This window comes from Corynebacterium afermentans subsp. lipophilum (assembly GCF_030408375.1).
GTDB classification, from domain to species: domain Bacteria; phylum Actinomycetota; class Actinomycetes; order Mycobacteriales; family Mycobacteriaceae; genus Corynebacterium; species Corynebacterium lipophilum.
The window spans coordinates 838682-893239 of sequence record NZ_CP046530.1; the positions used below are offsets into that span (position 1 = coordinate 838682).

Annotated in this window: 59 protein-coding genes (2 of these 59 only partly in view); 30 read left to right on the forward strand and 29 right to left on the reverse strand. The window is 66.4% G+C overall.

The window, feature by feature from the left end; translation table 11 throughout:
- Both CAFEL_RS04070 and CAFEL_RS04075 read right to left on the reverse strand, forming a co-directional pair.
- Positions 1-446 carry the 5' end (the start) of a hypothetical protein gene (locus CAFEL_RS04070; RefSeq protein ID WP_194560516.1) on the reverse strand. Its footprint begins 688 nt before the window's first position, so the window shows 446 of its 1134 coding nt (coding positions 1-446); the start codon lies at positions 444-446; its stop codon lies beyond the left edge, outside the window.
- A gap of 37 nt (positions 447-483) precedes the next feature.
- On the reverse strand, positions 484-981 hold the full coding sequence (locus tag CAFEL_RS04075) for a DUF1707 SHOCT-like domain-containing protein (RefSeq protein ID WP_194560331.1): 498 nt from the start codon (positions 979-981) through the stop codon (positions 484-486).
- 48 nt (positions 982-1029) lie between these two features.
- Between CAFEL_RS04075 and CAFEL_RS04080 the strand changes: the two genes are divergently transcribed.
- Positions 1030-1803, forward strand: a complete 774-nt coding sequence (locus tag CAFEL_RS04080; RefSeq protein WP_194560330.1) for a MerR family transcriptional regulator — start codon at positions 1030-1032, stop codon at positions 1801-1803.
- 20 nt (positions 1804-1823) lie between these two features.
- Here CAFEL_RS04080 and CAFEL_RS04085 read toward each other — a convergent pair whose 3' ends face one another.
- The 4 genes from CAFEL_RS04085 to ku all read right to left on the reverse strand — a co-directional run bounded on the left by CAFEL_RS04085 (position 1824) and on the right by ku (position 5909).
- Positions 1824-2576 (reverse strand): ABC transporter ATP-binding protein, encoded by a 753-nt coding sequence (locus CAFEL_RS04085; RefSeq protein ID WP_194560329.1) that lies wholly within the window; start codon positions 2574-2576, stop codon positions 1824-1826.
- A 3-nt stretch (positions 2577-2579) separates the two neighbouring features.
- The gene (locus CAFEL_RS04090; RefSeq protein ID WP_194560328.1) at positions 2580-3665 is read right to left on the reverse strand and encodes a FecCD family ABC transporter permease; all 1086 of its coding nucleotides are present in this window, start codon (positions 3663-3665) and stop codon (positions 2580-2582) included.
- A gap of 3 nt (positions 3666-3668) precedes the next feature.
- Positions 3669-4907 carry an ABC transporter substrate-binding protein gene (locus CAFEL_RS04095; protein WP_194560327.1) on the reverse strand — a complete coding sequence of 413 codons (1239 nt, stop codon included), beginning with the start codon at positions 4905-4907 and terminating at the stop codon, positions 3669-3671.
- Positions 4908-5024: 117 nt separating this feature from the next.
- Entirely contained in the window at positions 5025-5909 is an 885-nt protein-coding gene (ku, locus tag CAFEL_RS04100) for a non-homologous end joining protein Ku (protein WP_194560326.1), read from the reverse strand.
- Positions 5910-5944: 35 nt separating this feature from the next.
- Between ku and CAFEL_RS04105 the strand changes: the two genes are divergently transcribed.
- On the forward strand, positions 5945-8230 hold the full coding sequence (locus CAFEL_RS04105) for an ATP-dependent DNA ligase (RefSeq protein WP_194560325.1): 2286 nt from the start codon (positions 5945-5947) through the stop codon (positions 8228-8230).
- A gap of 6 nt (positions 8231-8236) precedes the next feature.
- Here CAFEL_RS04105 and CAFEL_RS04110 read toward each other — a convergent pair whose 3' ends face one another.
- The gene (locus tag CAFEL_RS04110) at positions 8237-8398 is read right to left on the reverse strand and encodes a hypothetical protein (protein ID WP_194560324.1); all 162 of its coding nucleotides are present in this window, start codon (positions 8396-8398) and stop codon (positions 8237-8239) included.
- Between the two features lie 63 nt (positions 8399-8461).
- Between CAFEL_RS04110 and CAFEL_RS04115 the strand changes: the two genes are divergently transcribed.
- Positions 8462-8953, forward strand: a complete 492-nt coding sequence (locus CAFEL_RS04115) for a 2'-5' RNA ligase family protein (RefSeq protein WP_194560323.1) — start codon at positions 8462-8464, stop codon at positions 8951-8953.
- A gap of 3 nt (positions 8954-8956) precedes the next feature.
- On the opposite strand, the gene CAFEL_RS04120 is transcribed toward CAFEL_RS04115, so the two are convergent.
- Entirely contained in the window at positions 8957-9688 is a 732-nt protein-coding gene (locus CAFEL_RS04120) for a spermidine synthase (protein WP_194560322.1), read from the reverse strand.
- Positions 9689-9771: 83 nt separating this feature from the next.
- On the opposite strand from CAFEL_RS04120, the gene CAFEL_RS04125 reads away from it, so the two are divergent.
- A complete protein-coding gene (locus CAFEL_RS04125; RefSeq protein WP_194560321.1) occupies positions 9772-10284 on the forward strand; it encodes a pyridoxamine 5'-phosphate oxidase family protein in 513 nt (170 codons plus the stop codon).
- A 6-nt stretch (positions 10285-10290) separates the two neighbouring features.
- Here the strand turns inward: CAFEL_RS04125 and CAFEL_RS04130 are convergent, their stop codons facing one another.
- The 5 genes from CAFEL_RS04130 to CAFEL_RS04150 all read right to left on the reverse strand — a co-directional run bounded on the left by CAFEL_RS04130 (position 10291) and on the right by CAFEL_RS04150 (position 15810).
- Positions 10291-11742, reverse strand: coding sequence for a DHA2 family efflux MFS transporter permease subunit (locus CAFEL_RS04130; protein WP_290172265.1), 1452 nt, complete (start codon positions 11740-11742; stop codon positions 10291-10293).
- 19 nt (positions 11743-11761) lie between these two features.
- The gene (locus CAFEL_RS04135; protein WP_194560320.1) at positions 11762-13213 is read right to left on the reverse strand and encodes a DUF4185 domain-containing protein; all 1452 of its coding nucleotides are present in this window, start codon (positions 13211-13213) and stop codon (positions 11762-11764) included.
- Positions 13214-13354: 141 nt separating this feature from the next.
- Positions 13355-13774, reverse strand: a complete 420-nt coding sequence (locus tag CAFEL_RS04140) for a cupin domain-containing protein (protein WP_194560498.1) — start codon at positions 13772-13774, stop codon at positions 13355-13357.
- Between the two features lie 53 nt (positions 13775-13827).
- Entirely contained in the window at positions 13828-14880 is a 1053-nt protein-coding gene (locus tag CAFEL_RS04145) for a hypothetical protein (protein WP_194560319.1), read from the reverse strand.
- Positions 14881-14901: 21 nt separating this feature from the next.
- Positions 14902-15810 (reverse strand): DUF808 domain-containing protein, encoded by a 909-nt coding sequence (locus tag CAFEL_RS04150; protein ID WP_194560318.1) that lies wholly within the window; start codon positions 15808-15810, stop codon positions 14902-14904.
- A gap of 114 nt (positions 15811-15924) precedes the next feature.
- Between CAFEL_RS04150 and CAFEL_RS04155 the strand changes: the two genes are divergently transcribed.
- From CAFEL_RS04155 to CAFEL_RS04175, 5 genes are all read left to right on the forward strand, one after another.
- The gene (locus tag CAFEL_RS04155; RefSeq protein ID WP_194560317.1) at positions 15925-16284 is read left to right on the forward strand and encodes a DUF2218 domain-containing protein; all 360 of its coding nucleotides are present in this window, start codon (positions 15925-15927) and stop codon (positions 16282-16284) included.
- 132 nt (positions 16285-16416) lie between these two features.
- Entirely contained in the window at positions 16417-17010 is a 594-nt protein-coding gene (locus CAFEL_RS04160) for an ECF transporter S component (protein WP_228496375.1), read from the forward strand.
- A complete protein-coding gene (locus CAFEL_RS04165; protein ID WP_194560315.1) occupies positions 17011-18342 on the forward strand; it encodes an ABC transporter ATP-binding protein in 1332 nt (443 codons plus the stop codon). It begins immediately after the preceding gene.
- The gene (locus tag CAFEL_RS04170) at positions 18339-19100 is read left to right on the forward strand and encodes an energy-coupling factor transporter transmembrane component T family protein (protein WP_194560314.1); all 762 of its coding nucleotides are present in this window, start codon (positions 18339-18341) and stop codon (positions 19098-19100) included. Before CAFEL_RS04165 ends, CAFEL_RS04170 begins: the two co-directional genes overlap by 4 nt.
- Positions 19097-19564 carry a nucleoside/nucleotide kinase family protein gene (locus tag CAFEL_RS04175; protein ID WP_194560313.1) on the forward strand — a complete coding sequence of 156 codons (468 nt, stop codon included), beginning with the start codon at positions 19097-19099 and terminating at the stop codon, positions 19562-19564. Before CAFEL_RS04170 ends, CAFEL_RS04175 begins: the two co-directional genes overlap by 4 nt.
- Here the strand turns inward: CAFEL_RS04175 and CAFEL_RS04180 are convergent.
- From CAFEL_RS04180 to CAFEL_RS04205, 6 genes are all read right to left on the reverse strand, one after another.
- Entirely contained in the window at positions 19551-21518 is a 1968-nt protein-coding gene (locus CAFEL_RS04180) for an ABC transporter ATP-binding protein (protein WP_194560312.1), read from the reverse strand. The two genes, CAFEL_RS04175 and CAFEL_RS04180, sit on opposite strands and share 14 nt — an antisense overlap.
- Positions 21515-22516 (reverse strand): ABC transporter permease, encoded by a 1002-nt coding sequence (locus CAFEL_RS04185; RefSeq protein WP_194560497.1) that lies wholly within the window; start codon positions 22514-22516, stop codon positions 21515-21517. The genes CAFEL_RS04180 and CAFEL_RS04185 overlap by 4 nt, the downstream gene beginning before the upstream one ends.
- Positions 22517-22603: 87 nt before the next feature.
- The gene (locus tag CAFEL_RS04190) at positions 22604-23587 is read right to left on the reverse strand and encodes an ABC transporter permease (protein WP_194560311.1); all 984 of its coding nucleotides are present in this window, start codon (positions 23585-23587) and stop codon (positions 22604-22606) included.
- Between the two features lie 133 nt (positions 23588-23720).
- The gene (locus CAFEL_RS04195; RefSeq protein WP_194560310.1) at positions 23721-25427 is read right to left on the reverse strand and encodes an ABC transporter family substrate-binding protein; all 1707 of its coding nucleotides are present in this window, start codon (positions 25425-25427) and stop codon (positions 23721-23723) included.
- A 364-nt stretch (positions 25428-25791) separates the two neighbouring features.
- A complete protein-coding gene (locus tag CAFEL_RS04200) occupies positions 25792-26328 on the reverse strand; it encodes a ribonuclease FAU-1 family protein (protein ID WP_194560309.1) in 537 nt (178 codons plus the stop codon).
- Positions 26329-26331: 3 nt separating this feature from the next.
- Positions 26332-27003, reverse strand: coding sequence for an Rv1157c family protein (locus CAFEL_RS04205; protein ID WP_194560308.1), 672 nt, complete (start codon positions 27001-27003; stop codon positions 26332-26334).
- A 165-nt stretch (positions 27004-27168) separates the two neighbouring features.
- Between CAFEL_RS04205 and typA the strand changes: the two genes are divergently transcribed.
- The 8 genes from typA (at position 27169) to CAFEL_RS04245 (ending at position 35208) form a co-directional block, all read left to right on the forward strand.
- A complete protein-coding gene (gene typA, locus CAFEL_RS04210; protein ID WP_194560307.1) occupies positions 27169-29085 on the forward strand; it encodes a translational GTPase TypA in 1917 nt (638 codons plus the stop codon).
- Positions 29086-29096: 11 nt separating this feature from the next.
- Entirely contained in the window at positions 29097-30779 is a 1683-nt protein-coding gene (locus CAFEL_RS04215; RefSeq protein WP_194560306.1) for an ABC transporter substrate-binding protein, read from the forward strand.
- The gene (gene mshB, locus CAFEL_RS04220) at positions 30776-31648 is read left to right on the forward strand and encodes an N-acetyl-1-D-myo-inositol-2-amino-2-deoxy-alpha-D-glucopyranoside deacetylase (RefSeq protein WP_194560305.1); all 873 of its coding nucleotides are present in this window, start codon (positions 30776-30778) and stop codon (positions 31646-31648) included. Before CAFEL_RS04215 ends, mshB begins: the two co-directional genes overlap by 4 nt.
- On the forward strand, positions 31645-31968 hold the full coding sequence (locus tag CAFEL_RS04225) for a hypothetical protein (protein ID WP_194560304.1): 324 nt from the start codon (positions 31645-31647) through the stop codon (positions 31966-31968). The genes mshB and CAFEL_RS04225 overlap by 4 nt, the downstream gene beginning before the upstream one ends.
- Before the next feature lie 13 nt (positions 31969-31981).
- Entirely contained in the window at positions 31982-32305 is a 324-nt protein-coding gene (gene fdxA, locus CAFEL_RS04230; RefSeq protein WP_194560303.1) for a ferredoxin, read from the forward strand.
- A 3-nt stretch (positions 32306-32308) separates the two neighbouring features.
- Complete coding sequence (gene dapC, locus CAFEL_RS04235; protein ID WP_194560302.1) at positions 32309-33409, forward strand: succinyldiaminopimelate transaminase; 1101 nt, start codon at positions 32309-32311, stop codon at positions 33407-33409.
- 59 nt (positions 33410-33468) lie between these two features.
- The gene (locus tag CAFEL_RS04240) at positions 33469-34032 is read left to right on the forward strand and encodes a GtrA family protein (protein WP_290172272.1); all 564 of its coding nucleotides are present in this window, start codon (positions 33469-33471) and stop codon (positions 34030-34032) included.
- A gap of 87 nt (positions 34033-34119) precedes the next feature.
- Positions 34120-35208 carry an HNH endonuclease signature motif containing protein gene (locus CAFEL_RS04245; protein WP_194560301.1) on the forward strand — a complete coding sequence of 363 codons (1089 nt, stop codon included), beginning with the start codon at positions 34120-34122 and terminating at the stop codon, positions 35206-35208.
- On the opposite strand, the gene CAFEL_RS04250 is transcribed toward CAFEL_RS04245, so the two are convergent.
- From CAFEL_RS04250 to CAFEL_RS04270, 5 genes are read right to left on the reverse strand one after another with little or no spacing between them, the layout of a single operon-like run.
- Complete coding sequence (locus CAFEL_RS04250; RefSeq protein ID WP_194560300.1) at positions 35151-35702, reverse strand: GNAT family N-acetyltransferase; 552 nt, start codon at positions 35700-35702, stop codon at positions 35151-35153. The two genes, CAFEL_RS04245 and CAFEL_RS04250, sit on opposite strands and share 58 nt — an antisense overlap.
- Positions 35692-36666 carry a 2,3,4,5-tetrahydropyridine-2,6-dicarboxylate N-succinyltransferase gene (dapD, locus tag CAFEL_RS04255; protein ID WP_194560299.1) on the reverse strand — a complete coding sequence of 325 codons (975 nt, stop codon included), beginning with the start codon at positions 36664-36666 and terminating at the stop codon, positions 35692-35694. Before dapD ends, CAFEL_RS04250 begins: the two co-directional genes overlap by 11 nt.
- Positions 36667-36671: 5 nt before the next feature.
- Positions 36672-38036: an amino acid permease gene (locus CAFEL_RS04260; protein WP_194560495.1), complete on the reverse strand. Its 1365-nt coding sequence runs from the start codon at positions 38034-38036 to the stop codon at positions 36672-36674.
- Complete coding sequence (locus CAFEL_RS04265) at positions 38036-39424, reverse strand: amino acid permease (protein ID WP_194560298.1); 1389 nt, start codon at positions 39422-39424, stop codon at positions 38036-38038. The genes CAFEL_RS04260 and CAFEL_RS04265 overlap by 1 nt, the downstream gene beginning before the upstream one ends.
- Positions 39425-39482: 58 nt before the next feature.
- Complete coding sequence (locus tag CAFEL_RS04270) at positions 39483-40415, reverse strand: 2,3,4,5-tetrahydropyridine-2,6-dicarboxylate N-succinyltransferase (protein WP_194560297.1); 933 nt, start codon at positions 40413-40415, stop codon at positions 39483-39485.
- A 29-nt stretch (positions 40416-40444) separates the two neighbouring features.
- On the opposite strand from CAFEL_RS04270, the gene dapE reads away from it, so the two are divergent.
- From dapE to CAFEL_RS04305, 7 genes are read left to right on the forward strand one after another with little or no spacing between them, the layout of a single operon-like run.
- Positions 40445-41536, forward strand: a complete 1092-nt coding sequence (gene dapE, locus CAFEL_RS04275; RefSeq protein WP_194560296.1) for a succinyl-diaminopimelate desuccinylase — start codon at positions 40445-40447, stop codon at positions 41534-41536.
- Between the two features lie 3 nt (positions 41537-41539).
- The gene (locus CAFEL_RS04280) at positions 41540-42325 is read left to right on the forward strand and encodes an LOG family protein (RefSeq protein WP_194560295.1); all 786 of its coding nucleotides are present in this window, start codon (positions 41540-41542) and stop codon (positions 42323-42325) included.
- Positions 42318-43169, forward strand: a complete 852-nt coding sequence (folP, locus tag CAFEL_RS04285; protein WP_228496373.1) for a dihydropteroate synthase — start codon at positions 42318-42320, stop codon at positions 43167-43169. The genes CAFEL_RS04280 and folP overlap by 8 nt, the downstream gene beginning before the upstream one ends.
- Positions 43166-43882, forward strand: a complete 717-nt coding sequence (locus CAFEL_RS04290) for a glucosyl-3-phosphoglycerate synthase (protein WP_194560294.1) — start codon at positions 43166-43168, stop codon at positions 43880-43882. Before folP ends, CAFEL_RS04290 begins: the two co-directional genes overlap by 4 nt.
- A gap of 10 nt (positions 43883-43892) precedes the next feature.
- The gene (locus tag CAFEL_RS04295) at positions 43893-44201 is read left to right on the forward strand and encodes a cell division protein DivIVA (RefSeq protein ID WP_194560293.1); all 309 of its coding nucleotides are present in this window, start codon (positions 43893-43895) and stop codon (positions 44199-44201) included.
- A gap of 15 nt (positions 44202-44216) precedes the next feature.
- Positions 44217-44387 (forward strand): DUF3117 domain-containing protein, encoded by a 171-nt coding sequence (locus tag CAFEL_RS04300; protein ID WP_070475087.1) that lies wholly within the window; start codon positions 44217-44219, stop codon positions 44385-44387.
- A gap of 26 nt (positions 44388-44413) precedes the next feature.
- Complete coding sequence (locus CAFEL_RS04305) at positions 44414-45277, forward strand: class I SAM-dependent methyltransferase (RefSeq protein ID WP_194560292.1); 864 nt, start codon at positions 44414-44416, stop codon at positions 45275-45277.
- Positions 45278-45280: 3 nt separating this feature from the next.
- Here the strand turns inward: CAFEL_RS04305 and CAFEL_RS04310 are convergent, their stop codons facing one another.
- A complete protein-coding gene (locus CAFEL_RS04310) occupies positions 45281-46681 on the reverse strand; it encodes a GH32 C-terminal domain-containing protein (RefSeq protein WP_194560291.1) in 1401 nt (466 codons plus the stop codon).
- Positions 46678-47835, reverse strand: a complete 1158-nt coding sequence (gene glgA / locus CAFEL_RS04315; RefSeq protein ID WP_194560290.1) for a glycogen synthase — start codon at positions 47833-47835, stop codon at positions 46678-46680. The genes CAFEL_RS04310 and glgA overlap by 4 nt, the downstream gene beginning before the upstream one ends.
- A gap of 67 nt (positions 47836-47902) precedes the next feature.
- Between glgA and glgC the strand changes: the two genes are divergently transcribed.
- Complete coding sequence (gene glgC, locus CAFEL_RS04320) at positions 47903-49120, forward strand: glucose-1-phosphate adenylyltransferase (RefSeq protein WP_194560289.1); 1218 nt, start codon at positions 47903-47905, stop codon at positions 49118-49120.
- Here the strand turns inward: glgC and CAFEL_RS04325 are convergent.
- Positions 49117-49791: an O-methyltransferase gene (locus tag CAFEL_RS04325; protein WP_194560288.1), complete on the reverse strand. Its 675-nt coding sequence runs from the start codon at positions 49789-49791 to the stop codon at positions 49117-49119. The genes glgC and CAFEL_RS04325 overlap by 4 nt on opposite strands.
- 76 nt (positions 49792-49867) lie before the next feature.
- Here CAFEL_RS04325 and sigE point away from each other — a divergent pair, with 76 nt between their 5' ends.
- The 3 genes from sigE to tatB are packed head-to-tail and all read left to right on the forward strand — an operon-like array spanning position 49868 to position 51275.
- Positions 49868-50461, forward strand: coding sequence for an RNA polymerase sigma factor SigE (gene sigE, locus CAFEL_RS04330; RefSeq protein WP_034999735.1), 594 nt, complete (start codon positions 49868-49870; stop codon positions 50459-50461).
- A gap of 21 nt (positions 50462-50482) precedes the next feature.
- A complete protein-coding gene (locus tag CAFEL_RS04335; protein ID WP_194560287.1) occupies positions 50483-50851 on the forward strand; it encodes an anti-sigma factor family protein in 369 nt (122 codons plus the stop codon).
- 10 nt (positions 50852-50861) lie between these two features.
- On the forward strand, positions 50862-51275 hold the full coding sequence (gene tatB, locus CAFEL_RS04340; protein ID WP_070475093.1) for a Sec-independent protein translocase protein TatB: 414 nt from the start codon (positions 50862-50864) through the stop codon (positions 51273-51275).
- Here tatB and CAFEL_RS04345 read toward each other — a convergent pair.
- Positions 51268-52404, reverse strand: a complete 1137-nt coding sequence (locus CAFEL_RS04345; protein ID WP_194560286.1) for an Mrp/NBP35 family ATP-binding protein — start codon at positions 52402-52404, stop codon at positions 51268-51270. The two genes, tatB and CAFEL_RS04345, sit on opposite strands and share 8 nt — an antisense overlap.
- Before the next feature lie 52 nt (positions 52405-52456).
- Between CAFEL_RS04345 and CAFEL_RS04350 the strand changes: the two genes are divergently transcribed.
- Both CAFEL_RS04350 and CAFEL_RS04355 read left to right on the forward strand, forming a co-directional pair.
- Positions 52457-52978: a YflT domain-containing protein gene (locus CAFEL_RS04350; RefSeq protein ID WP_194560285.1), complete on the forward strand. Its 522-nt coding sequence runs from the start codon at positions 52457-52459 to the stop codon at positions 52976-52978.
- The gene (locus CAFEL_RS04355) at positions 52971-53693 is read left to right on the forward strand and encodes a hypothetical protein (RefSeq protein WP_194560284.1); all 723 of its coding nucleotides are present in this window, start codon (positions 52971-52973) and stop codon (positions 53691-53693) included. Before CAFEL_RS04350 ends, CAFEL_RS04355 begins: the two co-directional genes overlap by 8 nt.
- 87 nt (positions 53694-53780) lie before the next feature.
- On the opposite strand, the gene CAFEL_RS04360 is transcribed toward CAFEL_RS04355, so the two are convergent.
- On the reverse strand, positions 53781-54558 hold the final stretch of the coding sequence (locus CAFEL_RS04360; RefSeq protein WP_194560283.1) for a multifunctional oxoglutarate decarboxylase/oxoglutarate dehydrogenase thiamine pyrophosphate-binding subunit/dihydrolipoyllysine-residue succinyltransferase subunit. 2957 nt of this gene lie beyond the right edge of the window; 778 of the gene's 3735 nt are visible here — the last part of the coding sequence; the start codon falls outside the window, past its right edge — the gene reads right to left on this strand; the stop codon is at positions 53781-53783.

Below are 54558 nucleotides of genomic sequence, written 5' to 3' on the forward strand. Positions count from 1 at the left end.
CCCATCATGAGCACGTCCGTGGACGCGCGGGCCTTGCCGTCCTCGCCGATGGTGAACACGATCACTGGCGTGGTGTCGCTGCCGCCGACCGCGAGCAGCAGCTCCGGCGTGCCGCCACCAGTGGCCTCAACCAGCGCGTACTCGTAGGTGCCGTCGGGGGTGTACTGCGCCGCGGCGTTTACCGGGTAGTCGCCGGGGTGGGAGAGGACCCATTCGTACTCGGTGCGCCAATCGGCGGCGTCCTCAGCCTCACCAGCAGCCTGGCCCTCTGCCGCCCCCGCAGCCTCAGTTTCGCCCGCCTCAGGCTCCACAACCTCACCCGAATCCGGGTCCACCCACTGCGTGGACGTGACCATCACGGTCTCGGGCTCGCCACCCCCGGCGCAACCCGAAACCACCCCGACAGAACCGACTACAACAAGCGCGAGCGCGCGACGAAAACGCATGCGCCCACTCTAACCGGCGGGAGCGGGAAACTCTCGGCTATTTCCCAAGCTCCTTGCGGCGTTCGGCGGCGAGTTTCAGCCGCTCGGCGCGATCGGAACGTTCCTTCTCCAGCAGTTCCTCGAGGACCTCGTCTTCCTCGTTGGAGATGTCGAAGACGGCGTACCAAGCGACCGCGAGTATGCCCATCACCGGCCACATCACCCAGGCGTAGTCCAGATCCAGCCCAATCTGCAGCACAAAATAGACCGCCAAACCGCCGATGAGGGTGGTGTAGATCGCGGTGTCCATCTTCCGCTTCGCTGCGAGTTTCTCATCCAGTTCGATCTCGGACGGTGTCCGTTTATCCAATGCGACCGGTTCGGCCGGGAGGTCGTCGAAAAGCATCGAAAGCTCCCCGCGCGTGCGCGCAACTGCGGCTTGACCTGTGCGTTCTTCGAACTCTCCCACATCCAGGTAACCGTCTGCGAACAGAGTGCCCAGCCGGTCCAGCGCGTCCGAACGCTCGGCGTCGCCCACGCGGATTTCGTCCATCATCGCTCCCAACTTGCGCTTGCCCCTGCGGCAAGCTGTTCAATCGCAGTCATGACAGATGGTATCGAGTACACGATCGGCGAGGCCGCCGAGGCTCTCGGGGTTTCCACCAAGGCGTTGCGCCACTGGGAGGCGCTCGGCCTCATCGCACCCGCGCGCACGTGGTTCGACCACCGCGTTTACAGCGAGGCGGACCTCGAGCGCGGCGCGGCCATTGCCCTCTACCGCGGAGTCGGCGTGCCGCTTGCGCAGATCGCGCAGCTTCTCGACGCCTCCGGAGCCGCCCTCACCCGCGCCCTCAAGCACCACCAAGAAGCACTCGCTTCTCGACGGCGCACGCTCGACGCCCAACTCACATCTGTCCAGCACCTCATTGACAACGCAACGAAAGGATCCATCGACATGGACGCAATGAAGAAATACCTCGGCGAAGATATGCCTGCCTACCAGAAGGAGGCTGAGCAGCGCTGGGGTGATACCCCGGAGTGGGCGCAGTCCCAGGAAAAGCTCGCTCAAATGGGCGAAGGTGACTTCAAACGCCTCCAGGAAGAACAGGACACGCTCGCCACGGACTTGGTCAACGCCCGCGACGCCGGTGTCGAGCCCGGCTCGCAGGAAGCCGAAGCCCTGGTGGAGCGCCACCGCGCAAGCATCGCCCAGTGGTACGAGGCGACCCCGGCTCGCCAACTCATCCTCGCGCGCATGTACGTCGGCGACGCGCGCTTCCACGAAGCCTACGGCGGCGCGCAGGACTACCTGCTCGAGCTGGTCACCGCCCACGCGGCGGCCGAAGGTGTGGACGTGGACAACCCGCAGTGGGGCTAACCACGCCCCACTTGTCCTCCCTACACGGGGCAGACCACGGGCACACCGGCGTCGTCTAGGACGCGGGCGCGGAAGCCGTAGACGTCTTCGAGCAGGTCGGGAGTGAGCACCGCATGGGGTGTGTCTTGGCCGACGAGGCGGCCGGCCTTGAGCACGAGTAGCTCGTCGCAGTAGCGGGCGGCGAGGTTCAGGTCGTGGATGGCCACCAGCGCCACCCGGTCGGTCCCGCGGACCTCGTCGCAGATGAGCTGGAGCAGTTCGACTTGGTGGCGTAGGTCGAGGGCGGACGTGGGTTCGTCGAGAAGCATGACGCTCGGCTCGCGCACCAGCATCTGCGCGACAGCGACGAGCTGGCGCTGACCACCCGACATGTCCGAGACCAGCCGGTCGGACAGATGCGTGATACCCAAACGGTGCATGACGTCGGCGGTGCGCTCCAGCGGGTCCCACCCGTCGACGCCGCGGCGGCGGGCGGAGACCATGACCGATTCGAACGCGGTCAGCGTGGCGCTGCTCAACAGGTCCTGCGGCACGTAGCCGATCGCCTCCACGCGGTCCCTGCCGGTGAGCTCCGTGCCGTCCTTACTGATGGTCACCGACCCCGCCGTCGGCTTCTTGATCCCGGCGATGGCTTTGACCAGCGTTGATTTGCCGGCGGCATTGGGGCCGATCAGGCCGACGACCGTCCCGCCCTCGAGCGGGTCGAACGACAACGAGTGCACGATGGTGGACCGTCCGTAGGAAACGGAGAGGTTCTGCGCGCTAACGGTCATGGTCTACGCCCCCTTCCGGCGGGCACGGGTGAAGATGAGGAACACGAAAAACGGCACGCCGACCAGCGAGGTGATGATGCCGATCGGGATGGCCAGGCCGGGGATGATAGACAGCGACACGGCATAGGCCAAGCTCAGCAGCATCGCGCCCGCGGCGGCCGCGGCGGGGAGGAAAAACTTTTGGTCCTCGCCCACGAGCATTCGCGCCACGTGGGGCCCGACGAGCCCGATGAACCCGATGATGCCGGTGAACGCCACAGACGCGGCCGCCAAAAACGATGCGACGAGCAGGGTGGCAAGGCGCAGGCGTTTGACGTCGATGCCGAGGGCTGCGGCGCGGTCGTCGCCAAGCCGCAGCGCGGTCAGGCGCCACGCGTTGGCCACGCAGAACGGGATCGCCACGGCGAGGACAACAGCGAGGATGATGTTCGCCGTCCAGTTTGCGCGCTGCATCGACCCCATAGTCCAGAAGACGATCTGCTGTAGCGCCTCAACGTTAGCGCCGTACTGCAGCAGCGACAGCAAAGCCTGGAAGAAGAAGGACAGCGCGATGCCGAGCAGGATCATCGACTCGGCTGTGGCGCCGCGCCACACGGAAGCGCCCGCCACAATCGCCACGGCGATCAGCGCCGCCAGCGCAGCGGTGGCGGCAAGGTTGAACTGCGGGTTGCCCACCAGCGACCAGCCCATCACGATGGACAGCGCGGCGCCGAACGCCGCTGCGGCCGAGATACCGAGGGTGAACGGCTCCGCCAGCGGGTTGTCCAAAATTGTCTGCATCTGGCCGCCCGCAAGCCCCAGTGCGGCACCGCACAGCACCGCCATCACCGCGGCCGGCAGGCGCAGCGTGCGAATCACCACCAGGGTCTGCTCGTCCACCCGCTCCGGGTGGAACACCGCGTTAAATACGTCGGCCACGGCGATGTCGATCGGGCCGACCACAACGGCGAAAAGAAAGCTCACCACTACCGCGACCAGCAGGCCGGCAATGGCGAAGGACTTCTTCCGCCCGCGCTTGAGGTAGCTGTCAATCGCGGTCCGGCGGGCATCCTCGGCCACGTCGGGTTTCGCGGGCACGTGCGTGGTCATGCCCTACATCGCCTCCGGGTGCGCGGGGTCGGCGAAGAACACGCCGCTGTAATCGAACGGCAGCCACTCCTTGTGGAAGTCCTTGAAGTCCTGCGCCGGGTCCAGGTCCGCGAACTCCTCCGGGTGCAGCCACTTCGCAAACGCCTCGAGGGCGAACACGTTGAAGGGGTTGTCGTAGAACTGGTGGTAGATGGCGAAGTAGTTGCCTTCCTTTGGTGCGTCGAGAAGCTCCATGCCCGGCTGCTGCAGCGGGCCCTCGCACGTTTCGAGCACAAGGTCGGGGTTGGACTGGTAGCCCAGCTCGACGTGGCGGAAAGTGCCCGGCTTGTTCGGGTCGCGCGCCCACTCACCGCCGGTGACGATGAGCTTGTCGGGATTGAGCTCGACCAGCTTCTCCGGGGTGAGTGTCTTCGTCTCCGGGCCGAGCACCTCGGGGCCCAAGTTGTGCCCGCCAGCGGCGGTGATCAGCGTGCCCAGGTGCACATCCCCGGCGACGGCGCAGCAGTCGCTGAACCCCGCGGCTGTCCACAGCAGCACATCCGGCTTATCGACGATCTTCGCCGCCCGGTCAGTGATCTCCTTGACCTTGGCCTGGTAGAACTCGTTGTACTTCTGCGCACGCTCGCTCTGGCCGAGCAGGTCGCCCAGCAGCTGCATAGACACCGTGGTGTTTTCCAGCGGCTTCTGACGGAAATCGATGAACGCGTAGGTGATGCCGGCCGCGTCCAAATCGGAGATGAAGCCGCTTTCTTCCACGGACTTCTTCTGGTCCAGCGTCATGATCACCACGTCCGGCTTCTGCGCCAGTAGGTTCTCCACGGTGACGTCGCCCTTCTGGATCATGCCGATCTCGGGCATGTCCTTGGCCTCCGGCTGCATCTCGAAGAGCTTCTCGCGGAACGCCCCGGCCGCCTTTTCCAAGTCCTGGCCATAGGCGACAACATTGTCCAGCGGATTGTCCTGCAGCAGGGCAGTGGCGTACGCCGCGCGGCCCTCCGCCAGCACGATGCGCTCCGGCAGTTCGTCGAACTGGAGCGTGCGGCCGGCGGCGTCGGTGACGGTCACCGCGCCCTCAGCGGATCGGGTCTGAGTTGAGGCAGCGGCGCCGCTCGCCCCTGTGCTGACTTCGGTGTCGGCTTCGTTGCCGGCAGTGGGGGCCGTCTCGGCGCCTGAGCAGGCGACCAGTCCGCAGACGGTTGCGAGTGAGACGGCGAGGGTGCCGATCCGGTGTGAACGTTTCACCACGTTTCCCTTCGTTAGGTGACGTTAGCCTAAGCTAAGTTGTAGGAACCATGGCGACACTAAGGTAAGCCTAAGCTGAGTGTCAACTGTTGCGGGGGGGGAGGAGGGGGCGCGGACTTAAGCGCTCTTGCCCTTCTTTGCGGATTCTTTCCCAGACTTCTTCCCGGACCCAGACTTCCCGCCACCGGAAGACCGCTTGTCCAACGACGCCTTCAGCGCGGCCATCAGGTCCACCACATTGTCATCGTCTTCATCCGAATCATCCGCGCCATCAGAGCCATCAGAGCCGAACGTGGCCTCGGTGTCCAGGGTCTCGCCCTCCTCGAACTTCGCGTCGATGAGTTTGCGCAGCTCCGCCTGGTAGTCGTCCTCGAACTCCTCGGGCGTGAAGTCGGAGGCGTAGGACTCCACCAGCTGCTTGGACAGCTTCAGCTCCTTTTCACCGATTTTCGCCCGGGATTTCGTGCCTTTGAACTCGTCGTCGAAGTCGAGCTCGCGTACCTCGTCGGCCCACATCAGCCCCTGCAGCACGATCACCTTGTTCACCACCCGAAGCACGCCCAACCTGGTCTTTTGTCGCAGGGCGAAGCGCACCACGGCGATCAGATCCGAATCCAGCAAGGTTTGCCGCAGTAACAAATATGACTTCGGTGTCTTGCCCTCGGGCGCCAGGTAGTAGGACTTCTCCAGCATCAACGGATCGATCTGGTCCGCGGGCACGAACTGCACGACTGCGATCTCGTCGTTGTCGGCTTCGGGCAGGGAGTCGAAGTCTTCGTCGGTGATCACGACGGTGTCGCCGTCTTCTTCAAATGCTTTGTCGATGTGCTTGTACTCCACCTTTTCGCCGCAGACCTCGCAGCGCCGCTCGTAGCGGATGCGCCCGTGGTCTTTGTCGTGGACTTGGTGGAATGACAAATCGTGGTCCTCGGTCGCCCCGTACGCCTTGACGGGGACGTTGACAAGGCCGAATGTGACGGAACCGGTCCAAACTGCGCGCATGCGCCTCACTCTACGCACGCCTCTACAGTGGGGCCATGGGCAATGACCAAAAGGTGCGCGTCGGCGGCCGCGAGCTCACCGTGAGCAACTTGGACAAGGTGCTCTACCCGGCCACCGGCACCACCAAGGCCGATGTCATGCGCTACTACCAGGCAGTCGCCGAGGTGCTCATCCCTCAAGCCAACAGGCGGCCGGTGACCAGGAAGAGGTGGCCCGAAGGCGTCGATGAGCAAAGCTTCTTCCGCAAAGACCTCGAGGATTCGGCGCCCGAGTGGGTGCCAACCGGCACCATCCAACACACCACAAGTGTCAACGCCTATCCGCTTCTCGACGGCTCCGCCACCCTCGCGTGGCTTTCCCAAGTCGCGGCACTGGAGCTGCACACCCCGCAGTGGCGCTTCGGCGCGGACGGCAAACCGCAAAATCCCGACCGGCTGGTGCTGGACCTAGACCCGGGCCCCGGCGTCGAATTACACAACACCGCAGAAATCGCATTGATTTGCCGCGAAATCCTCGAAGACATGGGGCTGACCTGCGTGCCGGTGACCTCCGGGTCCAAAGGCATCCACCTCTACGCCAGCCTGGACGGCCAAAGCGACGCCGATGCGGTGACCAAGGTGGCCAAGACCCTTGCACAGCACCTGCAGCGCGCGCACCCGGATCGCGTCACCGCCGCCATGGCGAAGGCGGAGCGCAAAGGAAAAGTGTTCATCGACTGGAGCCAGAACAACGGGAAGAAAACCACCATTAGCCCGTACTCGCTGCGCGGGCGCGAGCGCCCCACGGTGGCGGCCCCGCGCACGTGGGAGGAGATCGCGGACCCGGTGCTGCGGCAGCTGGAGCTCGACGAGGTCATCGCGCGCGTCGAAGACGGACTCGACCCCATTGCGGTCCTCGGCGCGCCGGGGGAGGACCGGCTGGCCACGTACCGCTCCATGCGCGACAAAACCAAAACCGGCGAACCGGTGCCCGACGCCGCTCCGGCCCCGCGCGACGGCGAGCCGATCTTCGTCATCGGCGAGCACGACGCCTCCCACCTGCACTGGGACTTCCGCCTGGAGCGTGACGGGGTGCTCGTCTCCTGGGCCGTGCCGAAGGGCCCGCCGCTGGAAACCGACATCACCCGCCTGGCCGTGCAGACCGAGGACCACCCGATCGAATACGCCGAGTTCGAAGGCGTAATCCCGAAAGGCCAGTACGGCGCGGGCACGGTGAAAATCTGGGACATCGGCACCTGCGAGATAGAAAAGTGGCGCGAAGACGAGATCATCGCCATCCTCCACGGCCGCGACGGCGGCGGGCTGGGCGGTATCCCGCGCCGCTTCGCGCTGATCCGCACCGACGAGAAGAATTGGCTGCTCAAGCTCACCCGCGACCAGCCCAGCGCCGCCGCCGAAACAACGCCGCTGGCACCGATGCTGCCCACCGCGGCCACCCGCGGCGACATCACCCTCGAACAACACGACGGCACCGAGTTCGCCTACGAGATGAAGTGGGACGGCTACCGCATCCTCGCGGACGTCGGCGGCACGGTCCGCCTGCGCAGCCGCAGCGGCAAGGACTACACGCACCTGTTCCCACACACGGACGAGCTTGCGCACTTACTTGCCGACGGCGGCTGCCTCGACGGCGAACTCGTCGCCCTCGACGCCAACGGAAACCCGGACTTCTCCGCCCTGCACCGCGCCGACCAGCACGGCGCAGAGGCGCAGCTTCGCTACATGGTCTTCGACCTACTGCGCCTGGGTAGTCGGGACCTGACCGGCACACCCTGGCACGCCCGCCGCGAGCTGCTCGAGCGTCTCGACGAAACCGAGCACGTGGTCATCCCGCCCGCAACCACCGGCTCCTTCGACACCGCATGGCGCGCCGCCGAGGAACTCGGGCTGGAGGGCGTGGTGGCCAAGCGCACCGACGCCGAATACGCGCCGGGAGAGCGCTCCCGCGCGTGGCTAAAAGTCAAGCGCGCCCTGCACCAGGAAGTGGTGGTCGTGGGCGTGCGCACCGGCAAGCGCGGCATCGCATCGCTGCTGGTCGCGGTGCCCGACGAGGACGGTGAGCTGCGCTACGCGGGGCGTGTGGGCACCGGTTTTTCCAACTCCCAGCTCGCCGACATCGGCCGCAAGCTGCGCCGCGTCGAGCGCAAGACCCCGCCCATTGACATCCCCGCTTCCGACGCGAGCGACGCCTGGTGGGTGACCCCGAAGTTCGTCGCCGAGGTTCAGCTCGCCGGCGCCACCGTAGACAAAAAAGTGCGCCAGGCATCATGGAGAGGTTGGCGCGAGGACAAGGACCCCAGCGAGGTTCGCTGGGAGGTCTGAGCGGAATTACTCCTGTTCGTTGGTGGTGTCGTCCACCGTATCCTCTGCGGTCTCGCCGTAGCCGAGTGCGGAGCCGGTGTCTTGGGCGAACTGGTCCTCATCGTGATCGACCGGCTTGTTCGGGCTGCCCTCGGTGGTGTAGCCGGGCTTTGCGGGATCGTTTTGCATTGTTGTTCCTTTCGTCGCGTGAGCGCCCCATGGTACGCGCGGTAAGCGGGTACCCTCGGCCCAATGTCGCCCGAGAACATTCTGCTGCGCCTACCCGAGGCCGAGGAGCAGGCTGTCCGCGCGATCTACGCCGAGCTCGCCGAGCGCGGCTTCCCGCAGCAGCACCAGCGCCCGCACATCTCCGTCACCTTCGCGCCCGCCATGCACCGCCGCGCCATCGCCGCGGCGACGGACCTTCTGCCGCCTGTGTTGCCTGCAGCTTTACGACGTTCCGGTCTCGCCATCTTCGGCACCAAGTCCAAACAGACCGTGGCCTGGCTGCTCGAGGCGCCGGAGGATCTTGAGCGCGCGGCCCGGGCCGTCAGCAGCGCGAACCCGGAGGGCCGCGGCGAGCGCTGGATCCCGCACCTGACCATGGGACTGCGCCTGCCCAAACGCATCGTGCCGGACTACATCGCCGCGCTGCAGGAGGTCACCTCGCCGCACTTCAAAGAGCTCACCGCGCAGCGGGCCGCGTTCTACCAGCCCAGTCTGGGCACTGAGCTCGAGATCTAGGGGTTAGTCGTGCAGGGGCGTAGCGCCGTCGATAGGCAATTGGGTGCCAGCGAGGGGCGCATCGGACGCGGCGACGACGACGTTGCCGTAGCCGCGGTCCGTAAACGCCGCGGCGGTGTTGTCAAAGACCTCTTGCAGCCCGGCGACAGTGGCGCGGGCGCGGGGCAGCCCGGTCACATCGCCGACGTTGACCACGAACAACCCGCCCGGGGTCAGGGCGCGGTACGCCGCCCGGTAGAACTCCACCGTGGTCAGCGGCCGGGGAGTGTCAGGGCCAGCGAAGACGTCGCGCACGATCACGTCCACCGATCCAGGCGCGAGCGCGTGGGTGAACGCACGCGCTTCTGCGACAGCGATCTCTACCGGCGGGTCGAACGCCTCGCGCACCAGGCGGGCCAACCCCCGGTCCAGCTCGACGGCGATGTTGCGGCTGTCCCACCGGTGCTGCGCGTAGCTCGGCAGCGTGCAGCCGGCCGCGCCCAGGTGCACTGCAACAAACGGCTCCGGAACGTTCGCGGCCTCGATAAAGTCCGCAATCCACCGCATGTAGTCGTACTCCAGCACCTCCGGCGCGCCGGGCACGACGTACGACGACGGCACCCGGTTGACTTCCAACACGTACGCGCCGTCGCGCTCCGGGTCCGCGAGGATGCTGGCCGTGCCGGTGTCGATGGGGTAGGTGCCCTCGATGCGTTTCTTCCGAGCGCGCGGCTTACGGCGGCGGTTGTTGGACATGGGAGTATGCATACCTGTTGTGTGGCCGGTATCGCACCCGAATCGAGCACCCCGGGGGTAGGCGGGGTTGGTACGATCACAGCATGGTTTATCTGTCACGGGACTACATCGGGGAACTGGAAACCTCCCAGGCCCCCATCGTCGCCCCTGACTTCACCTCGCTGCCTCGCGACCCGAATGAGCTGTTCGCGGCCTGGTTCATGGAAGCCGTGGACGCGGGAATGCTCGATGTCAGCGCGACATCGGTTGCAACTGTTGACAAGAACGGGCACCCAGACGCCCGCATCATGGACCTGCTCCACCTGGATTCAGACGGCTTTCACTTCGGCACCGGCAAGAACACCGCCAAGGTCCAACAGCTGGAAACCACCTGGGCGGCCGCGCTCACCTTTTGGTGGCAGCCGCTGCGGCGCTCCGTGCGCGTGAAAGGAACCGCTCACCGAAAGGTGGACGGGGAGCGGTTCAACCTGTGGTGCGTGAAGCCGCACCACTTCGAATTCTTCTACCTTTGGGAAGACCGCCTCAAAACCGACAGGGTGGTGTACCGGCGCGACGATGCCGACTTCTGGGACCGCACCCGAATAAGTGACAACTAGGCGCTGCTAATCGTTCCAGGATTTCGTCCTTGCGAAGAAGCACGCGACCACGGCGCCTGCTGCGATGACGGCGCACGGCAGCCAGATCGAGTTGCCCATCGCCAGCGCGAACGGTTCGTGCAGCGCCTCCGGCAGGGGGCCCGTCGTCTGACCCGTGGCGGTCACATCGGCCGCGCCGGCTCCGTCGCCAAGCTTTGCGGCGAGCTGCGCCGACATCATCGCCGCGATCGCCGCCGACCCGATCACCGCGCCGATCTGGCGGGTGGTGTTATACACGCTCGAGCCGGCGCCGGCCAGGCGCGGGTCCAAGTTGCGCGTGGCGATCATGGAAAGCGGGCCCCACATCAGCGAGTTGGCCACGCCGTAAACGACCGAAATGGCGTACATCCAGCGCGGGTCCACCGCCGGGGTGGTGATCAGCGCCGAGATGCCCATCGACGCCGCCGCCAAGGTGAGGCCGGTGATGGCGAAGGGCTTCGGGTCGTGCGTGTTGGTCAGCTTGCCAACCCACGGAGACAGCAGACCGGAGACCACACCCGACGGCAGCACCAGCAGCGCCGCCTGGGTGGGGGTAAAGGCTTGCACCGTCTGCACGTAGATCATCCACGGGATGATGTAGGTGGAGATTGCGAAGCCCACCGTGGCGATAGTGGCGCCGGCGAGAGAGAAGTTGCGGTCCTGGAACAACGCCAACGGCACCAGCGCGCTGCCGCCCTGCCTGGACTGCCAGCGGAAAAACAGCACCATCGTCGCCGTGCCGACAAGCACCAGCGCCCACACGCGCCAGTCCCAGTTGAAGTTCTCCGCTTCCTGTATGCCAAACACCAGGCAGAACATGCTCACGGTGCTCAACCCCACGCCCACCCAGTCGAAGTGCCGGTTCGTCTTGTCCAGGCGCGGCACGTAGATCCACGCCAGGACGAGTCCGAGCACACCGACGGGGACGTTGACGAAGAAGATCCAGGGCCAACCGGAGGCGTCGACAAGCAAACCGCCCAACAGCGGACCCGTGACGGTGGCGAGGCCCGCCGTGGCGCCCCACACACCCATCGCGCCGCCACGCTCCTGCGGAGAGAACGTGCGTATCATCACCGACATGGTTTGCGGCGTGACCATCGCACCACCAAGGCCCTGGAACGCGCGTGCGGCGATCAGCGCAGCCGAGGTGGACGCCAACCCGCACGCCAGCGACGACGCCGTGAACAGCGCCAGGCCGGCCAAGTAGATGGTTCGGGGGCCGAAACGGTCGCCGAGGCGGCCAGTGATCAACAGCGGCACCGCGTACGCCAAAAGGTACGCGGAGTTGACCCAGATGACCTCGTTATAGGAGGCGTCGAGGCCCTCCGAGATTGCGGGGATCGCCACCGAAACAATGGTGGAATCCACCAGGATCATGAAAAACCCGAGCATCATCGACCACAGGGCCGGCCACGGTGATGGAGTTGAGGTTTGACGCACCGGGGAGATGATACCGGGCCTAAAACGGCAGCATCTGCTGGATCGGCTCCGGCAGCATGTCCCTGTACATCGGCAGCGTCACCGCACCGATGGCACCGACGGCCGCCAGCACGCCCAGAATGATGCCGACGGTGCGCAGGGTGCCCAGCGCGTCGCTGTCCTCCGAGGACAAGAACAGCTCGGGCTTGTCGTTGACCAGGTTGTCCTCAGCCTCCATGTCGGTGGTTGACTCCGACCCCTGCTTGACCACCGTGACTTCGGGCTCCTCTCGCACCTCGTCCGCGTCGATGCCGTACACCTTGTCCAGCCCCTTCACGTTGAACTGGGTGGCGGTGTAGCGGCTGTTGTCGGTGGTGTTCCACTGAGAGACCACAATGTCCATGTCGTCCAGGTGCGAGCCCGGCACGATGTAGCCGCCGTAGGGCTGCGACCAGTTCAGCGGGGTCTGCTCGTTGTCCCAGGACCCGTTCCGCGCGATCTTGGCCACCCGGACATCGTCCCAGTCGCGTTCCAGACTCTCGGAGATGCGCACCTCGACGCTCAGCGTGGACTCGTTGAACATGACCAGAACCCAGTGGCCGTCGATGTAGCGCAGGCACATCTCGCCGGCCTTCACGTTGTCCTCCAGGATCGGTTCGGCGCGATCGGTCCAATCGTCGATTGAGGCGCTGTAGCCCTCCCAGTTGCCCGGGTTGTCAATGTTTTCCGGCTTGAAGCGGAACAGATACACCGCCGAATCGCGGCCGAACTTGGTGGTGGTGGCGTAGATGTAGCCGTCCGGGCCCTTGTCCCAGCTAATCAGCTGCGTCACGCCACCCATGTGGTTGCCGCGGACGGAGCTGATTTCTTTCCAGGTTTTCCCGCCGTCGTCGGACTTCCACACGTTGGAGGAGACCACGGTGCCGAAGGGGGCATGGAAGGTGCCGTGCAGGTACAGCGTTCCATCGATGTTGATCACGTCGGACGGAATCAGGGTGTTCTCGTTGACGCGGTGGTACGAGATCATGTCGCTGACCTCGGAGGTGTTGTCGATGGGGCGCAGGATCTTGATAAAGCCGTCCTCGTCCATGGTGGCCACCACGCCGACCGGGCTCATCCACCCTTGGCCGAAATTCCCGCGGAAGGAGTCGCCGAAGATCATGGCGAACTCGCCGTTGCCCATCGGCGCCATGGCACCCAAGTCGCCGGTGCGGAACCCGGTGTGGGCGGAGTATTTACCCAGCACGTCGTCCATGATTTGGATGGTGGTGCCGTTGGGCAGCTTCAGCGGCTTCGACGCGGTCTTCGTCGGCGGCTCCACGGGCACCCACGGCTTCTTCTCGCGCTTCTTCTTCGCGGGGGTGCCGGAGGAAGAAGACAGGCTGGACAGGCTCGAATCCGCATGCGCCGGGGGCGCGGTAACGGCCGTCAGTGCGAGGGCGCTAGCCGCACCGGCGCTGAGAAGGATCTTCGGGGTTGTCTGGGTGCGCATGAGGCTCGCCTTTTCTACAGATGTTGGTTAGACATTTCAGAACCAGAGAGCACTCTAGCACCGGATACGCCCTCGAGTTGGCGTTTGGAAAAGCCCGGAAACGAACCTTTCCGTTTCCGGGCTTTTAGACCGCGCTGTCATTTACACGGCGTCGGTTTCCTGCGGGTCGTTATCCGCGTCCGCCTTGGTTTCGTGGCGGGTGCCGGGGGCGTGCTCCGGCGGGGCGTAGATGGAGTATAGCTTCGCCGGCGCGTCGGATTCGTTGACAAAGTTGTGCCACTTGCCGGCCGGCACGAATGCCGCCCAGTCGGCCTGGATCACTTCATCGATTTCGAGATCGTCCTTGGACGGGCCGATCTGTGCGCGCAGTTCGCCTTCCTCGAGGCGGAGGAACTGGTCGTGGTCGTCGTGGATCTCGGCGCCGATTTCGCCGCCGACCGGGATGGTCATCACGGTCAGCTGCAGGTTCTTGCCGGTCCACAGCGTGTCGCGGAACGCCTCGTTGTCCAGCGTCGCCTTCTCAATGTCCACCACAAACGGGTTCGGGCCCTTGTCGGCCATCATGCCTCCTCGGTTGTTGGAAGTATTCCACTTCCGAGCCTAGGGGCTTTCGCTTATCGACGGTGGCGTCCGCCCCGCCGACGCTTCCTATTTTTCCTCCTGAGCTGCACTTTTTCCACCTCGGTGAGGTAGCCGTCCCGGGTGTTTTGCGCCGCAACTGTGGTCTGCTCCGGTCGTTTCGGTGCCTCGGTTTCGCCAGGCTCGTCTACGCGGCCGAACAGCTCCGTCGGCGCGGCAATGTCCTCGGGGCGCGCCCCGCCGCCGAGGGAGACGTAGCGGGCGGTGTGCTTCGGCTTGACCGTATCGGCCGGGTCGGTGGCGAAGTCGCGCTCCACGGTGACGGCCCAGCCGCCCCCGGGAAATTCGATGAGCTGCCACGGCTCCGGACGGCGCTGCGGTGCGGCACTCAAGGCGGGGAGGTGCTCCGTGCCCTCGTCCGGGGCGGCGGCGTCGAGGGCCGCCATGCCGCCCAGGACAACCGCGCGCGCCCACAGCCCGCCGTTGGGGAAGCCCGCCAACCACTCCAGCACGGCCTCACCGTCGGGCCCGGCAATAGCGCCGAGGACGCGGCCGTCGAGGGTGGCCAGCGGGGTGGCGTCGATAGGCAAAAGCCCCACGAACCACTGGCCGGGGGAGCGGGCCGCAAGCTCATCGGCTGAGAACTCGCCGACGGAAGTGTCGACGACCAGCATGTCTCCCGGCGGCAGCACCGCGGCTTCCTCGGGCGCGTTGTTGCGGGGCACCACGAGCTGCGGCTCCGGCAGCACCACGTGCACGTCGAAACGCCCTGTGTCCTTGTTCAGGCTGACCGCGGCCACCGTCGTAGGCTGCAGAAACGACGAGTGCACGCGCTCCACCTCGTCGAAGTAGGCGCGCCACTCGGGTGCGACCTCGCCGAGCACAGGACCAGGCAGCTCGCCGCCACTGCGACGGCGCACCCGCCACGAGCGGTTCAGCGGGTTCGCTTCCAACACAACGTCGACGTACGTGGTGCCCTTGCGGCCCGCGAAATCGGAGAAGAGGGCGGCCTGCGAGACGTGGTCCACCGGGACTTCCACGCCGGCACCCCACGTGGACGGGGCGAGAGAGTACTGCTTGGCTGCCATGGAGGAAATTGTAGGCAGGCGCTAGCGCAGCTTCTTCACCAGCTGCACCACGCCCAGCACAATGAAACCGACGACAAGGCCCGCCACCAGGGAAACGCCGGTCTCCACCAGCCAGCCCAGCGCGCCGCCGCCGACGGCCTCCTGGCCCATGGCGATGACGTCGTGCGGCCAGTGCCAGCCGAAGACCTCGTCGAAGCCACGGATGAGCAGGTGACCGCCCACCCACAGCATTGCCACGGTGCCGATGATGCCGATGGCGTTAAGCACGTACGGCATGCCCTTGACCAGCGCGCGGCCGGTCTTCGGGGCGTTGCCGCGCTTGATCATCCCGTGGCCGATGTCGTCGATCTTGACCAGCAGCGCCACGGCACCGTAGACGGCGATGGTGATGAAGATCGCCACCGCGATCAGCACGGCGGCTTCCATCCACACCGACTGATCCTTGACCTCATCGAGGGAGATGAACATGATTTCCGTGGACAAGATCAGGTCCGTGCGGATAGCGCTGTTGACCAGCGTGTCTTCGTCCTGGTCGGACTTGTTGGCCGCCTTCTCGGCTTCCTCGTCGTCGTTGGAGGACAGCTTGTGCGCGATCTTTTCCGCACCCTCGAACGCGAGGTAGGTGCCACCGAGCATGAGAATCGGGGTCAGCGCCCACGGCGCGAACGCGTTGAGCAGCAGCGCGACCGGCAAAATGAAGACCAGCTTGTTGCGCAGAGAGCCCTTAGTGATGCGCCAGATCATCGGCAGCTCGCGCGCCGGCGTCACGCCTTCGACGTACTGCGGGGCCACCGCGGCATCGTCGATGACCACGCCGGCGGCCTTCGAAGACGTCTTTGCGGTCATGCCGGCAACGTCGTCGATGCTTGCGGCGGCTTGGCGGGCGATCAGGGCGACGTCGTCGAGCAGGGCGAGTAGGCCACCGGCCATGTGGGGGTTCTCCTCGGGAGGTGGGGGAAAGCAACTCGGCCAGTATACGGAAACAGGTGTAACCGGCCTCGCGGCGAGGGGTAAGGATTGCCTAACCTCCGTTAGGGTGGTGGCATGCGAACATCACAGGCCAACGTGAAAACAGCCCGTCCCGAGCGCTACGGCAAACAGCTCGCTTCCCACTTCAGCAGGAAAGTCGAGGCGTCGTGGGACGACACCGCACGCGAAGGCGCGATTACATTCCCCGCGCCAGAAGGTGTTGGGGAGGGCACCACGTGCAGCCTCGCTGCGGGGGAGGAGGTGCTGCACATGCGTATCGACGGCACGGCCGACGCGGTCGAGCGCTTCGAGCGCGTCGTCGGCACGCATCTGGTGCGTTTCGGCGCCCGCGACGGGCTTGTCGTGCAGTGGCAACGCGGCGACGGGCCTGGGCAAAGCTTCACAGCCTCCGAGCCGGAGCCTCCCAGCCAATGATGTAATATCTTTGCGACAACTGAATGCCCCACACGGGTGCTGCCGCGCAACAACGCGGTGGCTGAGACGCCGAGGATGTTCGGCGAACCGTAGAACCTGATCCGGGTAATGCCGGCGCGAGGAAGGAAGATTATGACGAAGAATTATTCGTGGCGTGTCATCGACATCGTCACCGCCGCGGTCCTCGGCGTGGCCTGCGGCCTGCTGTTTTGGGTGTGGAACAGCATTGGCGCCGCAGGGTTTAAGGCGCTCGACGCCCTGACTCCGGGCCTGGGCGGTCTGGTTACCGGCATCTGGTTCACTGGCGGTGTGCTCGGTGGCCTGATCATTCGCAAGCCGGGTGCCGCGGTGTTCGTCGAGGTTGTCGCCGCATCCGTTTCTGCGGTACTTGGCAGCCAGTGGGGCATTGAGACGCTTTACTCAGGTCTGGCCCAGGGCTTCGGCGCCGAGCTGATTTTCTTGATCTTTGCCTACCGTCGTTTCGGCCTGTTCACGGCGGTGCTTTCCGGTATCGGCGCTGGTGTCGGCGCGTTCATCCTGGAGCTGTTCCTCACGCCGAACCTCGCGATGAGCCTGCAATTCAACCTGATCTACCTGACCTGCCTGATCATCTCCGGCGCGGTCCTCGCCGGCGTGTTCTCGTACTACCTGGTCAAGGCGCTGGCAAAGACCGGCGCGCTGGACCGCTTCGGCGCCGGCCGCGAGCGCTTCGACCAGGCCGCGTAGATGGCGCCGGTCATCCGCGCCCGGGGGCTGTCCTACCAGCACGCGACGCGCCCTGATCCGGCGTTTTCCGGCGTTGACCTTGACGTCGAGCGCGGCGAGCGCATCCTGATCACCGGCGATTCCGGCTCCGGCAAATCGACGCTGCTTGCGGTGATCGCCAAGCTTATCGACGACTCCGAGGACGGCTCCCGCGCCGGCACCCTGGACGTTGACGGGACCGTCGGGATGGTGCTGCAGGACCCCGAAGCGCAGACGATCCTGTCGCGTGTGGGCGACGACGTCGCCTTCGGTGCGGAGAACCTCGGCGTGCCCCGCGACGAAATCTGGCCGCGGGTGGAGCGCGCCCTCGACGCCGTGGGCCTCGACGTCGCCCTGGACCACCGCACCGCGCACCTGTCCGGCGGGCAAAAGCAACGCCTGGCGCTGGCGGGCGTGATCGCGATGGGCGCGGACATCCTCATCCTGGACGAGCCCACCGCCAACTTAGACCCGCGCGGGCGCGACGAGGTCATCGCCGCGGTGGACCGCGTCTGCCAGCTCACCGGCGCCACCTTGATTGTGGTGGAGCATCGCCCGAAGCACTGGGCGGACGTGGTGGAGACGTACTACCGCCTGGACCAGTCCGGGCTTTCCCGAATCAGCGTGGACGAGCTGCCGGGCGCGCCTGAGCTGCCGCCGGCGAGAAAGGTGCCGGCGGGGGTGCCTTCGGCCGTCGCAACGTACGAGGTGCTTACGCGTTTCGGTCCGCCGCGCACCATGCACGCGCCGGAGGGGTATTCCACCGTGATTACCGGCGAGAACGGCTCCGGCAAGACCACGCTGGTGCAGGTGTTGGCGGGCCTCACCCCGCCGGAAAAGGGCGAGGTCGAGTACTCGGCGACCATCCGGCAGGGGCTGAACTCCCCGTCGATCAAGTGGTCGTCGAAGGATCTGGCCAGCCGCATCGGGTATGTGTTCCAGGAGCCGGAGCACCAGTTCGTCACCGCCACCGTGCGCGAGGAGATAGCGCTATCGGGCGCGCCGCAGGAGCGTATCGACGACCTACTGCACCGCCTGCGCCTCGAGCATCTGGTGAACGCGAACCCGTTCACCCTCTCCGGCGGCGAGAAGCGGCGCCTGTCGGTGGCCACCGCGCTGGTCAACGCCCCGCAGCTGCTCATCCTGGACGAGCCCACGTTCGGCCAGGACGACCGCACATTCGTCGAACTCGTCGGCCTGATCCGCGAGCTGACGGAGCAGGGCGTGACCGTCATGTCCATCACCCACGACGAGGCGTTCATCGCCTCGCTGGGCGACCACGTCGTAGAGATCGTCGCCGGAGGCGACCGATGAACCTGCTGCGCGGCATCAATCCTGTCACCCGCATCCTCGGCCTGGTGCTTCTGACCACGCCGCTGATGTTCACCATCGACTGGGTCTCCGCCACCTTCGTGCTCGCGTTCACGCTGCTCATGGTGCCCATGTGCGGGCTGGGCTACGGCCGCTTCTTCAAGCGCTCACTGCCGATCCTGCTCGTCGCGCCGCTGGCGGGCATTCCCATGGCGCTCTACGGCCAGGCGGGCGGGAACACCTACCTCGAGTGGGGTCTGGTGCACGTCACCGAGCTGTCCGTGTCGTTGGCGTGGGCGGTGATCTTGCGCGTGCTCGCCATCGCGCTGCCGGTGGTGCTGCTGTCCGCGGACGTGGACCCCACCGACCTCGGCGACGGGCTCGCGCAGGTGCTGCATCTGCCCGAACGCTTCGTCATCGGCACCGTTGCAGCGCTTCGCATGCTCACCTTGCTTCGCGACGACCTCGACGCCATGCGCCGCTCCCGCCGCGCCCGCGGAATCGCCGACCAGGGGAAAATCAAATACTGGTTCTCGCTGTCGTTCGGCCTGCTGGTGATGTCGCTGCGCCGCGCCGGCAAGCTCGCCACCGCCATGGAAGCGCGCGGCTTCGGCGGGCCGAACAAGCGCTCCTGGGCGCGCGAATCCAAGCTGCACTCCCGCGACTGGGTAGTCATGGCCGTCTGCCTCGCCGTCGCGCTCGCTGCGCTCGTGCTCGCGTGGGCGACCGGCTACCTTCGCCCGGTGTGGGCGGTGCGATGACGTACACCCTGCTTATCGACGGCCCCTCGGGCTCCGGCAAAACCACCCTCGCCAACCAAATCGGAGCCGCCCTCGGCATCCGGGTGGTGCACCTGGACGATTTCTACCCCGGCTGGGGCGGGCTCGCCGAGGGCGCCCGGATGGTCGCCGACGACGTCCTAGACCCGGCGGCACCCGGGTTCTGGCGCTGGGACTGGGAGCAGAATACGCGTGCGGAATGGGTGCCGTTGGTGCCCGGCGCGGATCTCGTGGTGGAGGGGGTGGGGGCAGTCACGGAGGCGTCGATAAGCAAGGCGAAAGCGCGCGGGGACGTGGACACACTGAGGGTGACCGCGGCCGATGCGACGCGAAAAGCCCGGGCCCTGAAGCGGGACCCGGGCTACGCGCCCTGGTGGGACATGTGGGCCGAGCAGGAAAAACTCCTGCCCGCAATCCCCGTGGACGTGGAGGTTAGGAGGGTGTGACCTCCTCCGGCTTGTACACCGTGCGCTCGCGTGCACGCTCCGCGTCCGGATCGGGGATCGGAATCGCCGACAACAACGCCTTGGTGTAGGGGTGCTGCGGGTTGTCGAAGACGTCGTCGGTGTCGCCGAACTCCACAAAGTCGCCCTTGTACATCACCGCCACGCGGTCCGACAGGTGGCGCACCACCGATAGATCGTGGGCGACAAACAGGTAGGACAGGCCCAGCTTGCGTTTGAGCGAATCCAGCAGGTTGATCACGCCGGCTTGGATGGACACGTCGAGGGCGGAGACCGGCTCGTCCAACACGATCACCGACGGGTTGGTCGCCAACGCGCGGGCCAGGCCGATGCGCTGGCGCTGGCCGCCGGAGAAGTGGCCGGGGAAACGGTCGATCTGCTGCGCGTCCAGGCCCACGGTGCGCATCAGCTCGGAGATGCGGGCGTCCTTGTCGCCCTCGTAGCCAAGGGCGTCCAGCGGCTCCTGGATGATCTCTTTCACCGTCATGCGCGGGTTGAGCGAGCTCATCGGGTCCTGGAAGACCATCTGGATGTTTTTGCGCGCCTCGCGGCGCTGCGCGGAGTTCATCTTCGCCGCGTCCTGGCCGCAGATAACAATGCGGGATTCCGCCTCCGGCTCGAGGTTCATGATCTCCAGCAGCGTGGTGGTCTTGCCCGAGCCCGACTCGCCCACGATGGCCATGCACTCGCCGGCGCGCACGTCGAAGGAGATGTTCTTCACGGCCTCCACGGTGCCGATGCGGCGCTTGACCAACGCGCCCTTTGTCAGCGGGAAGGCGCGGTAGAGGTTCTCCACCTCGAGGGTGACCTCGCGGTCTTCGCGCGGGATGCCCGCGTACTTGTTCTCCGGCAGCTTCGGGGCGGGGAAGAGCGGCTTGCCGTCGATTTTGCCCTCCACGATCTCATCGCGGCGGATGCAGGCGACCAGGTGTTCATCGTCGTCGCCCTTGTCCGGGACCAGGTCCGGCTCCTTGGCCAAGCACTCGTCAACGGCGATGGGGCAGCGGGGCGCGAACTGGCAGCGGTCGGCGACGTCGATGAGCATCGGCGGGTTGCCGTCGATGTACGTCAGCGGTTCGTTGGACGGCTGGTCCACGCGCGGGGTGGAGCCCAACAGGCCCACGGAGTACGGCATCTTCGGGTTGTTGAAAAGCTCGTGCACCTCGGCGCGCTCGACGGGGCGGCCGCCGTACATCACCAGCACGTCGTCCGCGGTGCCGGCGACGACACCCATGTCGTGGGTGATCATGATGCAGGCCGCGCCCGTTTCGCGCTGCGCCTTTTTAATCACCTCGAGGATCTGCGCCTGGATGGTCACGTCCAGCGCGGTGGTCGGCTCGTCGGCGATGAGCACCTTCGGGTTGTTCGCGATGGCGATCGCGATGACCACGCGCTGGCGCATGCCGCCGGAGAACTCGTGGGGGAAGGAGCGCAGGCGTTTCTTCGGCTCCGGGATGCCCACGAGGTCTAGCAGCTCCGCGGCGCGGTCCATCGCCTTGGACTTGGAGATGTTGTTGTGCGCCTGAATGGCCTCCACCAGCTGGGTGCCGATGTCGTAGACCGGGGTCAGCGCGGAGAGCGGATCCTGGAAGATCATGCCGATGCCGTTGCCGCGGATCTTGGACATCGCGCTATCGGATTTGCCTAGCAGCTCGTCGCCGGCGAACTTCACGGAGCCGGTGACGTTGGCGTACTCGGGGAGCAGTCCCATCACCGCGAGCGAGGTGACGGACTTGCCGGAGCCGGACTCGCCCACGATGCCGAGGGTGCGTCCGGGGTAGAGATCGAAGTCCACGCCGCGCACCGCCCGCACCACGCCTGCCTCCGAGGGGAAGGAGACGTGGAGGTCGCGCACGGCAAGCACCGGGTCGCCCGTAGGCGCGGGGGCTGCGCCGCCGAAGCCTGTGCCGCCTGGGTTGTGGATGCTGGTTGTCATGCTGCGGAGCCTCCGGAATTCGAGTTCGGGTCAAGCGCGTCGCGCAGGCCGTCTGCGATAAACGCCATGGACACGGTGAGCAGGGTCAGGATCAGGGCCGGGAAGTAGAACTGCCACGGTGCGGTGATCAACGTCGACGTGCCCGTTTGCAGCAGCGTGCCGAGGGAGACGTCGGGAAGCTTCACGCCCAGGCCGAGGAAGGACAGGGCGGTCTCCGACATGATGGTGGAGACGATGCCGAGCATGAGCTGGATGATCAACAGCGACGCGACGTTCGGGATGACGTGGCGCACGATGGTCTGCGGGCGGGAGACACCCATGAACTTTGCGGCGCGCACGTAGTCGTTTTCGCGGATGGACAGCGACAGCGACCAGATCACGCGCGCCGAGTACATCCAGCCGAACGCGATGAGCACGACGGTGAGCACCTTCCAGTCGCCGCCCGAGCCGGAGACCAGCAGGGCGATGATGAGGAAGGTCGGCACGGCCAGCAGGAAGTGGATGACAGCCAGGACAACCTTTTCCACGCTGCCGCCGTAGAGCGCCGCGCCGGCGCCGACGATCGCGGAGATGATGGTGGTAGCAATGGATGCGGGTACAGCGATCGTCAGCGAGCGGCCCAGTCCGTGCACCACTTGGGCGAACAGGTCGTTGCCGGAGTCCGTGGTGCCGAACCAGTGCTCGGATGACGGCGGCACCGACAGGTTCAAAAAGTCCGGGTCCTGGTAGTTCCACGGGGTGAGGAACTTGCCAAAGATAGCGAGCAGGACGAGCAGGAAGAAGATGATCAGACCGATCACCGCCGCCTTGTTGCGCATGAAGCGGCGGAAGTAGATCCTCGACTTTCGTGTCGCGCGCATCGTCTGTTGGTCGTCGATGCTGTCGCCCTGCTTCGGGGTAGGTGGGGGAGTATCGCGCTCCGCGCTTCTCACGCCGTCGGCCTGGCGGCCGGTCTCGGAGATGGCAGTGAGGTCGTTGAGCGGCATGTTCGCGTGCATGCCCAGTTTGGTCGAGCTGTGCGCCCGGGGGTCCTTCAATTTGCGGGATTCGCCGCGGGAGGTGTTCGGTGCCATGATCGGTGCTCCTTAGCTCACGCGCACGCGCGGGTCGAGGGCGACGACGATGAGGTCCGCGAGGATGGCGGAAACAGCCGTCATGGCGGCGCCGAACGCAGCCACGACGACGACCCCGTGGACGTCGTTACGCGCAATGGTCTGGATGAAGTACTGGCCCATGCCTTGCCAGGCGAAGATGCGCTCCGTCATCACCGCGCCGGTGAAGATGCCGGGCACGGAAAACGCCACGGAAGTCGCCACCGGGATCAGGGAGGTGCGCAATGCGTGACGACGCACCGCTTTCGGCTTGGTCAACCCCTTCGCGCGAGCCGTACGCACGTAGTCAGCATTCAGGTTGTCGAGCAACAACGTGCGCTGCATGAAGTGGTAGCCGGCGTACGAGATGATCAACAGCGACAAGGTGGGCAGCACCAGGTGCTGGGCGTAATCCACCATCTTCGCGCCGAATCCTTCAACGCCCGGGGATGAGGCGCCGGTGACGTAGAAGATGCGCTTGCCGGTCCACTCGTTGACCTTGAGGCCGAACCACACCACGGCGATGGACGCCACAACGACGTGAATGTTCATGGTGATGATCGAGATGCCCTGCCACACGCGGTCGGCGCGCTTGTACTGGCGTGAAGCGGTGTACACGCCGAGGGCCACGCCGATGAGGATGGACAGCAACGTGGCAAACAGCGTCAGCTGGGCAGAAACCCAGATGCGGTAGGAGACCTGCTCGTTCACGGAGTCGCCGAGCGGGGACTTGCCCCAGTCCCAGCGCGTGAGGATGCCGGTCAGCCAGGTCCACCAGCGCTCGATGAGCGGGGTGTTTGGACTCAGGTTCAGCGGCTCGAGCAAAGCGTCGATCTGGTCCTCGGGCAGGGGTGGGCGGCGACCGAAGTAGTTGGCTCGCGGGTCGAGGAAAAAGCTAGCGAGGAAGTAGGTCAGGTTAGTGGCCAAGAAAACAATCAGGCCCCAACTCAGCGTCTTCCTGAACAGGTATCGAAACATGTGGTCTCTCAGTTCCGGTGTCAGCGGGTGTGCAGGAGGTGTTCGGCGATGCAAGTGCGGAAGCCCGCCCAACGCTCACGCTGGGCGGGCTCACACTCATCGCGGGTGTTTCACCAGTTCGTAGGTGGGGGACTTACTTCGCCCAGCCCACGTTTTCGATCGGCAGGACTGCGAACGAGTTGGCACCGTAGTTGGCCAGCCCCTTCTTCACGGCCACGATCTCGGGGCCGTTCGCGTACGGCATGATGCCGAACTGCTCCAGAGCTTCCTTCTCCAGTTCGTTGGCGCGCTTGATCTGCTCGTCCGCATCCGGGATCTGCTGCAGCTCCTCGATCTGCTTGTCCATCTCCGGGGTGCCGGTGCCGGATTTATTCAGCTCGGAGTCGGATGCGTAGATCTGGCCGAAGTAGGCCACACCGAACGGGTCCGAGGAGCTGAAGCCGGACATGAACAGGTCGAAGTCGCGCTCAGCAGTGACCTTGGAGAAGTCGGAGCTCGGGCGCTCCTCCACCTGGACGTCGATGCCGATGTTGCGGAGCATCGCCTGCAGGGCGGAGGTGGTGGCCTGAACCATCGGGGAGTCGCCGAGGGTGACGTAGCGCACCGACAGCGGGTTCGCCTCGTCGTAGCCAGCTTCCTTCAGTAGCTCCTTCGCCTTCTCCGGGTCGTACTGGACAACCTCGCCGAAGTTATCCTCGTAGCCGTCCTGGGTCTGGAACAGGTTGAACGAGCCCGGCAGGTCCTCGGTGTAGCCCAGGCCCTGGAAGCGGATCGCGGCCAGCTGCTCGCGGTCAATGCCTCGCATGATGGCCTCGCGCACCTTGATGTCTTCCAGGCCCGGCGCGGTGGAGTTGATGGTCATGAGGAAGGTGGACGGGCGCAGCGCCGTGCGGATCTCCACCGCGTCGCCCATTTCCTTCGCGGTGGCCAAGCGGTCGCGGGTGCCAACGCCGGTGGCGTCGAGCTCACCTGCACGGAACGCGTTCAGGGACGCCTGATCCTCCATCTGGCGGTAGCTGATCTTGTCCAGCTTCGGCTTCTCGCCCCACCAATTCTCGTTGGGCACGAAGGACGCGGTGCCGCCTTCAAAGTCGACGTTTTCCACCTTGAACGGACCTGCGCCCCACTCGGGGTGGACCTGCTTGAGGTAGGCGTTCATGAAGGTGTCAGCGTCCTTGACCTGCGGCGGAACCAAGGAGCCGAAGAGGCCTTCCCACCACGGGTATGCCTGCTTGAAGGTGACTACGGCCTGCTTGTCGTCCTCGCCGCGCTCCACGGACTCGATCAGTTCGTAGCCGTCGGTGGAGTTGACCTGTACCTCCGGGTTGCTGCCGTTGTTGAACTTCCAGGTGTTCTCGTAGGCGGTCCAGTCGATCGGGGTGCCGTCGTTGTAGTTGGCTTCCGGGTTGATGGTGTAAGTGACTACGGTCTTGCCGTCGACGGTCTCATCCTTGACGTCGGTGAGGTAGGCCGGGTTCGGGTGGTAGGTGCCGTCACCGTCGAAAAACGAAAGCACCGGGTTGTACTTCGTCCACAGAGAACGGGTGTACAGGTTCATGTTCGCGTGGAACATATTCTGCTGCTCGGCAATCTCGGTGATCGCGAGCGTGAGTTCGCCGCCGTCCTGGATCTGGTCGCGCTCGAGCGGGTTGTAGTCGCCCGCGGCGTTGACTTCGAGCTTCTCGCCGTTGTCGCCGGACGTCTCAGCCTGGGTGTTTGCGGTGTCCTGGCCGCCACCTGCGGCAGTTCCCTCGGAGTTTCCGTCCGAGGAGCAGGAGGCGAGGACGAGGGAGATGGAGGAGAGGCCGGCGAGAGCCGCGACGCGGAGGCGTTTGCTCATGGTCAATTCCTTTCGTAGGTCGTCCGTTCGCAGTGTGCTTTGCGACGGTTGCCCAAGGCGGGCAATGGTGCCGGTAGATTCCGGCGGCCCCTGCACACGACACCGTTTTGGTAAACACGACGTGAATCAGGTTGAACACAACTTACCGCACGTGTCACCTAGTTCACATTGCTTTTGGAAAGTATTTTGCGTTTTATGCCCAGCGATTTTCCAGCGAATTTGAATGGAGCTATAAAGCTGCACGTCAATCGCTATATTTGGTTGGCCTCGGTATAGCTGCCCAGCTATAGAAAAACTGAATGATATTTGAGCAACGCAAAAACCCCACCCGCCGGAGCGGCGGATGGGGTTAACGGAAGATGAACTAACCGGCCGGTGTCAGCTCCACGTTGTCGGCCCATGTCAGTTCGATGCCCTGGGCGCGCAGCCATTCCATGGCGTCGTCGCCGTGGCGGGTGATGCCTTCGACGGCGGCCAGCGTGACGTCGATAGCCTTCTCCGCGTCCTCGGCGGTGATGAAACCTGCGGACGTCGCGGCGGCGAGCTCGTCGATGTCGAGGACGTCGATGGGGTTGCCGGTCAGCGACACGAGGTCGACGTAGAGGTCGCGGGTGCTCCACACCTCACCGTCGACGTCGATGTCGGCGACGTCGAAGTAGAAGTCCTGCTCCCGCTCGGCGCCCTCGCGGTAGTGGAAGATGTTGGCGCGCAGCCCCAGCTCCGGCAGTAGCCAGCTCTCCAGGTAGCCGAACTCCGGGTGATCCGCGCCGCGGCCCATGTAGAGGCCGAAGTCGGTGACGCGGAACGTGTCCACCTCGCGCAAGAAGCCCTTTGGGTCGGTGTTGATGTTCGCTGCGGTGTCGAACGTCTCCTGCTTCACGGGGTGCAGATCGGCGGCCATGGGTTACCTCACGTCAATAGATGCGGCGGTCGGTGCAAAGGGGCAGACCTTATCGACGGTGCGCACACTCCCGTCAACGACTGCCAGAACCCGCCCAGAGCCCGTGTCCGCGGTCGCGGACAGGGTGGCCGGTCCTGTCGGGTTAATCCCGTTGTTGCCCAACGGCGTTACGCCGGTGCGGAAATTGGCCAGGTTGATCCAGTACACCTTCATGCCGCCCTGCTCCTTCGCGGCCGCCGGGGTGCCCAACGCGGTGAAGACGAAGGTGGTCTGGCCGGCCTTCGCGCCCGGGGCGGGGGACTCGGCGGGTCCGGGCACCGCGATCGCGGAGGCGGTGGAGTGCAGTCCCTCGCCGATGCAGTTGCCGGAGACGGTGGGCCAGTAGAACTGGGTGAACCTTGGGGCGTTCGCGGGCAGTGGCGGGCCGCCGATCTCGTCGCCACCCGCGTAGAACTGCACCGCGGTGCGCAGCGCGTTGCCCACCTTTTGCGGGACGTGGGGCTGGTCCGCGAACGCGTTGACGCGCGCGACGGTCTCGGGCGTCGGCCGCCCCAGCGGGTCGAGGAACGAGGACTGCGCAGAAGCAGTTTGCGTGAGGGCGCCGCCGGTCACCAACAAACCGGCAGCGCACACCGCCGCAACGACGGTCCTGGAGAGCGAAAGATAGTTGTGCACTTGCGCCACATTAGTCACATCCGTAACAACGTCAAGCGGAACTGGGATATTACTGTGGGAACCGTGCGCGCGCATCGCCCCGGTTTGCTGGCGGGATAATGCGATTCCGTGCAGGCGGGAGTATCGTTTAGGCGTTATTTCCGCCAACGCAAAGGACCTATCTCTGTGTCGCACCCTGAATTTCGCAACGTAGCCATCGTCGCCCACGTCGACCACGGTAAAACCACCCTGGTTAACGCCATGCTGGAGCAGTCCGGCGTGTTCGGCGACCACGGCGAACACGGCGACCGCGTGATGGACTCCGGCGAGCTCGAGTCCGAGCGCGGCATCACCATCTTGGCCAAGAACACCGCCATCCGCCGCGCCGGCAAGGGCAAGGACGGCGCGGACCTGGTCATCAACGTCATTGACACCCCGGGCCACGCCGACTTCGGCGGCGAGGTCGAGCGCGGCCTGTCCATGGTCGATGGCGTTGTTTTGCTTATCGACGCATCCGAAGGCCCGCTGCCGCAGACCCGCTTCGTGCTCGGCAAGGCCCTCGAAGCGAAGAAGCCGGTCATCATCTGCGTGAACAAGACTGACCGCCCGGATGCCCGCATCGACGAGGTCGTCGAAGAAGCCCAGGACCTGCTCCTCGAGCTCGGCGCCGGCCTGGAAGACCCAGAAGCCGCAGAAGCCGCAGAGAACCTGCTCGAGCTGCCGGTGCTCTACACCTCCGGCCGCGCTGGCCGCGCCTCCCTGGAAAACCCGGGCAACGGAAACCTGCCGGACAACGAGGACCTGCAGCCGCTGTTCGACGTCATCTACGACGTGCTGCCGGAGCCGTCCGCCGAGATCGACGCGCCGTTCCAGGCGCAGGTGACTAACCTGGACTCGTCCTCCTTCCTGGGCCGCATCGGCCTGATCCGCGTGTTCAAGGGTTCCGTGAAGAAGGGCCAGACCGTCGCCTGGGTCCACTACGATTCCGAGGGCAATCAGCAGGTCAAAAACGTCAAGATCGCGGAGCTTCTGGTCACCGAGGGCCTGGAGCGCGTCCCGGCCACCGGCGACGTGGTCGCGGGCGACATCGCCGCCGTCTCCGGCGTCGAGGACATTATGATCGGCGACACACTTTGCGATCCGGAAAACGTCGAGCCGCTGCCGCGCATTGCTATCGACGACCCGGCGATCTCCATGACCATCGGCGTGAACACCTCCCCGATGGCCGGCCGCAACGGCGGTGACAAGCTCACCGCCCGCTTGGTCAAGGCCCGCTTGGACCAGGAGCTGATCGGTAACGTCTCCATCAAGGTGCTGCCCACCGAACGCCCTGACGCATGGGAGGTGCAGGGCCGCGGCGAGATGGCCCTGACCGTGCTCATTGAGACCATGCGCCGCGAAGGCTTCGAGCTGACCGTGGGCAAGCCGCAGGTGGTGACCAAGGAGGTCGACGGCAAGACCTACGAGCCGTACGACCACATGATTATCGACGTGCCCGCCGAGCACCAGGGCGCCGTCACCCAGCTGATGGCCAGCCGTAAGGGGCAGATGACCTCTATGGGCAACGCTGGCTCCGGCGACTGGGTGCGCATGGAGTTCGACGTGCCGTCGCGAGGCCTGATCGGCTTCCGCACCACCTTCCTCACCGAGACTCGCGGCGCCGGCATCGCCAACTCGTACTCCATCGAGCACCGCCCGTGGGCCGGCGAGATCAAGGGCCGCCCGACCGGCTCCCTGGTCGCCGACCGTTCCGGCCAGGTCACCGCCTACGCCCTGCAACAGCTGGCAGACCGCGGCGACTTCTTCGTCGAACCCGGTGCGGAAACCTACGAGGGCATGGTCGTCGGCGCGAACTCCCGCGACGAAGACATGGACATCAACATCACCAAGGAAAAGAAGCTGACCAACATGCGCTCCGCCACCGCGGACGCCACGGTCACGCTGCAGAAGGCCCGCACCCTCTCCCTGGATGAGGCCATCGAGTTCTGCGACGACGACGAGTGCGTCGAGGTCGCACCCGAGGCGATGCGCGTGCGCAAGATCATCCTCAACGCCACCGAACGCGGCCGCGCCCGCTCCCGCGCGAAGCAGAAGAACAGCTAGCCTGTTCTTCCATGCACCCAAGTAGAACGCGCCGCCCAGCCACCCGTGCTGCGGCGGCGTTTTCCGTGCTCTGCCTTGTGGCGTCGTGCGCGGCCAACCCCGGCCCGCCGCCGCTGGTGGAACCGGAGGACCGCCCGGATGCCGTCTCCGAGCACGACGCCGATAACGGCGGCTCAGACAGCGCTAACGGCGCAGACAACGCCGAGGAGCAGGGCACCAACCAAGAACCCGCCAATGGACGTCCGCAGGCGCAGATCGGCGTCGACCCGGTACGCGCGGGGTTCAACCCGCACCTGGTCGGCGACGAGTCCGCCGTGGTGCGCGGCATCGCAGACCTTGTCCTGCCCAGCGCGTTCCAAACGGACGGCGCAAAGGACCCGAACCTGCTCGTCGGGGCGTCAGTGCTGCCGACGTCCCCGGACGCGTTCACGGTCCGGTACGTCATCGCGCCGAACGCCCAGTGGTCCGACGGCACCCCGATCACCGGCGCGGACTTCGCCTACCTGTGGCGCGGCATGACAAAAACCGCCGGCGTAGTGGACCCGGCAGCGTACCGCGCGGTGTCGAACGTGCGCGTCAGCGGCCCCGGAGGCAAGGTCGTGGACGTGGATTTCGCGCAGCCGGTGGCGGATTGGAAGGTGCTGTTCCGGCATCTTTTGCCGTCGCACTTACTTGCCGCGGATGCCGCCGATTTCGCTTACGCGCTGCGCAACACCGTCCCCGCCTCCGCGGGCCGTTACCTGGTGCGCAGCGTGGACCGCGCACACGGCACCGTCACGCTGAACCGCAACGACAGGTTCTGGGGGCCGGACCCGGCGCCGATTGACATTCTTACTCTCGCCGCAGCGCGCGACACCACCCAGGTGGCGGATCAGCTGCGCAGCGGCCAGCTCGCCTTCGTGGACATGGTGCCGCAGGACACCACCGAGGATGTTCTCGGGCTCATCCCGGGGGCGGACACCCGCACGTTTGCGGGCACCCGCACCCTCGGCGTGACGCTTTCGGCGACCAGCGGGCTTTCGCCGCAGGCGCGCGCCGAGGTGCGGTCGCTTATCGACGTCCCCCTGCTCGCCCACATCGCCGCCCGCCGCAGCACCAACGTTCACGCCGCGGCACCCACCGAACCGGGCTCGCTGGCGCTGCTGCACGCGCTCGCCGCGGACGGCAAGGTGCTGCGCGTGGCCGCCGACGCCGCGGACCCGGCGGCCACCGCGGCCGCGCGGTCGCTGGTGGATTTGCTGGACGCCGCCGGCGTGCCCGCACGCATCGTGGCCAATGAGTTGCCCGCCATCGCCGCGCGCAGCTTGCCTGCGGGTGAGGTGGATGTTGTGGTGCATTGGCGCAACGACGGCGACTCCGCAGACACCCTGGCCAGCCGCATCGCGTGTCCTGCGGAGACCGGCCGCGCCGGAAACCTCGCCGGCTTTTGTTCGGTGGCCGGCGACGAGTTGGCCCGCGCAATCCTCGCGGGCGAGATTCCGCCCGCCGCCGCAGCTGAGCGCGCCGCGGCGATCGAGCACCGCGAAGCGCTCTGGGTGCCCCTGCTGCACGAAACACGCCTGGCCGCCACCGCTGGCGGGGTGCGCGCGGCCGGCACGCAGCCGGGGCAGTGGCCGGGCGGGTTGTCGTCGGCAGGCAAGTGGAAGCTAGCCGATACAGTGAAGCGGCGATCAAAAATTCAGGAGGTTCCATGACCGTTCGAGACCTTTCCGGCTACCGCGTTGTCGCCGTGCACGCCCACCCGGACGACGAAGCAATCACCACCGCCGGCGCCCTTGCAGACCTTTCCGCCCGCGGCGCGGACGTGCTGATAGTCACCTGCACCCTCGGCGAGGAAGGCGAGGTCATCGGCGAGCCGTACCAGCACCTCGTGGTCGATGAGGCGGACCAGCTCGGGGGTTTTCGCATCCAGGAGCTGCGGCGCTCCCTGGACGCGATCGGCGCGCGCGGGCAGTTCCTCGGCGGTGCCGGCCGCTTCCGTGACTCCGGCATGGCGGGCTCGCCAGCGAGCCGAAATCCGCGGGCGTTTGTGAATTCGGGCGACGTGGCCGTCGAGAAGCTTGCTGCCATCTTCGAAGCCGAAAGGCCGCACCTTGTGCTGACCTACGGCCCCGACGGCGGCTACGGCCACCCGGACCACATCCGCGCCCACGAAATCACACATGCCGCCGCCGAGCGTGTGGAGGTCCCGCGCATCATGTGGGCGGTGCGCCTGGCCGAGGAGACCGCCGCACTCATGCCCGCCGAGGCCCCCGAGGGCTGGCGCCTGCCCGAAGACGGAGAGCTCGACGGCGTGGAATCCTCCGACGTCCGCGTCGAGCTCAACGACGCCGCCTACAGCGCCAAGGTGGAGGCGATGCGCGCGCACGCCACGCAGCTGTGGATCGCGGACGGGCGCACCACCGACGTCAACCCGCACGCCGCGCTCGCCGCCGGTCCGGTGGTGTACTACGCGCTGTCCAACCTGATCATCCAGCCGATCCAGCGCGTCGAGCACTACCAGCTGGGCGCGGGGCTTCCGCTTCACGACGACACTTCGCTGCTCACCGGGATCGCACGATGACACAACCCGCAGTGCGCGACGACTTCTCCCGGGGCGAAGCGGTCGCCGGTCTGGTGTGGCTCAGCGTCGGCGCGCTGGTCTCGCTCGTTTTGGAGGTGGTCTACCTCAACTGGATCTGGGCGGTTGTGGCGCTGCTGTTCAACGCGGTGTTGACGAAGACGGCGCGGTTGTGGTCCCAGACGTGGGCGCTCGCGCCGCTGGGGGTGTGGGGCTGCGCGTTTTTCATTTCACTGGCCGTACTCCCGCCAACCGGCTGGTCACTTGTGCTATTGGTTGCCGGCATAGTGGGTGGCGTTTGGCCCCTGGTTCGACGGAAGTGACATACTGTTTGCCATGACTTACGTGATTGCTCAACCGTGCGTCGATATCATGGACCGCAGCTGCGTTGAAGAGTGCCCCGTCGACTGCATCTACGAGGGAAAGCGCATGCTCTACATCCACCCCGACGAGTGCGTCGACTGCGGCGCCTGCGAGCCGGCATGCCCGGTCGAGGCCATCTTCTACGAGGACGACACTCCCGACGAGTGGAGCGAATACTACGACATCAACGTCGGCTTCTTCGACGAGCTCGGCTCCCCGGGCGGCGCCGCCAAGACCGGCCCGCAGGACTACGACCACCCGTTCGTCGCAGCGTTGCCGCCGCAGAACCAGGACTAGGCCTTGGCACGCACTCCACTCGGATCGCGGCTGCCAGATTTTCCCTGGGACACCATCGCGGACGTGCGCGAGCGCGCGGCCGCACACGAAGGCGGGCTGATTGACCTGTCCGTCGGCGGCCCCGTCGACCCGGTCGCTCCGTCGATCCAGCTCGCGCTGACCGAAGCCGCCGCGGCCCCCGGCTACCCGCAGACCGCCGGCACGCCCGAGCTGCGCGCCACGATCGTCTCCTCGCTTGCGCGCCGCTTCGGCATCGCCGGGCTGAACGAGCGCTCTGTGCTGCCCGTCATCGGCCTGAAGGAGGCCGTTGCGTGGCTGCCCACGCTTCTGGGCCTGCGTGGCGCGAAGGTGGTCATCCCGGAGGTCGCGTACCCCACCTACGAAGTCGGCGCCCTGATGGCCGAATGCGAAGTCGTGCGTTGCGACGACCCCGCGGCCGCCCCGCGCGACGCCGCGCTAGTCTTCGTCAACTCCCCGTCGAACCCGACCGGGGCAGTGGCGTCCGTAGACCAGATGCGTGCGTGGGTGGAGTTCTCCCGTGAAACTGGCGCGATCATCGCCTCCGACGAGTGCTACCTCTACCTCGGCTGGTCCGCCGAGCCGGTGTCCATCCTGCACCCGTCCGTCACCGGCGGCGACAACACCGGCCTACTCGCTCTGCATTCGCTGTCCAAGACGTCCAACCTGGCGTCGTATCGCGCCGGCACCATCTCCGGCGATGAGGAGCTGGTGCAGGAGCTGCTTCTCGTGCGCAAGCACTCCGGCCTCATCGTGCCGGGCCCCATCCAGGCCGCCATGGTCGCGGCCCTCGGCGACGACCTGCACGAGGAAATGCAGCGCTCAACTTACGCCATGCGCCGTCTCGAGCTCATGAAGGCGCTGCCGGAAGCTGGCTTCACTATCGACGACTCTGATGCCGGATTGTACCTTTGGTGCCGTCGAGAAGCAATGAGCTCGCGGGAAATCCTGGAATGGCTCGCAGACCGCGGCATCCTGGCAGCTCCCGGCCACTTCTACGGGCCCGCCGGCGCGAACCACGTGCGCATCTCACTGACCGCCACCGACGAGCGCATCAGCGAAGCCGCAAAGCGCCTGATTTCTTAACGCGGACCTCCCACGACTACAGTTACATAAGTTTTGCGTACTTTTTCGAGGAGGTTGCCGTGACGCACGAGCACACCGCCGCCCCAGCCGGCGGGAGCACCGCGGTGCGATTCGTCGCCGGACTGCGCCAGTTCTTGCGCTTCGGCATCGTCGGCGGCTCCGGCGTGCTGGTCAACTTTATCGTGTTCTACTTGGCCAACAAGGCCCTGGAAAACGGCCTTGACCTCCATGCCAACGACGTAGTCATGCAACTCGGTGCCACCCGCTGGAACGTGCGCTGGTACCACGTGTTGTCCACGCTTGCGTTCGTATTGGCTAACACGTGGAACTACCAGCTCAACCGCTCTTGGACCTTCCGCGGCGTGCACGCGCGCACCTGGCTGCGCGGTTTCTTCCCGTTTTTGGCCACCGGCGCGCTCGCGTTCGCGGTGTCGCTGACCTGCATGACGCTTCTGATGAACCCCACCACGCCGATTGGCCTGCCGGACCACATCTTCGACGACTCCTCCGGGCTGCGCACCAAGTCCTACTGGGCGCAAGCGATTTCGACGTTCATTGCCATGCCGGTGAACTTCATCATCAACAAATTCTGGACCTTCGGAAAGCCAAAATCAGCCGTTTAGCTGGTGATTGTGAAATTCTCAGGAAAAGTTATCCACATTTTCGACCGGGTCTAGATTTGGGGCTTGCGCGGTCATAGCTTGTCTGCCATGACACCATTCCAAGAGTTTCTGAACACACAACCGACCATCCGCGTGCTTGAAGGCTTTGACAAGCGCGCCGCCATCGCCGCCGGCGTGATGCCAAACCTGGCCAGCAAGTGGGAGGCCATCCACAAGGTCTATTTCGGGCCCACACGGTGGACCAAACACCAACGCCTCGCCCGCAAGGCCGCCGAAGCATTCCCGCTGAGCCAGCTGGTCTACATCGAAGACCGGTTAAAAAAGATCCCGAACGAAGCCGAGCGGTGGCGCGTGCGCCGCAAGCTGCTGGAAACGTTCAGCACCCACCACGAGCTGAAAGCCAAGGCCGACCGGCTGATTCTCAAACCGGCACGGACAAAGCCGAAGCTGCAGGTCAGGTTCGGACGGTCCGTGCACGGCAGGCGCTCGATCCAGATCACTGCCGACGAGCACGACGCCGCCGACATCGAGCACTACCTACGCGAAGACCTCGACCCGACCAAGCCACCGGGACCGCAGATGCTGCGAAGATTCCTCGATCTGGTCCGCGGCTGCGGCGGGGGCATACCCTTTGCCGTGCGCCGCCCGATTGTGGTGGTGGGGCTGGACCAGCACGTGCAGATTCTCTCCGGCGACGGAGACGACGTGATCCTCGGGCTCACGGACGGCACGACCATCACCGGCGCCGAATACCTGGCAATGGAACCCGAGCTAGCAGAGGTCGCGCTGTTCCACCCGAACGAGGGGGCGGTAAACCTCTACCACACGCAGCGCTACGCCAACGACAAGCAGCGCGACCTCGCCCGGATCACGCTCACGGTGTGCCCGTGGCCGGGCTGCCGACACGGCTCCGATGCCTGCGAGATCCACCACATGCAGTCGTGGGCCGAAGGCGGCGAGACGAACATGCGCAACCTCGTGCCGGTGTGCCGCTACCACAACCAGATCAACCACGACATCGCCTCGCACGCGAACAGGCGCGGCAGCGTCAAACGCGTCAAAGGGATCCCGAGGTGGGTCTCGCCGAACGGGATCCCGGCGGCGAACCGGTACCACCCCTACGGGGCGATGGAGGTGCTGTTCGGCTCCGCCTCGTCTGGGGCGGGGAGGACGTAGCGGGCCAGCGCGTCCTCGTGGCCGCGCAGGCGCACCGGGTCGGGAAGAAGCCCGTCGAAGGTGTAGCCGGCTTTCTCAGCCGTGCGGCGCGAGGCAGCGTTGTCCACGACGATGTGCAGTTCTAGCCGCCGCAGACCTTGGGTGTACGCGTGGGTGGCGACAAGTCGCAGCGCGCGGGCGGTGAGCCCCTGTCCGCGGGCCCACGGCGCGGTGTTATATCCCAGTACGCCGCCGGGGCGCATCTCGATGTTGCCGCAGTAGCGGCCGTCGACCACGTAGGCCCATCTGTGGACGCCCTCGGGTGGATCCAGCAGGAAATCGTCGGCGTGCTCGCCGGTATAGGGATTTGGGATGGTGGTCCAGCGCACCATGTCCGGGTCGTTGCAGGACGCGACGAGATCGTCGCGGATCCCCGGCAGCGAGGGTACCTCGCGCCAGGGGAGCAGGGTCAGCTCTGCGTCACTGAGCAGGGGAATGTATCCCTTAGTTGGCATGCAGGGCCTCGTTGAGTTCGATGCCCTTTGCGGGAACCGCCTCGACGGAGCCGGAAACGGAGTTGCGGCGGAACTGCAGGCCGTTCGCGCCGGAGAGCTCCAGTGCCTTGATCTCGGCACCGGGCTCCTTGCCCAGCGCCTCGGCGACCGGGGCAGTGAGCACGACCTTGGTGCCGGCGGTGACGTAGAGGCCGGCTTCGACGATGCAGTCGTCGCCGAGCGAGATGCCCACGCCGGCGTTGGCGCCGAGGAGGCAGCGCTCGCCGAGCGAGATGACTTCCTTGCCGCCGCCGGACAGGGTGCCCATGATGGAGGCGCCACCGCCGATGTCGGTGCCGTCGCCGACGACAACGCCCGCCGAGATACGGCCTTCAACCATGGAGGCGCCGAGGGTGCCGGCGTTGAAGTTCACAAATCCTTCGTGCATGACGGTGGTGCCTTCGGCGAGGTGGGCGCCGAGACGGATGCGGTCGGCGTCGCCGATGCGCACGCCGGACGGCACGACGTAGTCGACCATGCGCGGGAACTTGTCCACGGAGAACACCACGACCGGGCCCTTTGCGGCGAGGCGGCCACGGGTCATCTGGAAGTCGGAGACGGCGCAGGGGCCGTAGTTGGTCCACACCACGTTGGACAGCAGGCCGAACACGCCGTCCATGTTCGCGCCGTGGGGGCGGATCAGACGGTGCGACAGCAGGTGCAGGCGCAGGTAGACGTCGTAGGCGTCCACGGCCGGCTCAGCCAGGTCCTTGATTGCCGTTTCCACGGCCACGCGCGCCACGCCGCGGGCCTCGTCGGGGCCGACGAGGTCTTCGAAGCGGGCGTCGGGCTCTGCCAACCGACGCGTCCCGGTTTCCTCAACCGGCTCATCTACTAACGGGGCGGGGTACCAGACGTCAAGCACGGTGCCGTCGTGGGTGATGGTGGCGACGCCGCGCGCGATAGCGGAAGTTGGGGAATTCATGCCAGTCACCTTACGGCACCCCGGTCACGGGTGAGGAAGGACAGGGCCACAAGGCCCAGGGAGAGGATTGTGACGCTGATGACCTGGGAGCGCGAAGCGTCGTCGAAAAGCATGAGCACTGTCAGCCCCAGCAGCGCCGCCAGGGTCACCCACGGCACCCACGCCGCGCCGCGCACACGCACCGCGGAAGCGCTGATGCGCGGGTGGAGCTTGATAAAGCTCAAGGTGATCATGATCCAGGTGACGATGAGGCAGCCGCCGGTGGCGGACATGATGAAGTCGATCATCCCCGGCGGGTTCCACCACTGCAGGCCCACGGCCACGAACGCGAAGAATACGGAGACGAGCACGGAGTTGCGCGGTACTCCGGCGGCGTTGGTGCGCGCCATCCACGCCGGCGCGTCGCCCTCGAGCGCCTGCTGGTAGCCCAGGCGCGAGGTGCCGTAGATCTGCGCGTTGAACGCGGACAGAAGCGCGAGCACGATCACGACCTCCATGAACCCGGCTGCGCCCGGGATGTTGGCCATTTCCAAAACGGCGGTGAACGGGGAGTCGGCGGCGGAGTCCGCGCCGTCGATGGCGGCGTAGGGCAGCAGCAGGATGATCACGGTCACGGAGCCGATGTAGAACAGCGCGATGCGCCAAATAATGGAATTGACGGCGCGTTTGACGTTGTCGGCGGGGTCTTCGGATTCGGCGGCGGCGATGGTGACCACCTCGATGCCACCGAACGCGAACGCCACCGCGAGCAGGCCTGCGGCGATGCCGGCGACGCCGTTGGGGGCGAAGCCGGATTCGCGCACGTTGCCGAAGCCGACGAACCCGCTCGCGGGCAGCACGCCGGCCCACAGCAGCACGCCAATGACCAAAAAGCCCAGGATCACGGCGATTTTGATCATGGCGAACCAGTACTCGAACTCGCCGAAGCCTTTGACCTGCGAGAGGTTCACGGCGGTGAGCACGACCACGACGATGAGGCCGGGCACCCATTGCGGCACGCCGAACCAGCCGGCCATCATGGCGGAGGCGCCGGTGAGTTCGGCGCCGCACGCCATGATCAGCAGGAAGTAGTAGATCCAGCCGAGCAGAAATCCGGCCCAGTGGCCGAACGCCATGCGCCCGTAGGTGGCAAAGGAGCCGGAGGAGGGGTGCGCGGCGGCCATTTCGCCGAGCATGCGCATCACGGCGATGACGATTAGCCCGGCGATCGCGTAGGCGATGAGGATCGCGGGCCCGGCGGCGCGGATGCCCACGCCGACGCCGAGGAACAGCCCGGCGCCCACGGCGGTGCCGAGCCCCATGAGGGTGAGGTGCCGCGATTTCAGGCCGGAGCCGAGATCGCTGTTGCTTGTCGACGTCCCTCCGGCCATCACGCGACCGCCTTCTTTTGCACGTTCTGGTGGATCACGCCGGCGATGGCGATCACGCCGACGACGACGGTGACGGCGAGCATCTGGAAGCGCCCGTCCGAGTCGGCCAGCATTAGCGCGATGACGCCCGCGGCGAGCGCGATCATGACCCATGGCAGGACAGCCGGCGCCCACATGCGCACCTCGGTGATCTCGCCGGTGGCGACGAGCTTCGGGTGGATGCGCACGAACGACAGGGCGACGACGATCCACAGCACGATCAGGCAGCCGCCGACCGCGTTGAGCAAAAACGCGAGCAGGCCCGGCGGGTTCCAGTACTGCAGTGCCACGGCGGCGAAGCCGAAGAGGACGGAGACCACCACGGCGCGCATGGGCACGCCGCGGGCGTCGGTGCGGGCGAAGGAGGCGGGGGCGTCGCCGCGCACGGCGAGGTTTTGCAGGAAGCGCGAGGAGCCGTAGATCTGGGTGTTGCAGGCGGACAGCAGCGCCACGACGATGACGGCCTCCATGATGCCCACCGCGCCCGGGATGTTGGCCAGCTCGAGCACGGCCGTGAAGGGGGAGTCGGCGGCGGAGTCGGCCCCGCCGATCTGGTCGAAGGGCAGAAGCAGCACGATCAGCAGCACGGAGCCGATGTAGAACACGGAGATGCGCCAGATGATGGACCGGATGGCGGAGTGCACGCCCGCCTGCGGGTCCTCGGATTCGGCGGCGGCGACGGTGACCAGCTCAATGCCGCCGAACGCGAACGCCACGGCTAGCAGCGCGGTGGCCACGCCGGACAAGCCGTTGGGCATGAAGCCGACTTCGCTGACGTTTTCCAGCCCAACGAATCCGCTGGCGGGCAGTAGCCCGAGCCACAGCGCCACGCCGATGATCAAAAAGGCGACGATGACCGCGACCTTGATCAGGGCGAACCAGAATTCGAACTCGCCGAAGTTCTTCACGGCGGAGAAGTTGATCACGGTAAACGCCACGATGGCCACCAGCGCCGGGATCCACGGCGAGATGCCGAACCATGCGGCGACGATGGCGGAGGCGCCGGTGATTTCCACGGCCATGATCATGATCATCATGAACCAGTACAGCCAGCCGATGGTGAATCCGGCCCACGGGCCGAACGCCTGGGCGGCGTAGGTGGAGAAGGTGCCGGAGGACGGCCTGGCGGCGACCATTTCGGCGAGCATCTGCATGAAGCAGACGGTGATGAATCCGGCGATGACGTACGCGATCAACACGGCGGGCCCGGCGGCTGCGATGCCCACGCCGGTGCCCAGAAACAGGCCGGCGCCGATGGCGGAGCCGAGGCCCATCATGGTCAGGTGGCGTGTCTTCAGCCCGCGGGCGAGCGCGGTGGAATCCGCGACGGGGGAAACTGGTGTCGACATGTCGAACACCTTAAACGCAAGCTATTGCGTCAAGGGCAATATATACCGCAACTTTTCGCTAATCGACGCCTAAAGTGCGCCGCCGCACCACCGGCGAGGTGGAAAACGGTTCGCGTTCGATGCGAAGATCCGCGCGCCCGGCGATGGTCCGCGCAGGCACCTGGGTGCCGGTTTCCACGTCGAAGACCATGGTTTCCGGTTCGAGCATGACGTTGACGCCGATTTCGCACCGGTCGCCTAGATCCACCCCGATCACGCCGGCAGACGGGTGCAGCCGGCAGTCCCGCCCGACCCGCATCGGTGCACGCTCAAACTCGCTGACCCGTGACGCCATCAGCGCCGACGACAGCGACAGATCGGTCCCGCCGCCGACCACCACGAACGACGACAGCCGCCCCTCAATCCGCGCAGGTCCCAGCGAGCCGGCGTTGTAGGAGACGTAGCCTTCGCGCATCACCGAAGTCCCCTCGGCCAGGTACGCCCCGAGCCGCACGCGCTCGGCTTCGGCGATGGTCACCCCGGACGGCACGACGTAGTCCACCATGCGCGGCAGCCGGTCGATGCCGTAGACGTGGATCAGCCCGCGCGCCCGCAGGTTGGTGCGCACGGTTTCGAAGTTGTCTGCCAGGCACGGGCCTTTGTTGGTCCACACCACCGGCTGCAGCAGCTCCAGCGCGCCGGCCATGTTGATCGACAGCGGCTCCACCATGCGGTGCGAAAGCAGATGCAGGCGCAAAAACACGTCGTGGGCGTCAATGGGTGGTGCGTCCAGGTCCGCGATGACGGTGCGCACCGGCACGAGTTCCACCAGCCGGTCGTGGTCTGCGCCAATAAGTTTCAGAAACTTCGGGCTGAGTTCGTGGGCGGAGACGCGGTGGGTGCCGGAGGTGCCGTCGATAGGCAGTAGCTCCGGCGACGGGAACCAAGTGTCCAGCACGGTGCCGTTCATGGCGATGTTGGCGATTCCGACGGCGCGCGCTCCTTGAGACATGCCTGCGAGTCTAAACGTAGGATCGCCGTGTGACTTCCTTAGATCTCTTCGCCGACCCAATTGCACTTTCCGCGGCGCTCGTGGACATCGAGTCGCCCTCGCACCACGAGGAGGCGATCGCGGACGCCGTCGAAGGCGCGCTTCGCGGCCTCGAGCACGCGGAGGTTGAGCGCTTCGGCAACACGGTGGTGGCGCGCACGAACTTCGGGCTGGGTTCAAGGGTGGTCCTGGCCGGGCACATCGACACCGTCCCGCTCGCGGACAACACGCCGCACAAGCTTGTCGACGGCACCCTGCACGGCTGCGGCTCCGTCGACATGAAATCCGGCATGGCCTGCTACCTGGCAGCGTTCGCGCGCTTGGCCGAGCCGGGCAAAGCCGCCTACGACCTGACCGTCATCGCCTACGAGGGCGAGGAGGTCGCGCAGGAGTACAACGGCCTGCACCACCTGGAGCGCGACCACCCGGAGTGGCTCGAGGGCGACATCGCGCTGCTCGGCGAGCCGTCCGGCGCCATCATCGAGGCCGGCTGCCAGGGCACCATCCGCGTGTTCGTGGACGCGCACGGCACCCGCGCGCACTCCGCGCGAAGCTGGCTCGGCCACAACGCCGCGCACGATCTGGCCGGTGTGCTCACGCGCATCGCCGCCTACGAGCCTCGCGCCGTGGAGATCGACGGCTGCGAGTACCGCGAGGGCCTCAACGTGGTGGGCCTGGAGGGCTTCGTGGCCACCAACACCATCCCGGATCACGCGCGGCTGATCGTGAACTTCCGCTACGCGCCGGACCGCTCCGTGGAGGAGGCGAAGGCGCACTTGGAGGAGGCGCTTTCGCTTGACGACGGGCTCACGCTGACCTACGACGACATCGCGCCCGGCGCACTGCCCGGCCTGGGCGACCCGGTGGCCGCCGGCCTAGTCAAGGCTGTAGGCGGGAACTTCCGCGCGAAGTTCGGATGGACGGACGTTGCGCGCTTTTCTAGCCTGGGTGTTCCCGCGGTCAATTTCGGACCCGGCGACCCTGGTTTTGCCCACAAGAAGGACGAGCAGTGCCCGACGGACCAGATCACGCAGGTCTTCGAGCAGCTGATGTCGTACCTGAGCGTTAACGAAAGCGAGTAGTCAATGGCCCCGCTGAACATCCCCCGTCCGGAGCGCGACCGGAAGCTGCGCGGCCCGATCGCGCTACGCGGTTCGGACCACCAGGCGTCCACGTTCGACCAGCGCCTGCTTGAGGCGTTCGGGCACGCGGACAGCCAGTGGCGCCACGAGGACCCGTGGCGCGTGATGCGCATCCAGAGCGAGTTCGTCGCGGGCTTCGACGCACTCAGCGAGATGCCGAAGGCCGTCACCGTGTTCGGCTCGGCGCGCCTGGGGGAGGGCACGGACGAGTACCGGCTGTCCTACGACGTGGGCAGGGCGCTGGTGGAGGCCGGCTACGCGGTGATCACCGGCGGCGGCCCGGGCTTGATGGAGGGCCCGAACCGTGGCGCGCACAACGCCGACGGCCTGTCGGTGGGCCTGGGCATTGAGCTGCCGTTCGAGCAGGGTTTGAACGACTGGGTGGATCTGGGGCTGAACTTCCGCTATTTCTTCGCCCGCAAGACCATGTTTTTGAAGTACTCGCAGGCGTTTATCGCGCTGCCGGGCGGCTTCGGCACGATGGACGAGGTCTTCGAGGTGCTGTGCATGGTGCAAACCGGCAAGGTCACCAACTTCCCGATTGTGCTGATGGGCACCGAGTTCTGGTCGGGGCTGGTGGCCTGGATCGAGGAGCAGCTGCTGGGCCGCGGGCTGATTTCGCCGGGCGACGAGAAGCTGTTTTTGGTCACCGACTCGGTGGACGAGGCGGTGGCGCACATCGTGGAGAAGCACAAGGTGATGACGGATCAGCGCCTCAAGGATGACTAAGCAGCTCGCCGAGGTGATGGCGATTGTCAACCGCACACCCGACTCGTTCTACGACAAGGGCGCGACGTTCGCCTCCGAGAAAGCACTTTTGCGTATCGACGACGCCGTGTCCGCCGGCGCCAGCATCATCGACGTTGGCGGTGTGAAAGCCGGTCCCGGTGACGACGTGGACGTGGCCGAGGAGATCGATCGCGTCGTGCCGCTGATCGCCGCCGCGCGCGGGCGCCACCCGGATGTGACGTTGAGCGTGGACACGTGGCGCGCGCCGGTGGCCGAGGCCGCGGTCGCCGCCGGCGCGGACCTGATCAACGACACGTGGGCCGGCTTCGACCCGGAGCTGGTGGAGGTCGCCGGCCACCACCGGGTGGGCTACGTCTGCTCCCACACCGGTGGGATCACTCCGCGCACCCGCCCGCACCGGGTGCATTACGACGACGTGGTCGCCGACGTCATCGCCGAAACCACGGCGCTGGCCGAGCGCGCGGCGTCGCTGGGCGTGCCGGAAAAGCGCATCTTCATCGACCCGACCCACGACTTCGGCAAGAACACCTACCACGGCCTGGAGCTTTTGCGGCGCGTGGACGAGCTGGTAGCCACCGGCTGGCCGGTGCTGATGGCGCTGTCGAACAAGGACTTCGTCGGCGAGACGCTGGACCGTGGGCTTTTCGGCGCGGACATCACCGAGCGCGTCCCCGGCACCCTCGCCGCCACCGCGTGGGCGGCCGCGCGCGGGGTGGCGGCGTTCCGCGTGCACGAGGTCGAGGCCACGCTGGACGTGATCCGCATGACCGCCGCGATCCAAGGCGAGATGGCCCCGCTGCACACTGTGCGAGGGCTCGCGTGAGAGTCAGTGTGGTCATTCCCGCGTTGAATGAGCAGGAGACGGTGGGCGGTGTCGTCGAGAAGTGTTTGGCATCGAGCGCCGACGAGGTGCTGGTGATCGACCCGGACTCCATCGACGCCACCGCCGCACGCGCCGCAGCCGCAGGCGCGAGGGTGGTGCCATGGCGCGAGGTGGACCCGCGCGAGCCGTGGGAGGGCAAGGGCGAGGCCCTGTGGCGCGGGGTGAAGGCGGCCACCGGCGACGTCGTGGTGTTCGTGGACGCGGACGTGACCTCGCTGGAACCGTGGTGGGTCGACGCGCTCGCCGAACCTTTTAGCGACGACAGCGTTCACCTGGTCAAGGCCTCCTACGAGCGGGCCCGCGCCGGCGGCCGTGTCACCGAGCTGACCGCCAAGCCGCTGTTGCGCGCGCTGTTCCCGCAGCTCGCGCACATCCGCCAGCCACTCGCCGGCGAGTACGCCATCCGCCGCTCCACCGCCCTTGGTCTTCCGTTCGTCGCAGGCTACGGCGTCGAAGCTGGCTTGCTCATCGACGTCGCCTCCACCCACACCCCCGCCTCCATCGCCCAGGCCGAGCTGAGCCCGCGCACGCACCGCAACCGCCCGCTCACGCAGCTGGGGCCCATGGCGGACGTGGTCTCCCGCACGATCTTGGCGCGCGCCGGGGTGGGCAAAATCCAGGTCCGCGAGCGCCCCGCCTGGGTGGACGGTTAAACTAACCGGCATGCTTTCCTGGATCGTGTTAATCCTCATCCTCGCGCTGCTGAGCATCATCGGCGTGCGCGTGTTCGCCTCCGTCTTCGGCCGCGGCGAGGCGCAGCCGCCGATGCCGCCGACCGCCGAGGTCAAGGAAGCCAACCGCCGCGCCGTGGAGGAGGGCAATTTCGGCGATATCCAGCTCGAGGTCGTGCACCGCGGCTACCGCATGGATCAGGTGGATGCGCTGCTGGAGCAGTTGGCTGGCGGCAACCTTGGGCCCGTCGAGAGGCAGGATGCTCAGGTAGAATCGTCTACGTCAACTATCGCGAAGTAAAAGGAGCGTAGACGAATGGCAGCAATGAAGCCGCGTACCGGCAGTGGCCCGATGGAAGCGGTGGAGGAGTCCCGCAAGATCGTGATGCGTATCCCGTCCGACGGCGGCGGCCGCCTCGTGGTGGAGCTGTCCAAGGAGGAGGCCGGCGAGCTCGGCCGACTGCTCACGGAGGCCGCAGAAGCCTAACGCGCCGAACGCGGTAGTATCGCCACATGCTCAACGACATTGTGGACGTGCTCGCCGACCCGGCAGACCTCACCCCGCTTCGGGGCGAAGACGATTTTTCCCGTCTCGTCTCCGAATCGGGGCATTCTTATGACGTGGCCAAGCAGGGCTACGTCACCCTCGCCGCTGGCAAGGGCATCGGGCACGAGGGTGACTCGCTGGAGATGGTCAACTCCCGCGAGACGTTTTTGTCCAACGGCCACTTCGCCCCGTTCGTGGAGGCCGTCTCCGACGCGCTCGCCGACGTTGTGGAGCGCGCCGCCGGCGAGACCGAACACCCGGTGATCATGGAGGCCGGCGCCGGCACCGGCTACTACCTGGCCCACACCCTGGACCTGATCGCGGGCGCGCGCGGCGTTGGCCTGGATGTGTCTGTGCCGGCCGCGAAGCACCTGGCCAAGGCCCACCCGCGCGTGGGCGCTGTGGTGGCGGACGTGTGGGATCAGCTGCCGATCCGCACCGGTTCCATCCACGCGCTGGCGGTGGTGTTCGCGCCGCGCAACCCGGCCGAGTTCGCGCGCGTGCTTGTCGACGGCGGCGAGGCCGTCATGCTCGTCGCCGACCAAGGCCACCTGGATGAGCTGCGCGAGCCGCTGGGCATCCTCGGCGTCGAAGATGGCAAGGTCGAGCGCCTCATCGCTCAGTCCGAGGGCCACTTGGTCCCGGCGGCGGATCCGGAGCTCATTGAGTTCCCGATGTTGCTGGAGCGCGACGCTATCGCCGCCCAGGTGGGTATGAGCCCGTCGGCGCGCCACCTGGATCGCGACACGCTTCAGGCCCGCTTGGCGGAGTTGCCGGAGCAGATGCGGGTCACCGCGCGTGCGCAGCTGATCCGCATGCGCAAGGCCTAAGCGTTAGCGCACGTAGCCGCGGCGCCACTCGGAGTGGATTTCCGCGCCGTTGTAGGCGCGGGTGCGGATGCCGGAGCAGCCGCCGTTGAGCCATACGCGCGAGGACATGACCACGCTGCCGCCGCCGGCGTAGACCTCGATGGTGGAGCCGTCGACGATGACGGTGATGTTGTCTTCGTCGTCGTCGTGGAGCTTGGCGCTGGCGGGGGAGCCGTCCTTGCGGTCGAGGACGATCTGGTCGCCGGAGTGGGTGATCTCTACGCCCGGTTCACCGTCGCCGTCGAGCACCTCTACGACGACGGAGGCTCCCGGCGCGACCTCGCAGAGCCCGGCCCACATGCGGGCGCGGTCGGTGCTGTCCACCGCGTCCGGAAGCCCCGGGGCGGGCACCTGGTAGAGGCGGCCGCCCTGCAGGGTGATGCGGCGCGGCAAGGTCAGGGCGTTAGCCCAGCCTTCGGCGTCCCAGTTGGGTTCTTGGGTGGGGTCGCCGGCGCGGTCGGTGTTGGTCATGAACCCGTACAGGTAGGCGCGCTCGTACAGCTTCGCCATTTCCACCAGGTTGTAGGTGGTGTTGCGGGGGCGGGTGAAGTCGTGGCCGTGGTCGACGATGGTAAACGGCGTGTCCACGCGGAAGGTGTGGCCGTGCAGCTCGCCGACGGCGTAGACGGCGGTGTCTTTGCCGTCGCGCTCGAGGGTGACAAACAAAACGTCGCGGATTTGGCCGTCCACTTCGTCGCGCAGGCGCACGATGCGCGGGGCGACCAAGGAGGTGTCGAGGTCGAAGCCGGTGTCGCCTTCGAATTCGAGGACGCCTTCAAGCTTCCAGTCGCGGCCGTCGTCGGAGGTGAGCACGACTGGCTTCGGCGCGGTTTCGGGGCCGGAGACGGCGAGCATGAGCCAGCCGTCGTGGTCGTCGTCGCGGTCGGTGTCGGCGTCCCAGTCGGGCACGACGCAGGGGGAGCGGAAGTTGCTCACGCCGGCGACGTCTTCGACCACGGCGCCGAGGCGGGCTGCGGCGCCGGAGACGTCGAGGTCGGCGTCCTCGTCGAGGTCGGAGCACAGCTCGTCGACGTGGGGGACGTGCGCGACCTGGATGGTGTTGCCGGCGGCGGTGGCGGAGGTGAAGTACAGGTCCACCCCGTCGCCGGCGGCGGAGACGCTGCCGGCGCGAACGGCGATTTCGCCGCCGACGGGCACGATGACGTCGTGGCAGTCGATCCAGCTAAACGCGTCTTCTGCGCTTTGCTGGTGGCCCCAGCGGCTTGGCGCGTCGGGGGTGGGGCGGTACTGGTAGAACATGTTCCACACGCGCTCGGCTGCCTTACCGGTGCGGTAGATGCCGGCGGGGCCTTCGAGAATGCCGGCCTCGGCGGTGACGTGCAGTTCCGGACGGTAAACGGTCATCTCTTCAGCCCCTTGTAAATCTCTACGGTTTCTTGCGCGATGGTCGCCCAGGAGAAGTCGGTTTTGGCGCGCGTGAGCCCGGCCGCGCCCAGGGCGGCGGCGCGCTCGGCATCGCCGGCGACGGCGTTGACGGCCTCGGCCAAGGCGGCTTCGAAGCCTGCAGTGTCGTTGGCATCGTAGTCCACCAGCACGCCGGTTTCGCCGTCGACGACGACTTCCGGGATGCCGCCGACGCGCGAGGCTACCACGGCGGTCTCGCACGCCATCGCCTCGAGGTTCACGATGCCCAGCGGCTCGTAGATGGACGGGCAGACGAAAACATCTGCCAGGGAGTACACCTCGCGCACCTTCTCGGGCGGCATCATTTCCTGGATCCAGAACACGCCGTCACGCGACGCCTTCAGCTTTTCGACGAGCCCTTCGGTCTCCGCCGCAATCTCCTTGGTGTCCGGGGCCCCGGCACACAGGATGAGCTGGATGTCCTCGTCGAAGGATTGGGCGGCCTTGAGCAGGTGGGCCACACCCTTTTGGCGTGTGATGCGCCCGACAAAGGCCACAACGGGTTTGTCCGGGTCCACACCCAGCTCCTCGGCGATGGTGCCGGAATCGGGGTACCACTTCTCCGGGTCGATGCCGTTTAGGACGGTGTGGACTTTAGTGTCGTCGATACGCGGGTAGGCGCGCAGGACCGCTTCCTTCATGCCGGCAGAGACCGCGATAACCGCATCGGCGTACTCGAAGGCGTTCTTCTCCGACCAGGAGGAGACGTTGTAGCCGCCGCCGAGCTGCTCGCGCTTCCACGGGCGGTCCGGCTCCAGGGAGTGGGCGGTGACCACGTGGGGGATTTCGTGCAGCTGGCCGGCCAGGTGCCCGCCGAGCCCCGCGTACCAGGTGTGGGAGTGCACCACGTCGAGCCCGGCGGCGGCGTCGGCCATGCGCAGGCCGGTGGACAGTGTTTTCATCGCCCCGTTGGCCTCCGCCAACGCGGGGTCGATGCCGTGCACGTAGACGCCTGCTGCGTCGCGCGGTGCGCCCATGCAGTGCACGTCCACCTCGACGATGTCGCGCATGAAGCGCGTCAGTTCGGTGACGTGGACGCCGGCGCCGCCGTAGACCTCCGGTGGGTATTCGCGGGTGAACATTCCGACTTTCATGACCGCCGAGCCTACTTACCCGCGCGATTCCCTGCAGGGACCTGGATTTCTCATTAGCCTTGAAAGTATGAAAAGCCAGCCTCGGGTTCTCGCCATCGTCCTCGCCGGCGGTGAGGGCAAGCGTCTGTTTCCGTTGACCGCCGACCGCGCCAAGCCGGCCGTGCCATTCGGCGGCAACTACCGTCTCATTGATTTTGTCCTGTCCAACCTGGTCAACGCGGGCTATATGCGCATCGCGGTGCTGACCCAGTACAAGTCGCACTCGCTGGACCGCCACGTCGCTACGGCGTGGAACGTCTCCGGCCCGACGCAGCAGTACATCGCGTCCGTGCCGGCGCAGCAGCGCCGCGGCAAGCGCTGGTACTCGGGCTCGGCGGACGCGATTGTGCAGTCGCTGAACTTGATCTACGACGACGCGCCGGACTACGTGCTGGTCTTCGGCGCGGACCACGTCTACCGCATGGATCCTTCGCAGATGGTGGAGGACCACATCGCCTCGGGCAAGGCCGCGACGGTGGCGGGCATCCGCGTGCCGCGCTCGGAGGCGCACGCGTTCGGCTGCATCCAGTCGGCAGACGACGGCACCATCAGGGAGTTTTTGGAGAAGCCGTCGGACCCGCCGGGCACCCCCGACGACCCGGAGACCACGTTCGCGTCCATGGGCAACTACTGTTTCTCCACCGAGGCGCTGATCCAGGCGCTGCTGGAGGACGAGCAGAATGAGGATTCCGCCCACGACATGGGCGGCGACATCATCCCGTATTTCGTGTCCCAGGGCGAGGCGAACGTCTACGACTTCTCCCGCAACGAGGTCCCGGGCGCGACGGAGCGCGACCGCGGCTACTGGCGCGACGTGGGCACCGTGGACTCGTTCTACGAAGCCCACATGGACCTCATTTCCTCGCACCCGGTGTTTAACCTCTACAACAAGGCGTGGCCCATTCACGCCACGGATGAGGACAACCTGCCGCCGGCGAAGTTCGTCATGGGCGGTATCGCGCAGGAGTCCATCGTGGCGTCCGGCTCCATCATCTCGGGCGCGACAGTGCGCAACTCGGTGTTGTCTACCGACGTCCGCGTCGAGGAAGGCGCCACCGTGGAAGGCTCAGTGCTGATGCCGGGCGTGCGCGTGGGCAAGGGCGCGGTGGTGCGCCACTGCATCCTGGACAAAAACGTCTACGTCTCCGACGGGGAGATCGTCGGCGTGGACCCCGAACGCGACCGTGAGCGCTTCAACGTCTCCGACAGCGGCGTGGTGTGCGTGGGCAAAAACGAGGTGATTTAGCGCCGCTTGGTCAGGAGCGTCAGCCCGCCGTCGAGAGGCAGGCGCGCAATGGCGGCCTCTTCGAGCGCCAGCGTATCGACGAAAGCGTCCGCCTCCCTCGCCGCCTCAGTTTCGCGGTCGCGGCGGGTGGGGTCGGCCACGGTGCCGTCGAGAAGCGAGCCCGCGATGACGAGCGTGCCGCCGGGGGCGAGCAGGGGCCACGCGGCGTCGATGAGCGGGCGCAACTCCACGGCCGAGACGTCGGCGTAGATGAGCTGGTACGCGCCCGTTGCCAGCCGGCCCATCACATCGAGCGGGCGGGAGGTGAGGAAACGCACCCGCGACGGTGCGAAGCCCGCGGCGCGGAACGCCTCCTTGGCGCCGGCCTGCAGCGCCGCCTCCGGTTCGATGCAGGTCAGGGTGGCCTTCTCGCGCAGACCAGCGAGGATGTGCAGGCCTGCAACACCCGCGGCCGGGGTCACCGCGACCGCGCCCTGGGCGGCATCGTTGCCCGCCGCCAGCACGGACAGCAGATCGCCCACGACCTGGCTGGGAACCGGCACGCCGTTTTCCCCGGCGTCCTCGCGGGCGCGGGCGAGTGCTTCGCCCACCGCCTCCGGCAGGTGGTCCCGGCGGGAGTCGATGTAGGTGCTCAGTTGGGTAAACGCTGTCTCACTCACAACGGCAATCATAGCGGGGCGCATGTGCCCAGGGAGCTCACAGCAGGCGTGCTGGCATCTGGGAGGTTGATCTGCCAAACTACTTGCCATGACCTCTGAGGAAAACCAGCTGTCCGGCACTGCCGCGTTCGACGCGGGCGAGGGGGCCATGCCCACCTGGTCGGAGCTGGTGCAGGAACACGCCGACAGCGTGTACCGCCTTGCCTACCGCCTCTCCGGCAACCAACACGACGCGGAAGACCTGACGCAGGAGACCTTCATGCGCGTGTTCCGGAGCCTGAAGAACTACCAGCCGGGCACCTTCGAAGGCTGGCTGCACCGCATTACAACCAACCTGTTTTTGGACATGGTGCGTCGCCGCGCGAAGATCCGCATGGAGGCGCTGCCGGAGGACTACGAGCGCGTGCCGGGCACCGACATGACGCCGGAGGAGGCCTACAACGTGGCCAACCTGGACCCGGCGCTGCAGCGCGCGCTGGATGATTTGGCGCCGGACTTCCGCGTCGCCGTCGTGCTTTGCGACGTCATGGGCATGACCTACGAGGAAATCGGCGACACCCTCGGCGTGAAGATGGGCACCGTGCGCTCGCGCATCCACCGCGGGCGCGCGCAGCTGCGCGAGTCGCTGGAGGCGCAGGCGCTTGACGACGCGCACGCGAAAGAACTCATCCGCACCCGCTAACCAAGCGACGTAATGATGTCCATGGCCAAACGCGAATTCAACTCCACCGACCACCTGAACCCGGAAGCGGTCGCCGCCTTCGTGGACGGCGAACTGTCTGATTCAGCGTTCCGCCGCGCCGCCCGCCACCTGACCGACTGCGACGAGTGCAGCGCCGAGGTCGACGCCCAGCGCCGCGCCGCGAACCGGCTGCGCGTGGTGGACAACTCGGGCGTGCACGCCCCGGCGTCGCTGGTGGAGCGCTTGGCTGGCATGGGCGCCGGGGACCTCGACAGGGTGGACGGGGTGGGCGAGGCGCCGGGCCCTCGCGGCCGGGTCAAGGATTTCGGCGCCAACCTCAGCTCGGCGCTGCACTCGGCTCTGGGCGCGCTGAAGCGGCGCGGGGAGTAGGGTGTTGTAGGTGTTTTCCAACATCGGCTGGGGCGAGATTTTCTTCATCCTGATCATCGGGCTCATCGTGATCGGGCCCGAACGCCTGCCCGCCGTGGTGGAGGATGTGCGCGCGGCGATCTACGCCGCGAAGAAGGCCATCAACAACGCCAAGGCTGAGCTCAACGGGGAGCTGGAGGGCTTCGAGGAGTTTAAAAAGCCGATCGACACCGTGTCCCAGTACGCGTCGATGGGCCCGCGCCGCGCGATGGCAAAGGTGTTGTTCGAGGACGAGGCCGTGGACCCGCGCCAGGCCAACCCCGAGCCCACCCGCTCGGGACCGCGCCCCGCGGCGCAGGAGCAGCCGAGGCCGGAGCAGCCGAGGCAGGATCAGGCGGAGCGGCCGTCGAAAGGCAGGAGCTTCTCCTGGGAGGACGTTATTTAACCTGCGGGTTGAGGCTCTTGCCTGCGAGGGATTCGCGGCGCACCTTCAACTGATCCGCGACGGCCTGGATGGCCTTGGCAGCGGGGGAGTCCGGCTCGGAGATGACGACGGGGGTGCCGGTGTCGCCGTGCTCGCGAAGCTGCGGGTCCAGGGGGATGGAGCCGAGCAGCTTTACGTCGGAGTCCGTCAGCTGCGTCAGGCGCTCGGCGACCTGCTCGCCGCCGCCCTCGCCGAAGATGTTCATCACGGTGCCGTCGGGCATGGTCATACCGGACATGTTCTCGATCACGCCGGCGATTTTCTGGTCCGTCTGCTGCGCGATCGTGCCGGCACGCTCCGCCACCTCCGCCGCGGCGGCCTGCGGGGTGGTCACGATGAGCAGCTCCGCGTTCGGCACCAGCTGCGCCACCGTGATGGCCACGTCGCCGGTGCCGGGCGGCAGGTCCATGAAAAGCACGTCCAGATCGCCCCAGTACACGTCGGCCAGGAACTGCTGGATCGCGCGGGTGAGCATGGGCCCACGCCACACGATCGGCGCGTTGCCCTCCACGAACTGGCCCACGGAGATGTGGCGCACGCCGTGGGTGATCGGCGGCATGATCATCTCGTCGACAACTGTGGGGCCCTTGTCGTTCGAGCCCATCAGCCCGGGCACGGAGTGGCCGTAGATGTCCGCGTCCACCACGCCGACGCTCAAGCCCTGCGCGGCGAGGGCGGTGGCCAGGTTCACGGTCATGGACGACTTGCCCACGCCGCCCTTGCCGGAGGCGACGGCGAAGATGCGGGTGCGCGTGTCCGGGTCCGCAAACGGGATCGCAGGCCCGGTCTGCTCGCCGCGCAGCTTCAGCGCCAGTGCGCGGCGCTGCTCGTCGCTCATGGTGTGCAGCGTGACGGAGACGTCGCCGACGCCGTCGAGTTCCTCTAGCACCGCGCGCGTGTTGGACTCGATGGTGTCGCGCATGGGGCAGCCGGCGATGGTCAGGTAGATGCCCACGGCCACGTCCGCGCCGGTAATGCGCACGGATTCCACCATGTCCAGTTCGGTGATGGGCTTGCCAATCTCGGGGTCTTCCACGCGCTCGAGTGCCGCGAGGACGTCCTGCTCTGTGATTTTTTGTTCTGTAGCCATGTTGCCCTGCAGTATAACGGTGCCCCGCAAGCGAGCGGATACACTGGTGGGCATGACAAATCCCATGAGCAACTCTTCCCGTGTGCCCGCGCGCGAGGTTCCCACGGGCTGGCCTGTCGGCAGCTTCAAAACCTACGCGGAGGCGCAGGAGGCGGTGGATTCGCTATCTGACAAGGAGTTCCCGGTGGAGAAGCTGTCCATCGTGGGCGTGGATCTCATGCAGGTGGAAAAGATCACGGGCCGTCTGACCTGGGGCAAGGTGCTGGGCACCGGCGCGCTCTCCGGCCTGTGGATGGGCCTGTTCATCGGCCTGATCCTGTCGGTGTTCACCGAGCCGGGCTCGGGTTGGGTGACGTTTACCACCACGCTGGTCATCGGCGCGATCTTCGGCGTGATTTTCGCGGCGGTGGCCTACGCGTTCACGGGCGGCAAGCGCGACTTCTCCTCGGCGACGACGATCGTGGCGGGCCACTACGACGTGCTCTGCGAGCCGGATGCCGCACCGCAGGCGCGCGACCTCATCGCGGGCCAGTTGCCTATCGACGACACGTCGCACCCCAACCCCGATGCATAAGCGCTACCGCGCCGCGGCGCTTTCCGCGTGCGCACTGACGGTCTCCGGAGCGTTGTCCGGGTGCGCTGCGCTAGGCCAGAAGACCACCAGCAAGGAACCGATCGCGATCGGCATCGACGCCGAGGATCCGGAGCAGCGCGTACTGGGCGAGATTTACAGCCGCGTGCTGCAGCAGCTGGGCCGGCCCACCAGCGTGACCGCCGCCGATTTTTCCGCCGGCGACACGCTGCGGGTGCTCAAGGAAACCCCGGTGGACTTCGTGGTGACATGCACCGGCCGCCTCGTCGAAGAAACCGACGTGGAGGCCGCCAAGCGCTTAAAGAAGGAAGCGAAGGATGCACCGGCCGGGTTTTCGGACGTGATCTACGACCAAGCCATCGCTGGCCTGCCCAGCACCCTGCGGACCGTGGACCCCTCGCCGGCGCAGAGCTGCGGCCGCTCGGGCGAGTTGCCCCAGAACATCATCCCGCTGTTCGACAAGTCGGGCTTCGACCGCGGCGAGATCAACCGCCTGAACTTCATCACCCGCGTCATCTCCACCAAGTCGCTGGAGGAGATGGTCGAAGACATCGAGGGCGGCGCCGACGTCCAGGACACGCTGGCGGCGTGGATGATGGAAAACGCCCACATCAACATCTACAACGACGAGCTGCCAGAGGCGGACGAGGACGGGGCAGCGGCGGGCGATTCCGCAGACAGTGCCGGAGCGCGCTAAATAGCCCCCAGACACGAGGAAGGGCCCCGGGATACCCCGGGGCCCTGACGCTTGTGGGGGAGCACCGGCGGCGCTCCCGTCGTCAAGCTACTTTGCAAATGCCTCCTCGAGCAGCTGCTTCTCCTCCTGCTGGTGCACCTTGGCCACACCGGTTGCGGTGGTGGACTGTGCGCGGCGGGACACGCGGACCATCTCCGGCATGTCCGGGATCAGGGTGCGCAGGTGCTCGTTGTAGAACGGCCATGCGCCCTGGTTTGCCGGCTCGTCCTGGACCCAGCGGATCTCCTTGGCGTTCGGGTAGTTCTTGAACGCGTCCGACAGGCGGTTGAACGGGATCGGGTGGAGCATCTCCACGCGGATGATCGCGATGTCGTCGCGGCCGTCCTTCTCACGCTTCTTGTCCAGCTCCCAGTAGATCTTGCCGGAGCACAGCATGATCGTGGTGACCTTGTCGGTGTCGCCGACGACCTTGTTGCCGCGCTCGACGAAGTTCGGGTCGTCGATGACGGACTGGAAGCGGTCCACCTCGATGAAGTCACCCGGCTGCGAGACAGCCGCCTTGTTGCGCAGCATCGACTTCGGGGTGAAGACGACCAGCGGGCGCTTCATCTCGCCGAGAGCCTGGCGGCGCAGCAGGTGGAAGTGGTTTGCCGGGGTGGACGGCTGAGCAATGGTCATCGAGCCCTCTGCCACGAGCTGCAGGTAGCGCTCGATGCGGGCCGACGAGTGGTCCGGGCCCTGGCCCTCGTAGCCGTGCGGCAGCAGCGCGATCAGCGAGGACAGTTCGCCCCACTTGGTCTCGGAGGAGGACAGGTACTCGTCGATGATGGTCTGCGCGCCGTTGGCGAAGTCGCCGAACTGCGCC

What these genes read in the sequence shown, in the direction of transcription:
- CAFEL_RS04345 (WP_194560286.1), bottom strand. Translation starts at nt 52,404, where the DNA reads ATGGCTACAGAACAAAAAATCACAGAGCAGGACGTCCTCGCGGCACTC.
- CAFEL_RS04085 (WP_194560329.1), bottom strand. Translation starts at nt 2,576, where the DNA reads ATGACCGTTAGCGCGCAGAACCTCTCCGTTTCCTACGGACGGTCCACC.
- CAFEL_RS04335 (WP_194560287.1), top strand. Translation starts at nt 50,483, where the DNA reads ATGGCCAAACGCGAATTCAACTCCACCGACCACCTGAACCCGGAAGCG.
- CAFEL_RS04200 (WP_194560309.1), bottom strand. Translation starts at nt 26,328, where the DNA reads ATGGCCGCCGATCTGCACCCCGTGAAGCAGGAGACGTTCGACACCGCA.
- CAFEL_RS04155 (WP_194560317.1), top strand. Translation starts at nt 15,925, where the DNA reads ATGCGAACATCACAGGCCAACGTGAAAACAGCCCGTCCCGAGCGCTAC.
- glgA (WP_194560290.1), bottom strand. Translation starts at nt 47,835, where the DNA reads ATGAAAGTCGGAATGTTCACCCGCGAATACCCACCGGAGGTCTACGGC.
- CAFEL_RS04350 (WP_194560285.1), top strand. Translation starts at nt 52,457, where the DNA reads ATGACAAATCCCATGAGCAACTCTTCCCGTGTGCCCGCGCGCGAGGTT.
- mshB (WP_194560305.1), top strand. Translation starts at nt 30,776, where the DNA reads ATGACCGTTCGAGACCTTTCCGGCTACCGCGTTGTCGCCGTGCACGCC.
- CAFEL_RS04245 (WP_194560301.1), top strand. Translation starts at nt 34,120, where the DNA reads ATGACACCATTCCAAGAGTTTCTGAACACACAACCGACCATCCGCGTG.
- CAFEL_RS04165 (WP_194560315.1), top strand. Translation starts at nt 17,011, where the DNA reads ATGGCGCCGGTCATCCGCGCCCGGGGGCTGTCCTACCAGCACGCGACG.
- dapD (WP_194560299.1), bottom strand. Translation starts at nt 36,666, where the DNA reads ATGAATTCCCCAACTTCCGCTATCGCGCGCGGCGTCGCCACCATCACC.
- CAFEL_RS04110 (WP_194560324.1), bottom strand. Translation starts at nt 8,398, where the DNA reads ATGCAAAACGATCCCGCAAAGCCCGGCTACACCACCGAGGGCAGCCCG.
- fdxA (WP_194560303.1), top strand. Translation starts at nt 31,982, where the DNA reads ATGACTTACGTGATTGCTCAACCGTGCGTCGATATCATGGACCGCAGC.
- CAFEL_RS04075 (WP_194560331.1), bottom strand. Translation starts at nt 981, where the DNA reads ATGATGGACGAAATCCGCGTGGGCGACGCCGAGCGTTCGGACGCGCTG.
- CAFEL_RS04125 (WP_194560321.1), top strand. Translation starts at nt 9,772, where the DNA reads ATGGTTTATCTGTCACGGGACTACATCGGGGAACTGGAAACCTCCCAG.
- ku (WP_194560326.1), bottom strand. Translation starts at nt 5,909, where the DNA reads ATGCGCGCAGTTTGGACCGGTTCCGTCACATTCGGCCTTGTCAACGTC.
- CAFEL_RS04140 (WP_194560498.1), bottom strand. Translation starts at nt 13,774, where the DNA reads ATGGCCGACAAGGGCCCGAACCCGTTTGTGGTGGACATTGAGAAGGCG.
- CAFEL_RS04080 (WP_194560330.1), top strand. Translation starts at nt 1,030, where the DNA reads ATGACAGATGGTATCGAGTACACGATCGGCGAGGCCGCCGAGGCTCTC.
- CAFEL_RS04215 (WP_194560306.1), top strand. Translation starts at nt 29,097, where the DNA reads ATGCACCCAAGTAGAACGCGCCGCCCAGCCACCCGTGCTGCGGCGGCG.
- CAFEL_RS04105 (WP_194560325.1), top strand. Translation starts at nt 5,945, where the DNA reads ATGGGCAATGACCAAAAGGTGCGCGTCGGCGGCCGCGAGCTCACCGTG.
- CAFEL_RS04135 (WP_194560320.1), bottom strand. Translation starts at nt 13,213, where the DNA reads ATGCGCACCCAGACAACCCCGAAGATCCTTCTCAGCGCCGGTGCGGCT.
- CAFEL_RS04120 (WP_194560322.1), bottom strand. Translation starts at nt 9,688, where the DNA reads ATGTCCAACAACCGCCGCCGTAAGCCGCGCGCTCGGAAGAAACGCATC.
- CAFEL_RS04250 (WP_194560300.1), bottom strand. Translation starts at nt 35,702, where the DNA reads ATGCCAACTAAGGGATACATTCCCCTGCTCAGTGACGCAGAGCTGACC.
- CAFEL_RS04090 (WP_194560328.1), bottom strand. Translation starts at nt 3,665, where the DNA reads ATGACCACGCACGTGCCCGCGAAACCCGACGTGGCCGAGGATGCCCGC.
- CAFEL_RS04305 (WP_194560292.1), top strand. Translation starts at nt 44,414, where the DNA reads ATGCTCAACGACATTGTGGACGTGCTCGCCGACCCGGCAGACCTCACC.
- CAFEL_RS04270 (WP_194560297.1), bottom strand. Translation starts at nt 40,415, where the DNA reads ATGTCTCAAGGAGCGCGCGCCGTCGGAATCGCCAACATCGCCATGAAC.
- sigE (WP_034999735.1), top strand. Translation starts at nt 49,868, where the DNA reads ATGACCTCTGAGGAAAACCAGCTGTCCGGCACTGCCGCGTTCGACGCG.
- CAFEL_RS04160 (WP_228496375.1), top strand. Translation starts at nt 16,417, where the DNA reads ATGACGAAGAATTATTCGTGGCGTGTCATCGACATCGTCACCGCCGCG.
- CAFEL_RS04185 (WP_194560497.1), bottom strand. Translation starts at nt 22,516, where the DNA reads ATGCACGCGAACATGCCGCTCAACGACCTCACTGCCATCTCCGAGACC.
- CAFEL_RS04310 (WP_194560291.1), bottom strand. Translation starts at nt 46,681, where the DNA reads ATGACCGTTTACCGTCCGGAACTGCACGTCACCGCCGAGGCCGGCATT.
- CAFEL_RS04265 (WP_194560298.1), bottom strand. Translation starts at nt 39,424, where the DNA reads ATGTCGACACCAGTTTCCCCCGTCGCGGATTCCACCGCGCTCGCCCGC.
- CAFEL_RS04175 (WP_194560313.1), top strand. Translation starts at nt 19,097, where the DNA reads ATGACGTACACCCTGCTTATCGACGGCCCCTCGGGCTCCGGCAAAACC.
- CAFEL_RS04260 (WP_194560495.1), bottom strand. Translation starts at nt 38,036, where the DNA reads ATGGCCGGAGGGACGTCGACAAGCAACAGCGATCTCGGCTCCGGCCTG.
- CAFEL_RS04225 (WP_194560304.1), top strand. Translation starts at nt 31,645, where the DNA reads ATGACACAACCCGCAGTGCGCGACGACTTCTCCCGGGGCGAAGCGGTC.
- CAFEL_RS04180 (WP_194560312.1), bottom strand. Translation starts at nt 21,518, where the DNA reads ATGACAACCAGCATCCACAACCCAGGCGGCACAGGCTTCGGCGGCGCA.
- CAFEL_RS04115 (WP_194560323.1), top strand. Translation starts at nt 8,462, where the DNA reads ATGTCGCCCGAGAACATTCTGCTGCGCCTACCCGAGGCCGAGGAGCAG.
- CAFEL_RS04295 (WP_194560293.1), top strand. Translation starts at nt 43,893, where the DNA reads ATGCTTTCCTGGATCGTGTTAATCCTCATCCTCGCGCTGCTGAGCATC.
- glgC (WP_194560289.1), top strand. Translation starts at nt 47,903, where the DNA reads ATGAAAAGCCAGCCTCGGGTTCTCGCCATCGTCCTCGCCGGCGGTGAG.
- CAFEL_RS04170 (WP_194560314.1), top strand. Translation starts at nt 18,339, where the DNA reads ATGAACCTGCTGCGCGGCATCAATCCTGTCACCCGCATCCTCGGCCTG.
- CAFEL_RS04325 (WP_194560288.1), bottom strand. Translation starts at nt 49,791, where the DNA reads ATGATTGCCGTTGTGAGTGAGACAGCGTTTACCCAACTGAGCACCTAC.
- CAFEL_RS04145 (WP_194560319.1), bottom strand. Translation starts at nt 14,880, where the DNA reads ATGGCAGCCAAGCAGTACTCTCTCGCCCCGTCCACGTGGGGTGCCGGC.
- CAFEL_RS04150 (WP_194560318.1), bottom strand. Translation starts at nt 15,810, where the DNA reads ATGGCCGGTGGCCTACTCGCCCTGCTCGACGACGTCGCCCTGATCGCC.
- CAFEL_RS04195 (WP_194560310.1), bottom strand. Translation starts at nt 25,427, where the DNA reads ATGAGCAAACGCCTCCGCGTCGCGGCTCTCGCCGGCCTCTCCTCCATC.
- CAFEL_RS04355 (WP_194560284.1), top strand. Translation starts at nt 52,971, where the DNA reads ATGCATAAGCGCTACCGCGCCGCGGCGCTTTCCGCGTGCGCACTGACG.
- CAFEL_RS04300 (WP_070475087.1), top strand. Translation starts at nt 44,217, where the DNA reads ATGGCAGCAATGAAGCCGCGTACCGGCAGTGGCCCGATGGAAGCGGTG.
- folP (WP_228496373.1), top strand. Translation starts at nt 42,318, where the DNA reads ATGACTAAGCAGCTCGCCGAGGTGATGGCGATTGTCAACCGCACACCC.
- CAFEL_RS04280 (WP_194560295.1), top strand. Translation starts at nt 41,540, where the DNA reads ATGGCCCCGCTGAACATCCCCCGTCCGGAGCGCGACCGGAAGCTGCGC.
- CAFEL_RS04190 (WP_194560311.1), bottom strand. Translation starts at nt 23,587, where the DNA reads ATGTTTCGATACCTGTTCAGGAAGACGCTGAGTTGGGGCCTGATTGTT.